Source organism: Streptomyces sp. NPDC026672 (assembly GCF_040638185.1).
In the GTDB taxonomy this organism is placed as follows: Bacteria; Actinomycetota; Actinomycetes; order Streptomycetales; family Streptomycetaceae; genus Streptomyces.
The window spans coordinates 169,378-225,608 of the sequence record NZ_JBEZXS010000007.1; the positions used below are offsets into that span (position 1 = coordinate 169,378).

The 56,231-nt window shown below is 69.4% G+C and carries 55 protein-coding genes (2 of these 55 only partly in view); 36 read left to right on the forward strand and 19 right to left on the reverse strand.

Annotated features, from left to right (window positions below; all coding sequences use genetic code 11):
- From AB0F77_RS10680 to AB0F77_RS10690, 3 genes are all read left to right on the forward strand, one after another.
- Positions 1-1,968, forward strand: partial view of a RiPP maturation radical SAM C-methyltransferase gene (locus tag AB0F77_RS10680; protein WP_361945120.1) — the 3' portion only. It extends 36 nt beyond the left edge of the window; the window shows 1,968 of its 2,004 coding nt (coding positions 37-2,004); its start codon lies beyond the left edge, outside the window; its stop codon occupies positions 1,966-1,968.
- A 253-nt stretch (positions 1,969-2,221) separates the two neighbouring features.
- Positions 2,222-2,710, forward strand: coding sequence for a DUF2087 domain-containing protein (locus tag AB0F77_RS10685; RefSeq protein WP_361945123.1), 489 nt, complete (start codon positions 2,222-2,224; stop codon positions 2,708-2,710).
- A gap of 13 nt (positions 2,711-2,723) precedes the next feature.
- Entirely contained in the window at positions 2,724-4,154 is a 1,431-nt protein-coding gene (locus AB0F77_RS10690) for a leucyl aminopeptidase family protein (protein ID WP_361944731.1), read from the forward strand.
- A 50-nt stretch (positions 4,155-4,204) separates the two neighbouring features.
- Here the strand turns inward: AB0F77_RS10690 and AB0F77_RS10695 are convergent, their stop codons facing one another.
- Complete coding sequence (locus AB0F77_RS10695; RefSeq protein WP_361944734.1) at positions 4,205-5,155, reverse strand: NADP-dependent oxidoreductase; 951 nt, start codon at positions 5,153-5,155, stop codon at positions 4,205-4,207.
- Between the two features lie 130 nt (positions 5,156-5,285).
- On the opposite strand from AB0F77_RS10695, the gene AB0F77_RS10700 reads away from it, so the two are divergent.
- Together AB0F77_RS10700 and AB0F77_RS10705 are read left to right on the forward strand one after the other, a co-directional pair.
- Positions 5,286-6,179, forward strand: coding sequence for a helix-turn-helix transcriptional regulator (locus AB0F77_RS10700; protein WP_361944737.1), 894 nt, complete (start codon positions 5,286-5,288; stop codon positions 6,177-6,179).
- A 150-nt stretch (positions 6,180-6,329) separates the two neighbouring features.
- Positions 6,330-6,578 (forward strand): GNAT family protein, encoded by a 249-nt coding sequence (locus AB0F77_RS10705; protein WP_361944740.1) that lies wholly within the window; start codon positions 6,330-6,332, stop codon positions 6,576-6,578.
- A 66-nt stretch (positions 6,579-6,644) separates the two neighbouring features.
- Here AB0F77_RS10705 and AB0F77_RS10710 read toward each other — a convergent pair whose 3' ends face one another.
- The 4 genes from AB0F77_RS10710 to AB0F77_RS10725 all read right to left on the reverse strand — a co-directional run bounded on the left by AB0F77_RS10710 (position 6,645) and on the right by AB0F77_RS10725 (position 9,114).
- A complete protein-coding gene (locus tag AB0F77_RS10710; RefSeq protein ID WP_361944742.1) occupies positions 6,645-7,202 on the reverse strand; it encodes a hypothetical protein in 558 nt (185 codons plus the stop codon).
- 169 nt (positions 7,203-7,371) lie between these two features.
- Positions 7,372-7,593, reverse strand: coding sequence for a helix-turn-helix transcriptional regulator (locus AB0F77_RS10715; protein WP_361944745.1), 222 nt, complete (start codon positions 7,591-7,593; stop codon positions 7,372-7,374).
- Entirely contained in the window at positions 7,593-8,084 is a 492-nt protein-coding gene (locus AB0F77_RS10720; RefSeq protein ID WP_361944748.1) for a DUF2975 domain-containing protein, read from the reverse strand. Before AB0F77_RS10720 ends, AB0F77_RS10715 begins: the two co-directional genes overlap by 1 nt.
- A gap of 91 nt (positions 8,085-8,175) precedes the next feature.
- The gene (locus AB0F77_RS10725) at positions 8,176-9,114 is read right to left on the reverse strand and encodes an NAD-dependent epimerase/dehydratase family protein (protein ID WP_361944751.1); all 939 of its coding nucleotides are present in this window, start codon (positions 9,112-9,114) and stop codon (positions 8,176-8,178) included.
- 140 nt (positions 9,115-9,254) lie between these two features.
- On the opposite strand from AB0F77_RS10725, the gene AB0F77_RS10730 reads away from it, so the two are divergent.
- Positions 9,255-9,986 carry a TetR/AcrR family transcriptional regulator gene (locus AB0F77_RS10730; protein ID WP_361944754.1) on the forward strand — a complete coding sequence of 244 codons (732 nt, stop codon included), beginning with the start codon at positions 9,255-9,257 and terminating at the stop codon, positions 9,984-9,986.
- 45 nt (positions 9,987-10,031) lie between these two features.
- Here the strand turns inward: AB0F77_RS10730 and AB0F77_RS10735 are convergent, their stop codons facing one another.
- The 4 genes from AB0F77_RS10735 to AB0F77_RS10750 all read right to left on the reverse strand — a co-directional run bounded on the left by AB0F77_RS10735 (position 10,032) and on the right by AB0F77_RS10750 (position 13,777).
- Positions 10,032-10,709 carry an SDR family oxidoreductase gene (locus AB0F77_RS10735; protein ID WP_361945126.1) on the reverse strand — a complete coding sequence of 226 codons (678 nt, stop codon included), beginning with the start codon at positions 10,707-10,709 and terminating at the stop codon, positions 10,032-10,034.
- 59 nt (positions 10,710-10,768) lie between these two features.
- Entirely contained in the window at positions 10,769-11,605 is an 837-nt protein-coding gene (locus AB0F77_RS10740; protein ID WP_361944757.1) for an alpha/beta hydrolase, read from the reverse strand.
- Between the two features lie 86 nt (positions 11,606-11,691).
- The gene (gene sigJ, locus AB0F77_RS10745) at positions 11,692-12,642 is read right to left on the reverse strand and encodes an RNA polymerase sigma factor SigJ (RefSeq protein WP_361945129.1); all 951 of its coding nucleotides are present in this window, start codon (positions 12,640-12,642) and stop codon (positions 11,692-11,694) included.
- Positions 12,643-13,054: 412 nt separating this feature from the next.
- Entirely contained in the window at positions 13,055-13,777 is a 723-nt protein-coding gene (locus AB0F77_RS10750) for an alpha/beta hydrolase (protein ID WP_361944760.1), read from the reverse strand.
- A gap of 318 nt (positions 13,778-14,095) precedes the next feature.
- Between AB0F77_RS10750 and thrS the strand changes: the two genes are divergently transcribed.
- The 3 genes from thrS to AB0F77_RS10765 all read left to right on the forward strand — a co-directional run bounded on the left by thrS (position 14,096) and on the right by AB0F77_RS10765 (position 16,995).
- On the forward strand, positions 14,096-15,424 hold the full coding sequence (gene thrS / locus AB0F77_RS10755) for a threonine--tRNA ligase (RefSeq protein ID WP_361944763.1): 1,329 nt from the start codon (positions 14,096-14,098) through the stop codon (positions 15,422-15,424).
- Positions 15,425-15,567: 143 nt separating this feature from the next.
- A complete protein-coding gene (locus tag AB0F77_RS10760) occupies positions 15,568-16,281 on the forward strand; it encodes a VOC family protein (protein ID WP_361944766.1) in 714 nt (237 codons plus the stop codon).
- A gap of 180 nt (positions 16,282-16,461) precedes the next feature.
- Entirely contained in the window at positions 16,462-16,995 is a 534-nt protein-coding gene (locus AB0F77_RS10765; protein WP_361944769.1) for a GNAT family N-acetyltransferase, read from the forward strand.
- Positions 16,996-17,083: 88 nt separating this feature from the next.
- Here the strand turns inward: AB0F77_RS10765 and AB0F77_RS10770 are convergent, their stop codons facing one another.
- The gene (locus AB0F77_RS10770) at positions 17,084-18,028 is read right to left on the reverse strand and encodes a PHB depolymerase family esterase (RefSeq protein WP_361944772.1); all 945 of its coding nucleotides are present in this window, start codon (positions 18,026-18,028) and stop codon (positions 17,084-17,086) included.
- 473 nt (positions 18,029-18,501) lie between these two features.
- Positions 18,502-19,164 carry a GntR family transcriptional regulator gene (locus tag AB0F77_RS10775; RefSeq protein WP_361944775.1) on the reverse strand — a complete coding sequence of 221 codons (663 nt, stop codon included), beginning with the start codon at positions 19,162-19,164 and terminating at the stop codon, positions 18,502-18,504.
- Between the two features lie 521 nt (positions 19,165-19,685).
- On the opposite strand from AB0F77_RS10775, the gene AB0F77_RS10780 reads away from it, so the two are divergent.
- The 10 genes from AB0F77_RS10780 (at position 19,686) to AB0F77_RS10825 (ending at position 33,319) form a co-directional block, all read left to right on the forward strand.
- Positions 19,686-20,960 carry an extracellular solute-binding protein gene (locus AB0F77_RS10780; RefSeq protein ID WP_361944778.1) on the forward strand — a complete coding sequence of 425 codons (1,275 nt, stop codon included), beginning with the start codon at positions 19,686-19,688 and terminating at the stop codon, positions 20,958-20,960.
- A gap of 247 nt (positions 20,961-21,207) precedes the next feature.
- Positions 21,208-22,020 carry a sugar ABC transporter permease gene (locus tag AB0F77_RS10785; protein ID WP_361944781.1) on the forward strand — a complete coding sequence of 271 codons (813 nt, stop codon included), beginning with the start codon at positions 21,208-21,210 and terminating at the stop codon, positions 22,018-22,020.
- Positions 22,017-22,955 (forward strand): carbohydrate ABC transporter permease, encoded by a 939-nt coding sequence (locus tag AB0F77_RS10790; protein WP_361944784.1) that lies wholly within the window; start codon positions 22,017-22,019, stop codon positions 22,953-22,955. Before AB0F77_RS10785 ends, AB0F77_RS10790 begins: the two co-directional genes overlap by 4 nt.
- On the forward strand, positions 22,952-25,642 hold the full coding sequence (locus AB0F77_RS10795; protein WP_361944787.1) for a hypothetical protein: 2,691 nt from the start codon (positions 22,952-22,954) through the stop codon (positions 25,640-25,642). The genes AB0F77_RS10790 and AB0F77_RS10795 overlap by 4 nt, the downstream gene beginning before the upstream one ends.
- Before the next feature lie 124 nt (positions 25,643-25,766).
- Complete coding sequence (locus AB0F77_RS10800; RefSeq protein ID WP_361944790.1) at positions 25,767-28,610, forward strand: discoidin domain-containing protein; 2,844 nt, start codon at positions 25,767-25,769, stop codon at positions 28,608-28,610.
- Positions 28,611-28,976: 366 nt separating this feature from the next.
- A complete protein-coding gene (locus tag AB0F77_RS10805) occupies positions 28,977-29,915 on the forward strand; it encodes an ATP-binding cassette domain-containing protein (RefSeq protein WP_361944793.1) in 939 nt (312 codons plus the stop codon).
- Complete coding sequence (locus AB0F77_RS10810) at positions 29,912-30,751, forward strand: ABC transporter permease (RefSeq protein WP_361944796.1); 840 nt, start codon at positions 29,912-29,914, stop codon at positions 30,749-30,751. The genes AB0F77_RS10805 and AB0F77_RS10810 overlap by 4 nt, the downstream gene beginning before the upstream one ends.
- A 27-nt stretch (positions 30,752-30,778) precedes the next feature.
- Positions 30,779-32,068, forward strand: coding sequence for a sensor histidine kinase (locus AB0F77_RS10815; protein WP_361945132.1), 1,290 nt, complete (start codon positions 30,779-30,781; stop codon positions 32,066-32,068).
- Positions 32,065-32,733, forward strand: coding sequence for a response regulator transcription factor (locus AB0F77_RS10820; RefSeq protein ID WP_361944798.1), 669 nt, complete (start codon positions 32,065-32,067; stop codon positions 32,731-32,733). Before AB0F77_RS10815 ends, AB0F77_RS10820 begins: the two co-directional genes overlap by 4 nt.
- A gap of 94 nt (positions 32,734-32,827) precedes the next feature.
- The gene (locus tag AB0F77_RS10825) at positions 32,828-33,319 is read left to right on the forward strand and encodes an amino acid transporter (RefSeq protein ID WP_361944800.1); all 492 of its coding nucleotides are present in this window, start codon (positions 32,828-32,830) and stop codon (positions 33,317-33,319) included.
- Positions 33,320-33,469: 150 nt separating this feature from the next.
- On the opposite strand, the gene AB0F77_RS10830 is transcribed toward AB0F77_RS10825, so the two are convergent.
- Positions 33,470-34,228 carry an SDR family NAD(P)-dependent oxidoreductase gene (locus AB0F77_RS10830; protein ID WP_361944803.1) on the reverse strand — a complete coding sequence of 253 codons (759 nt, stop codon included), beginning with the start codon at positions 34,226-34,228 and terminating at the stop codon, positions 33,470-33,472.
- A 151-nt stretch (positions 34,229-34,379) separates the two neighbouring features.
- Here AB0F77_RS10830 and AB0F77_RS10835 point away from each other — a divergent pair, with 151 nt between their 5' ends.
- The gene (locus tag AB0F77_RS10835) at positions 34,380-35,297 is read left to right on the forward strand and encodes a helix-turn-helix transcriptional regulator (protein WP_361944806.1); all 918 of its coding nucleotides are present in this window, start codon (positions 34,380-34,382) and stop codon (positions 35,295-35,297) included.
- A 2-nt stretch (positions 35,298-35,299) separates the two neighbouring features.
- Here AB0F77_RS10835 and AB0F77_RS10840 read toward each other — a convergent pair whose 3' ends face one another.
- Together AB0F77_RS10840 and AB0F77_RS10845 are read right to left on the reverse strand one after the other, a co-directional pair.
- Entirely contained in the window at positions 35,300-35,425 is a 126-nt protein-coding gene (locus AB0F77_RS10840) for a hypothetical protein (RefSeq protein WP_361944809.1), read from the reverse strand.
- A gap of 59 nt (positions 35,426-35,484) precedes the next feature.
- Entirely contained in the window at positions 35,485-35,754 is a 270-nt protein-coding gene (locus AB0F77_RS10845; RefSeq protein ID WP_361944812.1) for an SHOCT domain-containing protein, read from the reverse strand.
- A gap of 215 nt (positions 35,755-35,969) precedes the next feature.
- Here AB0F77_RS10845 and AB0F77_RS10850 point away from each other — a divergent pair, with 215 nt between their 5' ends.
- Positions 35,970-38,753, forward strand: coding sequence for a heavy metal translocating P-type ATPase (locus AB0F77_RS10850; protein ID WP_361944815.1), 2,784 nt, complete (start codon positions 35,970-35,972; stop codon positions 38,751-38,753).
- A complete protein-coding gene (locus tag AB0F77_RS10855; RefSeq protein WP_361944818.1) occupies positions 38,753-39,733 on the forward strand; it encodes a nitroreductase family protein in 981 nt (326 codons plus the stop codon). Before AB0F77_RS10850 ends, AB0F77_RS10855 begins: the two co-directional genes overlap by 1 nt.
- 84 nt (positions 39,734-39,817) lie before the next feature.
- On the opposite strand, the gene AB0F77_RS10860 is transcribed toward AB0F77_RS10855, so the two are convergent.
- A complete protein-coding gene (locus AB0F77_RS10860) occupies positions 39,818-40,819 on the reverse strand; it encodes a LacI family DNA-binding transcriptional regulator (protein WP_361944821.1) in 1,002 nt (333 codons plus the stop codon).
- Positions 40,820-41,042: 223 nt separating this feature from the next.
- Here AB0F77_RS10860 and AB0F77_RS10865 point away from each other — a divergent pair, with 223 nt between their 5' ends.
- The 6 genes from AB0F77_RS10865 (at position 41,043) to AB0F77_RS10890 (ending at position 46,518) form a co-directional block, all read left to right on the forward strand.
- Entirely contained in the window at positions 41,043-41,807 is a 765-nt protein-coding gene (locus AB0F77_RS10865; RefSeq protein WP_361944824.1) for an ATP-binding cassette domain-containing protein, read from the forward strand.
- 2 nt (positions 41,808-41,809) lie between these two features.
- On the forward strand, positions 41,810-42,841 hold the full coding sequence (locus AB0F77_RS10870) for an ABC transporter permease (protein ID WP_361944827.1): 1,032 nt from the start codon (positions 41,810-41,812) through the stop codon (positions 42,839-42,841).
- Positions 42,842-42,916: 75 nt separating this feature from the next.
- On the forward strand, positions 42,917-43,912 hold the full coding sequence (locus AB0F77_RS10875) for an ABC transporter substrate-binding protein (protein WP_361944830.1): 996 nt from the start codon (positions 42,917-42,919) through the stop codon (positions 43,910-43,912).
- Positions 43,913-43,991: 79 nt separating this feature from the next.
- A complete protein-coding gene (locus tag AB0F77_RS10880) occupies positions 43,992-44,915 on the forward strand; it encodes a DUF4432 family protein (protein WP_361944833.1) in 924 nt (307 codons plus the stop codon).
- 32 nt (positions 44,916-44,947) lie between these two features.
- The gene (locus AB0F77_RS10885; RefSeq protein ID WP_361944836.1) at positions 44,948-45,994 is read left to right on the forward strand and encodes a class I mannose-6-phosphate isomerase; all 1,047 of its coding nucleotides are present in this window, start codon (positions 44,948-44,950) and stop codon (positions 45,992-45,994) included.
- A gap of 44 nt (positions 45,995-46,038) precedes the next feature.
- Positions 46,039-46,518, forward strand: a complete 480-nt coding sequence (locus AB0F77_RS10890) for a diadenosine tetraphosphate hydrolase (protein WP_361944839.1) — start codon at positions 46,039-46,041, stop codon at positions 46,516-46,518.
- A gap of 149 nt (positions 46,519-46,667) precedes the next feature.
- On the opposite strand, the gene AB0F77_RS10895 is transcribed toward AB0F77_RS10890, so the two are convergent.
- On the reverse strand, positions 46,668-47,519 hold the full coding sequence (locus tag AB0F77_RS10895; protein ID WP_361944842.1) for an alpha/beta hydrolase: 852 nt from the start codon (positions 47,517-47,519) through the stop codon (positions 46,668-46,670).
- Between the two features lie 238 nt (positions 47,520-47,757).
- On the opposite strand from AB0F77_RS10895, the gene AB0F77_RS10900 reads away from it, so the two are divergent.
- Positions 47,758-48,285 carry a cupin domain-containing protein gene (locus tag AB0F77_RS10900; RefSeq protein ID WP_361944845.1) on the forward strand — a complete coding sequence of 176 codons (528 nt, stop codon included), beginning with the start codon at positions 47,758-47,760 and terminating at the stop codon, positions 48,283-48,285.
- Positions 48,286-48,486: 201 nt separating this feature from the next.
- On the opposite strand, the gene AB0F77_RS10905 is transcribed toward AB0F77_RS10900, so the two are convergent.
- Positions 48,487-48,825, reverse strand: a complete 339-nt coding sequence (locus AB0F77_RS10905) for a helix-turn-helix domain-containing protein (protein WP_361944848.1) — start codon at positions 48,823-48,825, stop codon at positions 48,487-48,489.
- Positions 48,826-49,231: 406 nt separating this feature from the next.
- Here AB0F77_RS10905 and AB0F77_RS10910 point away from each other — a divergent pair, with 406 nt between their 5' ends.
- The 5 genes from AB0F77_RS10910 to AB0F77_RS10930 all read left to right on the forward strand — a co-directional run bounded on the left by AB0F77_RS10910 (position 49,232) and on the right by AB0F77_RS10930 (position 52,570).
- Positions 49,232-49,765, forward strand: coding sequence for an AAA family ATPase (locus AB0F77_RS10910; protein WP_361945135.1), 534 nt, complete (start codon positions 49,232-49,234; stop codon positions 49,763-49,765).
- A gap of 334 nt (positions 49,766-50,099) precedes the next feature.
- A complete protein-coding gene (locus AB0F77_RS10915) occupies positions 50,100-51,176 on the forward strand; it encodes a MerR family transcriptional regulator (RefSeq protein WP_361945138.1) in 1,077 nt (358 codons plus the stop codon).
- Between the two features lie 24 nt (positions 51,177-51,200).
- Positions 51,201-51,713, forward strand: coding sequence for a hypothetical protein (locus AB0F77_RS10920; RefSeq protein ID WP_361944851.1), 513 nt, complete (start codon positions 51,201-51,203; stop codon positions 51,711-51,713).
- Positions 51,714-51,758: 45 nt separating this feature from the next.
- Positions 51,759-52,112, forward strand: coding sequence for a hypothetical protein (locus AB0F77_RS10925; protein ID WP_361944854.1), 354 nt, complete (start codon positions 51,759-51,761; stop codon positions 52,110-52,112).
- A gap of 20 nt (positions 52,113-52,132) precedes the next feature.
- A complete protein-coding gene (locus AB0F77_RS10930) occupies positions 52,133-52,570 on the forward strand; it encodes a hypothetical protein (RefSeq protein WP_361945141.1) in 438 nt (145 codons plus the stop codon).
- 25 nt (positions 52,571-52,595) lie between these two features.
- Here the strand turns inward: AB0F77_RS10930 and AB0F77_RS10935 are convergent, their stop codons facing one another.
- Positions 52,596-53,495 (reverse strand): aminoglycoside phosphotransferase family protein, encoded by a 900-nt coding sequence (locus AB0F77_RS10935; RefSeq protein ID WP_361944857.1) that lies wholly within the window; start codon positions 53,493-53,495, stop codon positions 52,596-52,598.
- 338 nt (positions 53,496-53,833) lie between these two features.
- Here AB0F77_RS10935 and AB0F77_RS10940 point away from each other — a divergent pair, with 338 nt between their 5' ends.
- Complete coding sequence (locus tag AB0F77_RS10940) at positions 53,834-54,388, forward strand: DoxX family protein (RefSeq protein ID WP_361944860.1); 555 nt, start codon at positions 53,834-53,836, stop codon at positions 54,386-54,388.
- Positions 54,389-54,479: 91 nt separating this feature from the next.
- Positions 54,480-55,988: an aldehyde dehydrogenase family protein gene (locus AB0F77_RS10945; RefSeq protein WP_361944863.1), complete on the forward strand. Its 1,509-nt coding sequence runs from the start codon at positions 54,480-54,482 to the stop codon at positions 55,986-55,988.
- 71 nt (positions 55,989-56,059) lie between these two features.
- Here AB0F77_RS10945 and AB0F77_RS10950 read toward each other — a convergent pair whose 3' ends face one another.
- Positions 56,060-56,231, reverse strand: the 3' portion of a protein-coding gene (locus AB0F77_RS10950) for a tautomerase family protein (RefSeq protein WP_361944865.1). Its footprint extends 68 nt past the window's final position; only the last 172 of its 240 coding nucleotides appear in the window; its start codon lies off the right edge, out of view; the stop codon is at positions 56,060-56,062.

The window sequence follows — 56,231 nt, forward strand, 5'->3', positions numbered from 1 at the left end:
GTGGGGATTCTCCGGTCCGTCGCCGAGGCCGAGGGATGGGAAGTGGAGGCGCATTACGCGTACCTCGACTTCTACGGCCTCGCCCGATCCACGCTGGGCCTGTCCGACGAGACCTGGGCGGACGCCTACGAGACCGTCTCGGAGAAGCTCTATCATCTGGCCGCCGGCGACTGGGTTTTCGCCCGCCGACATGCCGACGCCGCGCAGCGGGACGCCTATTTCACGGTCCTGCGTGAGCACCGGGTGGACGAGAACACCATTGAACTGATCGATTCCCTGCGGGACGTGGCGGAGACGCATGTGGAGCGGACCGCGGACCTGCTGCTCGCGGACGCCCCCTCGGTGATCGGCTTCACGTCCATGTTCAGTCAGAACGGGCCGACGTTGGCGGTGGCGGAGCGGTTGCGGGAGCGGGGTTTCGGTGGGGTGATCGTGATGGGGGGCAGTAATTGTGAGGGGGTGATGGGTCGGACGTTGTTGGCTCGTCATCCGGTGGTGGACGCGGTGGTGGACGGTCCGGGTGAGGATGCGTTCGTGGGGTTGTTGCGGCATGTGGCGGCGGGTCGGCGGGTGCCGAGTGGGGGGCGGTTGTTGACGCGGTGGGGGGTGGCTCCAGAACCGGTGGGTGGGCCGGTGGTGGGTCGGTCGTTGTCGGTTCCGGTGCCGAATTATGACGGTTTTTTCGAGCAGTTGGAGGGTGCGGGTCTGTCGGATCTGGTGGGTGAGGTCACGCTTCCGGTGGAGTTTTCGCGGGGGTGTTGGTGGGGTGCGAAGACGCATTGCACGTTCTGTGGTCTGAATGGTGCGACGATGAGTTATCGGAGTAAGCATCCTGATTCGGTGGCGGATGAGTTGCGTCATCTGATGGATCGTTACGGGGTGTTGGACTTTTTCGCGGTGGACAATATTTTGGATCTGAGGTATCTGGATTCGGCGTTGCCGTTGATCGAGAAGTTGGACACGGATCATTCGTTGTTCTTCGAGGTCAAGGCGAACATGGAGTGGGCGGACATCCGGGCGATGCGTCGTGCGGGTATCCGGTCGGTGCAGCCGGGGATCGAGAGTCTGAGCACCGAGGGGTTGCGGCATCTGAAGAAGGGCGCGACCGCCTATCAGAACATCCGCTTCCTCCTCGGCTGCGCCGAATGCGGGGTGCTGCCGGTGTGGAACATCCTCACCGGATACCCGAACGAGACACCGGAATCACTCCGGGAACAGATCGCGCTATTGCCGTCGCTCACCCATCTCCAGCCCCCGGACAACGACATCCTGGTGGTGCACTTCGACCGGTTCAGCCCCTACGTGGAGCGGCCGGAGGAATTCGGGCTGCGGCTCTCCCGGCCGCTCCCGGGATACCGGCACGTCTATCCGTACCTCGCGCCCGACGACCTCTGGAACATCGCCTACCACTTCGAGGGAGAGTTCGCGGACGATCCGGACAACGCCGAGCTGCGACGGACGCTGGCGGCCCGGGTGAGCCTGTGGCGGGCCCGCGACCCGCGGACCACGTTCACCTACCGGCTCGGCTTCGACTCCATCGCCCTGACCGACCGGCGGCCCGGACTGCCCGCCGGCCGGACCGTGCTGGCCGGGGCCGAGGCCCGCCTCTACCGCGCCCTCATCGGCGGAGCCCGCCACCGCGACCTGAGCGGCGCGGGCGGGCCCGGCGAGGACTGGGCCTGGGCGGCCCACACCTTGGCCGAGTGGGAGCGCCGACGGTGGATCCACAGCGAGGGAACGAAGGTGATCGCGCTGGCGACCCGGCGGGTCCCCTCCGCCTACCGCACCCCGCCCGCCAAGGGCACCCCGCGGCGGGCCCGCAACGCCGTCCCCGTGCCCCTGGGACCACCACGCCGTGCCGACGACGCCGAACCTGCCCCGCAGGCCGGCACCGCCCGGACGGAATCTGGCCGGAACCGCTCACACGATGACGAAACGCCGTTTCCCGGAACCGCCTCCGCACGATAGTCAGGGAGGAACCCGGGAGCCGGGGAAGACCCCGGGCCGTCCCGCGACACCCACCGAACCCCCGACGGGCCGTCCACCGGAACCGACCGGGCCGACGTGCCGTCCCGAACGAGAAACCGAGAGCCACGAGTTGACCCCCACGAACACCCCCGATCCGGCCACGACACCGTCCACGCCGCAGCCGGGCGCCGGCGACCCGTCCGACACCACCGGTCCGGCGTCCGCCGAGGAACGCCCGCCGTCCTGCCGTGACCTGGTCGGCCTGCTCGCGCAGAACGACCGTCGGTCGGCGTACGCGGCCCTCGTGCTCGGCGCCACGAGCGTCGAGGAGGTCGCGGAGCGCGCCGGCCTTCGCCCGGCGTCCGCGGCGATGGCACTGCAGAAACTGGTGGAGGGCCGGATCGCCCGCCACGACCAGGCGCACGGTACGTACACACTGCTCGACGACACCTTCCGCCTCGCGGTGCGCGAAGAGGTACGGCTGACCGGCCGGGGCGGCGGGGACGGCGCCGGCGCCTACTTCCGCAAGGGCCGGCTCACCTCCATCCCCGGCAAGGCCGACGTCCGCAACCGCGTCCTGACGGTCGTGGCGGACTCCTTCGAGAAGGGCGTCATGTACGAGGAGCCCAAGGTGAACGCCATCTGCGGCGGCTGGTTCGACGACTGGGTCAGCCTGCGGCGCGCGCTCGTCGACGAGGGACTGTTGCGCCGGGACGCCGCTGCCCGCTACGAGCGGGTCTGAGCGGGGCCGCCGTGTGACCGTCGTCCGCGCCGGCGAGCCGCGGGAACCGGCCGACGTGGTCGCCCGCCCCCGTCATCGCGCCGCCGACGCCGGCCCGTTCGCGCGGCGGCGGGGCTTCCTGGCGCGACCGGGCCAGGTGGTGGCCGAGCCGGCCGCGGACGGCCGGGGCGTCGTCCTGAACGTGGGACTGGGCCCGGCAGAGTCGGCCTCGGCCGCGGTCTTCCGGGAGGCGGCCGCCGCCGCGGTACGGGCCGTCGGCCCCGCGCGGACCGTGCGCCTCGATCTCGCCAGGACGGAGAGCACGGACCTGCCGGTCGCCGACCGGGTGCGCGCCGTGGCGGAAGGGGCCCGTCTCGCGCTGTACCGGTACGACGCCTTCCGATCGGCCCGTGCGCTGCCGCCGCCCGTCGAGGTGCGTGTGACGGGCGGCGCGTCCGACGCCCTCGCGGAGGCGCTCGCCACGGCCGAAGGCGTCTGCCTGGCCCGGGACCTCGTCAACTCCCCGGCCGGCGAGCTGACCCCGGCGGCCTTCGCCGACCGGATCGAGACCGTGGCGGCGGAGGCCGGTCTGTCCTGCGCGGTGTACGAGGGTCCGGCCCTGGCACGGCTCCGGCTGGCGGGCCTGGCGGCCGTGAGCCGCGGCTCCACGGAACCCGCCCGGTACGTGGAACTGACCTACGAACCCGACGGACCGGCGTCACTGACGGTGGCCCTGGTCGGCAAGGGCGTCACCTTCGACTCCGGCGGGCTGTCGCTGAAGCCCTCGCACGAACTCCACACGATGAAGGCCGACATGGCCGGAGCCGCCGCCGTCCTCGGAGCCCTGGCCGCGCTGCCCCGGTTACGGCTCCCGATCCGTGTGCACGCCCATCTGCCCCTGGCGGAGAACATGCCCGACGGCGGCGCGGTCCGCGTGGGTGACGTGGTCCGGCACCTCGACGGAACGACCACCGAGATCACCCACACGGACAACGAGGGGCGGGTCCTCCTGGCCGACGTACTGCTGCGGGCGAGCAGGCCGGGACAGGCGGACCTCGTCCTCGACGTGGCCACCCTGACCTCCGCGGCCACACACGCCCTCGGCACCCGCACCGGCGCGCTCTTCTCCCCGGACGACGCCCTCGCGGACCTCGTGGGCCGGGCGGCCGAGGAGGCGGGGGAGTCACTGTGGCGGTTGCCGCTGCTCGCACACGAGCGCCGCCATCTGCGCTCGGCCGTCGCCGACCGCGTCAACTGCTCGCACCGGCACGGCGACACGGTCCAGGCCGCCCTCTACCTCTCCGAGTTCCTGACCCCGGGCACACGCTGGGCCCACCTGGACATCGCCGCACCGGCCTGGAACGACGAACCGGCGTACGGAGTGATCCCGCACGGCGCGACCGGTTTCGGCGTCCGCACCCTCCTGCGGACGCTACGGGCGCTGGCCGCGGAGGCGCCCGTCTGAGCCGTCCGTCGATCTCCGCGACAACAACGGGGTCATACGGCCGCACAAGGTCATACGGCCACCTGGATCACGTGCTTGCCCACCACGCCCCCGCGTTCGAACGCCTCGTGCGCCGCGGCCGTCTCCGCGAGCGGATACACGCCGTCGACCACCGGGCGCAGCTCACCCGACGTGACGTGACCGGCCAGTTCGCGGAGCACGGCGGTGTCGGGGTTGGCGCTGAACGTACGGATGCGGCGCGACCCGTACACGCCCGACGCGGCGATCGCGGCCAGGGCCGACGCGGACAGTCCGACGGTGACCATGCGGCCGCCCTTGGCCAACCGGCTCCGGTAGCAGTTCAGTTCCGTGCCGACGGTGTCGAGGATGACGTCGAAGGGGCCGATCCGGTCCGAGGCGGTGGAGCCGTAGTCCAGGACCTCGTCGGCACCGAGGCCGGTGAGGAACGCGGCGTGGCGGTCGCGGGCCAGGGCCGTGACGTGAGCGCCCGTCGCGTGGGCCAGTTGCACGGCGGCCGTGCCGACACCACCGGCCGCGCCCCGGACCAGAACCCGTTCCCCGGCGGTGAGGCGCACGCTGTCGCGCAGGGCGACGAGCGCCGTGGCGCCCGTGACGACGAGGGAGGCCGCTTCGACCGGTGAGAGGTCCGCCGGCGCGGGCGCGGTGCGGTCCGCGGGCACCACGACGTACTCGGCCGCCCCGCCGGTGGTGTGCCGCTGCCGGGGGTGCACCGTGCCCCACACCCGGTCCCCGACCCGGTACCCCGTGACATCGGCGCCGGTCGCGGCGACCACGCCCGCGAAGTCCAGCCCCACACCGATCGGGAACCGACGTCCCGAGACCATCTTCAGCCCTCCGGCGCGGACGATCACGTCGTGTCCGTTCACGCTGGACGCCTCGACCGACACCAGTACCTCGCCCGTGCCGGGAGCGGGCCTGGTGACTTCGTTGAGCCGCAGGACGTCCGCCGCACCGTAGCTCGTGATCTGAACGGCCTTCATGTCGCTGTCCTTCCGTGACCGGCTGTGGTGGATCCGATGGTGGACCCCGCGCGAGGTGGCTCGGTCGTTCCCCTTTTCCTGGGTCCGGCAGACCCACCCTCATCAGCGGCACCCGGGGCATACTGACGCGGTGACCGACGACCCCCACGCCCTGAGTGACGACCCCCGACGTGAACTCGCCGAGTTCCTGCGCACCCGCCGAACTCGGCTGCTGCCACAGGACGTCGGCCTGGAACCCGGCCCGCGGCGGCGCGTCGCCGGACTGCGGCGGGAGGAACTGGCCCTGCTGGCCGGGGTCAGCGCGGACTACTACCAGCGCATGGAACAGGGGCGCGACGTCCGCCCCTCCGCACAGGTCCTGGACGCCCTCGCACGTGCCCTCAACTTCTCCGCCGAGGAATCCCGGCACCTGCACAGCCTCGCCGCCGCCGCGCGCACACCCGCCCGCGGCCCACGCCACCGTGCGCCGGAGGAGGTGCCGCCCACCACGCTGCGGCTGCTGCACACCATGACCACACCCACGATGGTCGTCGGCCGTTTCCTGGACGTCCTGGCGTGGAACCCGTTGGCGGGCGCCCTACTTGACGAGTTCACCAGGCTTCCGCAGCCCGAACGGAACCTGCTCATGCTGTTGTTGCACCCCGAAGCCGACCAGGCGTGCCCGGACCGGGCGGCCACCGTCGCCCAGTTGACCGGGATGCTGCGCACCCAGATCGCCGCCGATCCGGGGCACCCGCGCGGCGTGGAACTCGTCGGTGAACTCGCCGTCCGAAGCGACGAGTTCGCGGCGCTGTGGGCACGCCATGACGTCGAGGAGGCCACCCGCGGCCGGATGCGTCTCAACCACCCGATGGTCGGCGAGCTGAACCTGGACTGGGACGCCTACCCGGTGCCCGGTGCTCCGGGCCCGGTGCTCATCACCTACACCGCCGAAGCGGGAAGCCCGGACGACGAACGACTCCGGCTGCTGACCACCCTGCTCGACACATCAGCCACGACACCAACAGCCACCACCCGACCATGACATGAAGCCCCTACCCGCGCCCGGCCCCTGTTGATCGACTTGTTGCGCTTACTCCACGCCGCGCTCTACAACAACGTGAAAACCCACTCACGCCGGGACCCTCGGCCATGGAGGCCGATACCACCGGGATCAGCCCACTCGCCCTACGCGATGGCCGAGCCGTCGGACGAGGCGGTTTCCTTCTCGGTGGTGGAACTCGACTCGCAGGAACTGGCCGGTGCCGCCGGCCTGTGGGGGATCGACACGCACAACAGGTCGGCGCACCTGGGGCTCTCCGTGCGGGCGGGGTTCACGGTCGAGGGCAACTTGCGGTCCGCGGTCTGGGCCTATGGAGCGTATGTCGACCAGGTGGTCCTGGGGCTCCTCGCTCATGAGTGGGCAGGCGCCGGAGTTTCGTGACCGCGTCCCCGGCATCGGAACCAGCGGCTTCTTCACGCGTGTTGAACGCGGTGCTGATCGCGGAAGCTAGGGCAGCGGATGCCCGTCGAGGCCGGTCTTGCTCACGCTGCGGGGCGAGAACGTCATCGGTCCTATCCAGCCGTGGCGGACGAGAGCGATCTGCGACGGCAGAGGGGACACGGGATCGAGGGCCCTCCCGAGCGCCCAGTTCCGGAACAGCCCCTCGGTCGTCTCGACGGCGGTCACCACCATGGTCACCTTCAACTTCCCGTCGCCCCAGGTGTTCCACAGCGCCCAGCCCTCGGGCCTGGGCTCCACGCCGATCCGCGCGCACACCTCCTCGTACCCTTCCTCCACACCGACCGGCATGGACCCGGGCCTCAGCACGGAGGCTCCGACGAGCCGCACAAGAGGCCGGTCCTCCTCCACACAGCCGTCGCCCTCGAAGTGGTAGTGGCGCAACGCCCGCGCCAGGGCGTTCACACTGCGCTGCAGCGGAGTCGCATCTTCCGGGTCCTCGTCGTACGACAGCCACTCCTCGATCGAGGCTTCCGTCCTGACCCGATGGGCAAGACGCTCGATCTCCCGGAGGTAGTCCAGACTGCCGAGCTCTGGTGAAGTCATGGCCCGAAGTCTCACACCAGGAGGGTCGGCACCAACACAGAATTTCTGAGGCGGGGCGCAGTGTCGGGTCTTGCTGCCCGAAGTCGGTCCGTGGACCGCACGTCGGTGCGGTCCACGGGTTGTGCACGGGCCGGTGGGGCAGGCGTCATCACGCCCGCCCCCCGGCACGTCATTCACTCACGGCGTCCTCGGCCTCCCAGCGCAACAGGTCGCCCGGCTGGCACTCGAGCACGTCGCAGAGCGCGGCGAGCGTGGCGAAGCGTACCGCCTTGGCGCGGCCGTTCTTGAGGACCGCCAGGTTGGCGGGTGTGATGCCCACGCGGTCCGCGAGCTCGCCCACGGACATCTTCCGCTTGGCCAGCATCACGTCTATGTCGACGGCGATCGGCATCAGATGACCTCGTCCAACTCGGCCTGCATCTGCGCCGCTTCGACGTCGCGCGCGACGGCCTGGGCGAGCAGCATGCGCAGCACGAGCACGAGGAGCGCGACCCCGAGGATGGCGACACCGACCCCACCCATGATGATGGTGACGCCCGGGTCCTCCCGCTGGCCCGGAGCGTTGATGATCGTGACCGCGAACCACACGAGCGCGGCCGCCACGATCGCGCCGATCACGATGTCCACGTACCGGAAGGCGGCGTGGGAGAACACGGTTCCGCGTCGCACCATCGTCACCAGCCGCCATATGCAGACCACGGCGACCTGGGCCGACATCATGCCGAGGATCGTGATGATGCGCAGCGGGGTCAGCGGAAGCGACCCGTCCTCCGGGTCGTTTCCGCTGACCAAAGCCCACACCAACCCCGCCTGTACGAACACGGTGCCGGCGAGCACCACCACGAGCACCACACGCAGTGCGCGCACTGTCAGTTTTCCCACGACTTGCCCTTCCATCGAGTTACGATGGGAATCTATCGAATTTCGATAGATGGGGCAAGGTCTGCCCGATCACCCCGCCGCTTCTGCCGGATCACCTGGCCGCGACCGAGCCGTCCCGCAGTCCCGCGACGGTCTCGCGCAGCGCCACGTCAAGGGGGACGGGCCGTATGCCGAAGGCCGTGGTCGCGGCGGAGGAGTCCAGCACGAACGGCCGACGGACCTGGTACTGCGTCTCACGCAGCTCACGCACCAGCGGATCGCCCAGTCCGCCGAGCCAGAGTACGGCCGCCGGCATCGTGGACAGACGGGGCGCGGGCGCGCCCGCCAACTCGCATGCGCGGGTGGTGAGTTCGCGGAGTGAGACCGGCGCGGGGCTCGGTACGTGCCAGGCCCGGCCCCAGGCGTTCTCGTCGGCCGCGACGGCGATCAGCGTACGGGCGACGTCACCGACGTACGTCCAGCTGTGCGGTGCGTCCAAGGCCGCGGGCACGCTGACGCGCGCTCCCGTCAGCGCCTTGGGCAGGACGGCCATCGTGAGCAGCGACTGGGTTCCGGCACCGAGGTAGTCCGACGAGCGCACCTCCGCGGTACGCAGGTCGCCGGCCCTGTGCGCGGCCAGCGCGTCGGTCCACATCGTCGCCCGGACGCGGCCCTTCGTGCCGGTCGCCCGCAGCGGAAGCCCTTCGGTCATCGCGCCGTCGACCGGGCCGTAGCCGTACAGGTTGCTGGTGCCGACGAGGACGGCACCACTGTGCCGACTCGCGTGGAGGAAGGCCGCGGCGAGCGGCGGCCAGTCGGTGGGCCACCGGTGATACGGCGGGCTCGCGCAGTTGTACAGCGCCGCCGCCCCCGTGCAGAGACGGGTGAGCGCCGACGCGTCGGTGGCGTCCGCGGCCACCCGCTCGATACCGCGGCGGTCGGGCCCGGTGCCGCGCCGGGACACCACGCGCACCTGCTCGCCCTGGTCGGCGAGCAGGCGTGCGGTGGCCGACCCGACCGGTCCGGCACCGACGATGACGTGCAAAGACATGTGGGGCACCTCGGAAAGTGTATGGCGTTTCGTTCAGAGAACAGTGTTCTTGCGATCCATTGTGCCGCCGCCGATCGCATTGTCAAGAACGGTGTTCTCGCTCCGGTTGGGTGTTCTCGCACTTGTGCGAGAATGCCGTCATGTCGATTCCCTCACTGCGCGCGCGGCTCCGCGCCGAAACGGCGGAGGAGATCCGCGCCATCGCGAAGCGACACCTGGCCTCGGAGGGGGCGAACCTGTCCCTGCGCGCGGTCGCGCGAGACGCCGGGCTGGTTCCGTCGGCGCTGTACCGCTACTTCCCGAGCCGCGACGCCCTGTTGACCGCGCTGATCACGGACGCCTACGCGGCGCTGGCGGCGAACGCGAAGGCAGCCGAGGCCGAGGTGTCCCGGGACGACCTGCGCGCACGGCTCCTGGCGCTCAGCCACGGGGTGCGCTCATGGGCGCTGGACCATCCCGCCGAATACGCCCTCATCTACGGCAGCCCGGTCCCGGGCTACGCGGCGCCGCCCGAGATGGTGGGCCCCGCCTCGGAAGTCGTGGTGACCCTGATCGGCATCATGTTCGACGCGGCCGGACGCGGGCTGCGGCCGGCCGTCCCGCCCCGACCGCTGCCCGAGGCCACCGCCGCGGACCTGCGCCGGCTGGTGGACCAGGCGCCGGGACCGAAGCCCGAGCGGGCCGAGCCGGCGCCCGAGTCGGTCATCGCCATCGGCTTCACCCTCTGGACGCAGTTGTTCGGCCTCGTCACCTTCGAGGTCTTCGGCCGACTCGACGACTTGATCGATGCGCGACGGGAGTACTTCGAGCACCAGATCCTCGTCATGGCCGACCTCGCCGGACTCGACGGCGGCCCCGCATCCGGATCATGACTGCTCCTCGCGAGCCACCCTCGTCCTTCGAGGCGGATTCCTGCGTCAGTTGGCGATCCCGATGGTTTGCTTGATCGTCTCCGGCTGGTCGAGCACCCGCAGCATGTGGTGGGCCACGTCGGCGCGCGAGACCGTCGTACCGCCCCGGAGGTTCTGCCCGAAGGCGGTCCGGTAGACGCCGGTGAGGGGCTTGTCGGTCAGCCGCGGCGGTCGCGAGACGGTCCAGTCCAGGTTGCTGCCGCGGAGGATGTCCTCCATCAGCGCGAGGTCGGCGTAGTGCGCGCTGAACATGGCTCGTGCGACATGGCTGCCCAGGTGGCGCATGAAGAACCCGTCGCCCGGATCGTGCTTCGGCGGCGTCGGCCGGCCGGGGGAGGGCACGGTGCTGATCGGCGCGGCACTGACCACCACGAGGCGCTTCACGCCGGTCGCCCGCATCGCGGCGACGATGGCCTCCGTGCCCCGCGAGGTGACTCCCGCCTCGGCCCTGGGCCTGCGCGGTCCGAGTCCGGAGAGGACCGCGTCCCTCCCGACGACGGCTGACGCGAGTACGTCCGGGTCCGGCGCGGCCAGGTCTGCCGTGACGACATGCGTCCGCTCTCCTTGACCGGTCAGGCTCCGGGGGTTGCGTACGACCGCCGTGACATCGTGTCCCGCGGCGACGGCCTGTTCGAGGAGGTGGCGGCCGATGCCGCCGGACGCCGCGAAGATCGTGAGCTTCATCATCCGTTTCTCTTCCTTCGTGTCCGTCGGATCTCTCGTGTCCGTCGGACGGGGTTCCGTCAAGCGCGGGCGAACTCGCGGATCTCCCGCGCGAGTCGGGTCGGCTGGTCCAGCGGGATGAGGGTGTAGCTGTCGTCCATCTCGACCAGCCGTCCGTGTGGGAGGAGTTCGGCCAGCCGTCGGCCGTGCTCGCGCGGCATGACCCGGTCGCGGACGGCCCACACCACCAGGGCTGGGCGTTCGAAGCTCGGCAGACGCTCGGCCGCGGTCACCAGGAGGCCGGTGTCCGCCGCGGCGGCTCGCAGTGAGCGCACGGCGTCGCGACGGATGTCGGGCCGGTTCATGACCGGCCGCATCCACCGGGCGGTGGCCGCGTCCCCTCGTAGGGTCAGCCACCCGAAGGCGATCGGGAGCCGGCGGATCGCACGCAGCCGCATCTGCTGCATGAAAAGACCGAACAGCCGAGGTGGGAGCTTGCCGGTGAGTACCAGCGTCTTGCCGGTCAGTCCCGGTGGGAAGTTGTCGAACGCGTCGCACGAGGCGAGCACGACCCGTCCCACGCGTGTGGCACCTTCGCACATGAGCAGTTGGACGATCGCCCCGCCGGTGTCGTTGCCGACGAGGGTGACGTCGCGTAGATCGAGTCGGTCGAGGAACTCCGCGACCAGCCGGGCCATCCCCGGCAGCGACAGGTCCGCGTCGGCGCGCATCGCGTCACGATGCGCGCCCAGGGGCAGGGTCGGTGCTACGCACCTGTGATCGGCGGACAGATCACTGATCGTCGCGCCCCACAGCGAGGCGTCCATCATGAACCCGTGCAACAGCACAACCACGGGACCATCGCCGCCGGTGTCCTCGTACGCGATGGTCCCGCCCGACAGCTCGATCTTCTTCATGCCCGTTCCCCTCGAAGTGCCGCATCCGCGAAGGCCGTTGTCGACGGATGGCGACGGCGACGGATGGCGACGGCGACGGCAGTGGCTCAACCGAGACCTGCCAGTTTTTCGGGATTGGTCACGAAGTAGATGCCGCAGATCTGTTGGCCGTCCGGGGCCAGGTCGAGGACCAGGACCCCGAAGGGAGAGTCGCCGCTGAACAGCACCGCCGAGGGGTCGCCGTTGACCCGCAGGTAGCGGATGTCCAGGCCGCCGGGGGCGCGGGTGGCCCGGTCGGCCAGTAGCCGGGCGACCTTGTCCCGGCCGTGGACCGGCCGCGGCCCCGCGGCAGTCGCCTTGCCCCCGCCGTCGGCCCACAAGGTCACGTCAGGTGCCAGCAGTTGCAGCAGCGTCCACAGATCGCCGCCGGACACCGCGGCCGTGAACCGCTCGGTCACCTGTTGACGCAGGCGCGGGTCGGTCCGATACCGGGGGCGTCGGGCGTGGACGTGCTCGCGTGCACGGTGGGCGAGTTGGCGTACCGCCGTGGGGCTGCGGCCCAGGATCTCGGCGGTCTCGGTATGGGCGTAGCCGAACACCTCGTGCAGGACGAACACCGCGCGCTCCAACGGCGTGAGGGATTCCAGGACGACCAGGAGCGCCATCGACACCGACTCGGTGCGCTCGGCCGTATCGGCGGCGTCCACGGCACCGCTGTCGGCGCCACCGTCGGCGAGGGAGGTGACAAGCGGTTCGGGCAGCCACGGACCGACGTAGGTCTCGCGGCGGCGACTGATGGCGGCCCGGCGGGAGAGGGCCTTGTTCACCGCGATCCGCACCAGATAGGCGCGTGGGCTCTCGATCCGCTCCGCGCCCGGTGCCCCGCGGCCGGCCGCCCACGACAGCCACGTCTCCTGGAGCACGTCCTCGGTGTCGGCAACACTGCCGAGCATGTTGTAGACGATGGAGAACAAGAGCTCTCGGTGTTCGACGAACACCTGAGTGGCCCGGCCCACCGAACTCTCCCCGGCACCGCCGACCGACGAGTTGTCGGACATCATGAAACCCCCTGCCGCGTATGACTCCTGAGAGCGGCGGGGGCACCCGGAGTGTGACGTCAGAACCAAAGAATGTGACCCACGTCTCACAATCGGACGCCGGTTCGGCCGTGCCGAGGCGTACTGGGCCCCGCCCGGAGCAGATCGAAGGCCGAAGTCGGCGCGTTCGAAGTCGCAAGACGCCGACCAGGGCAGCGCAACAGCCGATCGCACCTACGACGCCCATCCGGTCGGACCTCGACGCCGCCCTGCCTTTTCCGGCTCGGCGGTCAACAGGTCACCGGTCTTGCGGCGGCGGGTCACGCAGATGGCCCGCTGGACACCGCTCATCGAGGGGGCCGGGGCTTGCCCTCGATGAGCGGTGGTCTGGGCGGCGCCGCCTACCGGCTGTTGCCGGCCTGGCGGCCCGGCCTTACTTCAGGTGCCGGGCGAAGAACCGGGCCGCGTTGTCCACCTCGAACCACGGGGTACCGGCGTGCCCGCCCAGATTGGCGTGCAGCGTCTTCTCCTTGGAGCCGAACGTGTCGAACAGGTCCAGGACCGGCTGCCGTTCCATCCCTTCGTCGTCCCACTGCATGAGGAACTGCAGCGGAACGGTGATCTGCCGAGCCTCCTCGCGCAGGGCGTCGGGTACGAAGGTCTGGCCGAAGAGGGCGGCGGCCGAGATGCGTGGCTCGACCACCGCCAGCCGAATGCCGATGGCGATCATCCCGTCGTATCCGACCGGCCCGGCGATCTCGGGCAGCGAAAGGAGGGCGTCCAGGGTGATCTGCCATTCCGGGGCGGCCTTTTCGACCAGCGGAACGATGAAGGCGTCGACGATCTCGTCCACCGGCTCGCCGGCCTGCATGGCCCGGCGGAGGTCGGTGCGGAACTGCTCGTCGGTGGCGGAACGGGGCCGGTCACCGCACCCGGGGGCGTCGATGGCGGCCACCGCGAAGCCGTACTGCGCCGCGTAGTGGCGGGCCCGGGCCACGAGCCGGGGGAGTCGCTTGTGCAAGCTGCCGGGGTGGCCGATCAGGATCAGCGGGGCCGGTGCGGATTCAGGTGTCCACAGGACACCGGGGATCTCGCCGAGGGTGAACTCGCGCTCGAGGACGCCGTCGTCGAGGCGCTGTTCGGAAGTGAAGTGCATGGTCGTGCCTTTCGGGAGTGCTCTTGAACGGCGCTCCCGGACGACCTAGCGTCCGACCGTGACCCCTGAGGGGAGCACCCATGTCGATACGTTCACGGGTACCACCTCCTCATTCTCTCGCACGGCCTCCGGAAAGGTAGCAGTGGCCGCCACGGCCCGCCAACGGGTTTTTACGGAGGCTCCGTTGCCTCCATCCACCGTTTGCACGGCACCACGTCAACGTGCTCGGCGGGTACTCCTTAATGACTGTGTGGCCACCGCCCCGTCCTGCTAACGTCTCCGACATGAAGCGCGCTGCGATGACGACGACGCCGGAGAGTGTCCCGGCGCGCTGACAGATGTCTTGGTCCGAAGCCCCGGGGTGAGTGCCCCGGGGCTTCGTCTTGCGGTCACTCGCCCGATGTCCGTGAGGAGACCGCCATGCATGACCACCGCAAGCTCGGCCGTGAACTGGGCCTGTTCGACACCGACCCGCTGATCGGCGCCGGTCTGCCGTACTGGCTGCCCGACGGCGCGACCGTACGGCACACCCTGGAGGAGTACATCCGCGCCGCCGAGCGTCGGGCGGGGTACCGGCATGTGTACTCACCGGTACTCGGCAAGCGGGAGCTGTACGAGATCTCGGGGCACTGGGCGCACTACAGCGACGACATGTTCCCCCCGATGGATCTCGGCGGAGAGCAGGTCGTCCTCCGGCCGAGCCTGTGCCCCCATCACGCGGTGATCTACCGCTCCCGCTCCCACAGCTACCGTGAACTGCCGCTTCGCATCGCCGAGTTGGGCGGCATGTACCGCTCCGAACTCTCGGGCGTGCTCGGCGGTCTCACCCGTGTGCGGGCCATCCAGCTCAATGACGCGCACATCTTCTGCACCCTGGACCAGGTCGCCGGGGAGGCGCAGGCGGCGCTGGAGATGATCCGACGGGCGTACGAGGCGCTCGGCATCACCCCGCCCCGTTACCGCCTCTCCCTCCCGGGCCCCGGCGGCAAGTACGTTGCCGCACCCGAGAAATGGCAACGGTCCACCGCCCTGCTGACCGACGTCCTCGACCGCTCCGGCCTGCCCTACGAGGCGGCCGAGGGAGAGGCCGCGTTCTACGGCCCCAAGATCGACGTCCAGGTCACCGACGGCGCCGGCCGGGAGTCCACCCTGTCCACCGTCCAGGTCGACTTCCACCAGCCCGAGCAGTTCGACCTGCACTACATCGGCGCGGACGGTGCCAAACACCGCCCGGTCATGGTCCACCGCAGCATCATCGGCAGTGTCGAAAGAGCCGTCGCCCATCTCATCGAACAGCACGGCGGCGCCTTCCCTGCCTGGCTCGCCCCCACCCAGCTGGTCATCCTCCCGATCTCCGACACCGAACTGCCGAACGCCGAGGCCCTTGCCCAGCGCTGCACCCACCTCGGACTGCGTACCCAGATCGCGGGACCGGAACGTGGCAGCCTGGGCGCCCGCATCCGAGAGTCCCGCCTGGTTCCCTACCAAGCCGTCATCGGCGCAAAGGAGGCCGCCGACGATCACATCGCCCTGCGCTTGCGCGACGGACGCCGACTCGACCCACAACCGGTCAGCGACGTACTCGCACGCATTACCGCTCTCATCGGGGCCAACAGCACCGACCTGTGGGCCGACGCCACCTCATAGCAGGATTCGCGATCAGCACCTGCTGTCCCTCGGGGCAAGGAAGCCGGTGAGTTCCGCGATGGGGTCGCGCGGGGACCTGAAGCAGCGGGGGTCGTTCTCCGGCTTCCCTTGTCTCACGACTCGGCCACCAACATCATGGTGCAATGACCAGCCGACTCATCGCCATCTCCTTCGACGCGCACCAGCCGGAGCGCCTGGCGCATTTCTGGGCCGGGGTCCTGGGCCTGGAGAGGGCCGACGACTCCTACGGCGGCGTCGCCCTGCTGTCCGGGAACGACGCCGGCTATCGCCTGGGCTTCCGGCCCTCCCAGGCGCAGAAGGCGGGCCAGAACCGGCTGCACTTCGATCTGACCAGTTCCTCTCCGGAGGACCAGCAGGAGACCGTGGCCAGGGCGCTCGACCTCGGCGCGCGGCACGCCGACGTCGGTCAGGGACCGGACACGTCGCACGTGGTGCTCGCCGACCCCGAGGGCAACGAGTTCTGTGTCCTTGAGCCGGGCAACAAATTCCTCGCCGGCTGTGGCCTCATCGGAGCGCTGGCCTGTGACGGTTCGCAGGCCGTGGGCTACTTCTGGAGCGAGGTGCTGGGCTGGCCGTTGGTCTGGGACCAGGACGAGGAGACCGCCATCCAGTCGCCCAACGGCGGTACGAAGATCACGTGGGGCGGTCCGCCGCTGATGCCGGACCCCGGCAAGGACCTGCACTTCGACCTCGCACCGGACGGCGATCAGCAGGCCGAGGTCGAACGACTGCTCTCCCTCGGAGCGAAGCGTGTCGACTCCGCCCACGGCGAGGACGGCGCGGTGCTGCTGGCCGATCCCGACGGCAACGAGTTCCGTGTGCTCACGCACGCATGAAGCCGGAACTCACCGGGCCCGGTCGGCGGTTGTCGCGCGCTGCCGAAGTGGTACGTCCTCTGCCCGGCCGTCAGCCCGATGGTTCACCCGTCACGGTGCGTGGTGCGGACGGCTTGACGCCTCGTGGTTCCGTATCGGCAGTGCGCGCGAGTGTGGGATGACAAATGAGAGCCTGGGCGCATGACCGAGATCCGTACACCCCGCCTTCTCCTCCGTACCTGGCACGACGACGACCTCACGCCGATGGCGGACATCAACGCGGACCCACGGGTCATGCGCTGGATCGACGACGGCTCGGTGCGCGACCTGGACGACACGGCCGAGGACATCGAGCGGTGGGAGGAGGAGTGGGACGAGGAGGGCTTCGGACTCTTCGCCGTCGAACTGCTGGGCTCGGGCGAACTGATCGGCTTCACGGGACTGTCCGTGCCCGAGTTCCTGCCGGAGGTGATGCCCGCCGTGGCGATCAGCTGGCGGATCGGCTCGCAGTTCTGGGGCCAGGGATACGCGTCCGAAGCCGCCCACGCCACGCTGGAGTTCGCTCTCCAGGACCGCGGCCTGGACCGTGTGATCAGCATCAGCCGGGTGGGTGACAACGACTCCGAGAACGTCATCCGCAAGCTCGGGATGGTGTTTGAGCGGGAGACGACGCACCCGGTGTACGGCTACCCGCTGCGCGTTCACGCCATCGACCTCACCGAGTTCCAGGCGTGAAGCGGTCGGGCCGTCGGTCACGGTGCCCTGCTGCCCCGCGCCCACCTGGGGGCGCGGGGCTGGGCCCCGTCGCGTCGTGTCGGCGGCCCTATGCGGCCGGCATCGGGTGGCTGAGGAAGAAGTCCCAGATGAGCGGTGTCGCGTCGATCGTGGTCGGGGTGGCCGTGTCGCCGTTGGGGACCGTGGCCGGCCAGAAGTGTCCGCCGTCCTCGATGCGATAGTGCTCCACCGTGCTCCCGCCCGAGCACGACGACCACACCTGGTGGACGACGTTCGGCTTGACCCGCGTGTTCTGAGGGGTGGCGGCGCAGCCGTCGCGCTGGGCCCAGCCGGCCAGCCAGGCAGGCAGCGAGGGCAGTCCCTTCGAGGTGTCCCCGTTGTACGGGATCGTGTCGTCGGCCTGCCCGTGGAAGTCCAGGACCGGTACCGGCCGCTGCGGCTGGCACGCACCGCCCTGCGGATAGAAGGCGCCGGCGACCGGGGCCACCGCGGCCACGCGGTCCGCGAGACGGCAGGCGACAAGTGCGGCGAAGCCGCCGCCGTTGGACTTGCCGGAAGCGTAGATCTTGCGGGGGTCCACACACAGGTCGGTCTGGAGTCGGCTGATCAAAGCTCCGGTGAAGGCGATGTCGTCCACGCCCGGGGCGGAGTAGGGAGCGCCCTGCCACGCGCTCTCCCCGTCCGTGCCGTTGACGCCCTGCGGGTAGACGACCAGCGCGTTGACCGTGGAGAGCTGGGTGAGGCTCTCCTGGAAGGAGGCCGTGCGGCCATGGCCGTGGAAGGAGAGGATGAGCGATCTCGGGTTGGTCCCGGTGTAGGTGGCGGGGATGTGGACCCGGTAGGTGCGCTGGAGGCCGTTGACGGTGAGGGTCCGGCCGGTGGTCTTGCCGGGCGGGATCTGGGAGTTGGGGCCGCTACAGCCGGCGGCGGCCGCCGGCTGGGGAGAGACGGCAGCGGCGGCGGGGACAACTGCGGCCGCACTCAGGAAGAGGGCGGCCGCCATGCTCGCGAGCGTGCGGAGGGAGGGGGGCATGTGCTCTCCTATCTGTACCGGAAAGGCCCGGTGGAGCGTGGGCCCGTCGGTGCGACGCGGTCGGGGACGTGGGGGCGCGCAAGGCGGAGCATCGTTCGTGCCGGTGGCGGTTTTGTGTGTGGGGGCCACCGGCCGGGACCTTAGCGCCACTTCACGACCTCGCAATACGCCCTGGTCGCACTTTTCCGTCGCCATGTCTTCGCCTCTTGACGGCGGGCCGCTCACGGAGACAGACCGTGGAAGGCCGCCCACCCCTACAAACCAGCAGGTCAACGTCGCACAACTTGATTCTCGTGGCGGACGTGGGTCAACTTCCGTCGAGACTGTCGACTCCATGAACTCAATGAACGCAACACCGCCGATGAGCCCTCGCACATCCGAAACGCTCCGCCGGCTGAATATCCCAAGTACCCGCCGAGGAACTGCGGGCGTCCCACGGCGCCCCCGAACAGACACGGAGCACCCCGCTGGCTCTACTCGCTCGCCGCCTCCGTCAACCGCGTCTGTGCCCTGCGCAGATGTGTCCGCATCCGGGCCGCCGCCGTCTCGTCGTCGTTCTCGCTCAGCGCCTCCAGGATCCGTTCGTGCTCGCGACAGGTCTCCTCCGCCCAGCCCTCGCGGAACGAGAGCCGGTACTGGTGTGCGTGCGCGTGGAGCCGTTCCAGGGTCAGGCGGAGGAACGTGTTGCCGCTCAGTGAGGCGACCCGGTCGTGGAAGACGGAGTCGTGGTGCAGATAGAGCAGCAGCGTCGAACGGCTCCTGAAGTCCCGTGCCGTCTCCCGCATCTCCGCGAGTTGGTCGGCGAGTTGCTTCAGATCGGAATCGGTCACCCGGAGGGCGGCCGCCGAGGCCGCCGCCGGTTCGAGCAGCAGCCGGACTTCGAACAACTCGCGCAGACTGCGGCTGCTGAGGAGCGACGCGGCCGTGTAACCGGCGAGCGAACGTTTCACCACCAAGCCCTCCGCCTCAAGACGCGCGAGCGCCTCGCGCAGCGGGGTCGGCGAGATCGTCAACTCATGAGCGAGCGTGTTGATGTTCAGTTTCGACCCCGGCTGGATGTCATGGTCGACGAGCCGCTGACGAATGGTGTCGTAGGCCGTGTCCGCGAGTGCCTGTCGGCGAGGCGTCCCTGCCATCGTGCCGCTCCGTTTCTTGTTCCCGTCCCTGATCCCGAACCGATTCTCCATCTCTCGGTTCCGTGTGCGCCGCCATGCTCGTGTCCACCGTCGTCCCTCGAAGCAGCCACCCTGCCGATCCTATTTTTTTTGCCCCTCCTCCAGGATCTGAAGCATCTTGCGGTCCCGCTCTCGGACCGAGCTTCCCGTAGGGCCGGACGCACGACTGTCGAGGCGTCAAATCACGCTCAGAGCTGGACAGTTGAGCCCTGACCAGCCTCGGGACGGAGCGCGTGCTGTTTCGATCCGGTAACGGACGGTGCGAGTATTGACTGCACTGTGATGCTGGCTACTCTTCTGAAAAGTATAGGAAACAAGGGTGTGCGCAGCGCCCGGCTGCCGTGCTTCCGCCCGAACTCCCGGCCCCACGCAACGATCCACTCCACCCCTCCCGAGCGGTTTCCCGGGATCAGGCAATTGGCTCGACACCTCGCGGCGCGGCCGTCCTGGGCCGTACCGCGTGAAGCATCAAGGAGGATGACATGAAGCGCGGACCTGCCCTCATGACGGCGGTCACCGGCCTGGCGGGTGCCCTGGCGCTGACCGGCTGCTCCACCAGTGCCACGTCGGCGGGCGGCGGCGACGGCCTGACGTTCATGACCTTCGAGACCCCGGCGCTCACCGCCACCTTCTGGGACACCTCCATCACGGAGGCCCGGAAGGAGGTCCCGGACACGGAGATCAAGAAGATCGTCTCTCCGGACGCGGACCGTACGGCCTATGCCAAACAGCTCCAGGCATCAGGTCAGTTCCCCGACATCCTCTCCTCCATCAACCCGAAGGACTTCACCGAGGCCGGGCTGCTGAAGCCGTTCGACCAGAAGTGGCTGGACGACAACTTCACCGACCCCGACGGCAACGCCATCGACGGCAAGTCCTACATACCGCCCACCAACTCCCAGGTCATTCCGATGGTCTTCTACAACAAGAAGGTCTTCGCGGAGAACGACCTCCGGCCCCCGACGACGTGGGACGAGTTCGTCGACGTCGTCACCACGCTCAAGAAGGCCGGTGTCACCCCGGTCGAGATGGCGGGCGGCGAGCCCTGGTCGGCGGCGATTCCGCTGTCGGGCATCATCACCGCCGACGTACTGGGCGCGGACCCCGAGTGGATCCAGAAGCGGTACAAGAACGAGGTCAAGTTCACCGACCCCGGTATGACCGCAGCGGTCGGCAAGTACCGTCAGCTCGTCGACGCCGGAGCCTTCGACAAGGGCGCCCTGAGCGTGAGCTACGCGGACGCCAACAAGCAGTTCCTGAACGGCGAGAGCGCCATGTATCCGATGGGCAGCTGGTTCATCGGACAGATCCCCGCCGCGGCGGCGAAGGACTTCGGTACGTTCCTGCTGCCGAGCGCGACGGGCAAGGAGATCGTCCCGTTCAACACCGGCGGTACGACCGCGGTCAGCGCCAAGTCGTCGAACGTCGCCGACGCCACCAGGTTCGCCCAGGCGTGGTCGCTCTCCAAGGCCAACCTCAAGACGCTCATCGAGACCGACGGCGCCTTCCCCATGCTGAAGAACGTCCCCTTCGAGGAGTTCGGGGCGAAGGTGACCCCGGTCTACACCGACGGCTTCAAGCTCGTGACCGACGACAACACGAAGGTCAGCGCGTTCGGGCAGGTCAACAACGACGATGCGCTCCCGCCCGGCCTGGTCGAGCAGTTCAACTCCCTGGCGCAGAAGCTGTTCACCAGCTCCGACGTCAAGGGTGAGCTGGCCGCGTTCGACGCCGGCTGGGACAAGGCCGCCAAGTAGTCGGCGCCCGTCGGACGTGGCGGGCGGGGCGTGGTTCCGGTTGCTTTGACATCGTTGTCACCGCCTGGCCTCCGGTGCCGTACGGCCATGACGCCGAGCGGCCCCGACGCCGTACGGCAGCAGCGCTCCGCGGGCCCGCCCCCACCACCGGGGCAGAAAGGATCAAGCTGTGCCCTCACGATCTCCACGAGCAGGCCGAAGCCTCGGACTGGCACCCGTCGCCTGGCTCGCGGTCGTCCTGTACGGGATGTTTCTTCTGTACCCGCTGGTGCAGAGCCTCTTCCTCAGTTTCACGGACAGGAACCCCCTTCAGGAGGACAGTTCGTTCGTCGGGCTCGCCAACTACCGCGAGCTGCTGTCGGACGACCGGCTCCTGTCGAGTCTCCTGTTCACGTTGGTCGTGGTCGTGGCCGTCACGGTCATCGCCAACGCGGTGGGCCTGCTCCTCGCGATCGTCCTCAACCGCTCCTCGGCCAACTACCGGGTGATGCGGACCCTGATCTTCATCCCGCAGGTGCTGTCCGGTGTCATCGTCGGATTCATCTGGCGCAGCATCCTCACCCAGAACGGCCTGCTCAACAGCGCGTTGGCCCGGATCGGGCTGATCGACGAGCCCGTCGCCTGGCTCGGTGACGCACAACTGGCCGCCTTGTCGGTCTGTGCGGTCGTCAGCTGGATCACCATCGCCTTCGCCACCGTCGTCTACACCGCCTCGCTCCAGTCCGTCCCCCAGGAGCTGTACGAGGCGGCCCGGATGGACGGCGCCGGTGTCCTCGGCCGTCTCCGGCACGTGACCCTGCCCATGATCGCGCCCGGTACGACGATCAGTGTCGTGCTGTGCCTGATCACCACGCTGAAGCTCTACGACGTGATCGCCGTCCTCACCGGCGGTGGCCCGGCGGAGTCGACCCAGTCGACCGCCTTCTACCTGATCTCCGTGGCCTTCACCGACAACCGCTTCGGTTACGCCTCGTCCATCGCCATGTTCCTGCTGGTCCTGACCGCCGTGGTCTCGTACGGCGTCACCGCGCTGCTCCGCCGTAGGGAGGCGAACCTGTGAGCGCACCCACCACACGCACCGTCAGGACCGGCACGCCCGCCCGGAAGGCGGAGTCATCCCCCGGGAACGTGCCGTCGAGTGGTCCCACCCGCTCGGCCCGGACCACGGGGACCCGCCTGCGCGGCGGATCGCGTCTCGCCGGCGCCTGGCTGCTCACCCTGGTCTTCATCCTCCCGGTGTACGTCGCGTTCGTCAGCGCGTTCAAGACGCAGGACCGGATCGTCTCGAACCCGGCCGCCCCGCCGATCCCGTTCACCTTCGACAACATCGTCAACGCGCTGAGCCGACCGGACAACCTGGTCCAGGCGGGGCTGCTCAACTCGATCGTGGTGACGACGGCGACACTGGTCATCCTCGTCCCGCTCAGCTCCATGCTCGCCTTCTACATCTCCGAGCGCTCACCCCGCGTCAAAGGCGTTCTCCTCGCGGTGTTCGCGCTGGGGCTGATGGTTCCCCCGCAGGTGGTGCTGCTGCCGATCGTGACGCTGCTGCGGTCGATCGGTCTCGCCCACTCCTACGCGGGCCTCATCCTGTCCAACGTGGGCGGCGGATACCTGTCGTTCGCCGTCTTCGTCTACGTCGGTTTCCTGCGCACGATCCCGCGCGAGGTGATCGAGGCCGCGCGGATGGACGGCGCGGGAGATCTGCGACTGTGGTGGCGCATCGTCTTCCCCGTCGTGCGCCCCGCCACCGCGACCGTGGCGATCTTCCTGGGCCTGTGGGTGTGGAACGACTTCCTCAACCCGCAGTTCATCCTCGGCCCCCTCCAGGGCCAGACGATCACCACGGGCATCTATGTCTCGCTCGGCGCCTATTCGACCGACTACAGCCAGCTCTTCGGAATCATGTTCCTCGCCGCTGTCGTCCCCGTCGTGGGATATCTCGTCAGCCAGCGCGAATTCATCCACGGCCTCATGTCAGGAGCGTCCAAGTGAACCGGCCGATCGACGGTGTCCCGGCCCTGGACGAACTCGCCGGTGAGTGGACCGACCGCACGGAGCTGAACCATCTGCCGTCCCTGCGCAACCAGTGGGGCCAGGGCCATGTGAACGGCGACCTCACCTCGCTCTCCTGGCTCGCCTTCCCGCCGTACAGCGGTGGCTACCACACCGGAGTGTTACGCATCGACGGCTCCGTCCCGGCCGCCGAGCGACTGCGCTGGGCGCCCTGGGGTGTGCGGCGCAGTGCGGTGGCCGGCGCGCTGGAGGTCACCACCGAGGTGCGCATGGCGTACGAGCGCAGCCGTCTGCTGTGGCGGCTCGTGCTGCGCAACACCACGTCCGCACCCGTGACGGCGGAGGTGGAGCAGGAGTTGCTGGCCCCGTTCGCCCACTCGGAGGTGGACTGGGGCTGGCTCTACGGCAGTCCGTGGAACGACGGGCACCATCATGACTACTTCACCACCGAGCGCATCCGTGACGAGGCCGTCGCCGACCGGCCCCGCCAGGTGCAGTTCCTGCCCGTGGGGGAGCGCTGGATACGTCTCGGCAGCCCCCGCATCCCCGGTATCCAGCGGGACGAGGACTCCGAGCCGATGCTGCTGGAATCGGAGCTGCCCGACCACTCGACGCCGGACTCCGGGCGGGTCCGGGCACCGGGGGCGGCCTGCCGGATCAGGGAGATCGCCGTGCGCCGGGCCGCCACCGGCGAGATCCGACCGGTCGGTGACACCGGCCGGAAGGAGAGCGGCCTCGGGGTGGAGTACGACGGCCGGGCCGTGGAGCACACCGTGCGGCCCGACACCGATCAGCGGATCGGCACGGTGGGGCTCGGCGACGGAGACGTCCTCCAGTTCTCCGTACGCGTGGACACGCCCGAACAGACCGGGGTGATCATCACCCACGGCAACCACCCCGACTCGCTCCAAGTCGCCCTGGAGGAAGGGCGTCTCGCCCTGCGGATCGCCGGCGAGCGGCTGCTCGCCGCGGAACCGCTGGCCCCCGGAGCCTGGCACGCCGTGGCGGTGCTGGTCGCCGACACGGGGGCCGAACTGCTGCTGGACGACGCACCGTTGCTCGCGACCGCCGCCTGGTGGGAGGGTCAGCGCTGGACCGCCACCGCCCACGACCACACCGTCTCGATCGAGGATTCCCGGTCGCCCGCACACAGCGCGTACGCCTTCGCGGTACCGCCCGACTCCCTCGCCGCCGCGGGGGCACGCGGCACCGCCCGCTGGGACATCACACTCCAGCCGGGCGAGGAGACCGTCCTGGGCGTGGTGCTGGAGATCGGGGATGCGGCCGATGCCGTGACACACGAAGCGGAGGCGACCGCCGCGGCCTTCGCGGCCGAGTTCGACGCCGTGGCGGAACGCTGGCGCCGCACCTGGAACAGTGCCTTCGACCCGGGCGACACCGAGTTCTCCGGACATCTGCCGACCCTGCGCACCGAGGACACGGACCTCGCCCGCACGTACTACCTGGGCGCGCTACTGGCCGTCTACCTCCGCAACACCAAGGTCAGTCCGGTCGGCCCGGTGTTCCTGACCGGCGGGCCGCGCCTGGGCGCCACCACCACCTTCTTCTGGGACATCTCCGAGTGGGCCAGGACCGCGGCCCTGCTCGAACCCGACGGGCTGCGCCGCTGGATCCTCGCGGCACTGGCACAGCCGTACGAGCGCTGCCACTCCTTCGACACCCGCAACCTGCTGCCCGTGGGCAATCACTACTCGGCCAACGACCACGCGCTCTTCAGGACCGTGAAGGCGTACGTGGGGGTGACCGGTGATCTCACACTGCTCCACGAGAGCGCCGGCGCACGCACCGTGCTCCAGCACCTGCGCGAGATGGCGTTCCGCCCGAGGACACTGCGCGCCGCCTTCGGCGGGGGAGTGCTGGCCGACTTCGGCCGGGACGCCTGGGAACTGCTGGAGTGCGTGCCGAACTACCGTGACGCGGTGGTCTCGCTCAACGCCGGCTACGTCGGCATGCTGCGCTCCCTGGCCGCACTCCTGCACGCCCTCGGTGACGGGCACGAGGAGGAGGCGGCGGTCGCCGAGGCCGAGGCGGCCGAGCTGTCCGCCGCGGTCCTCGGACAGTACGCCGGGAACGGGCGTTGGATGATCTCCCATCCGGAGGGCGACGAAGTCATCGGCCACTGCCTGGACTTCGGGCTCGTCGCCGCCGACATGGCCGAGGACCTGTCGGCGGACCAGCGCGAGGAGATGGTCCGCTTCGTCACCCGACACCTCCTGGACGGCGACTGGATGCGCGCCCTCGACCCCGAGGACCCGGTCGCGCCGCTCTCGGACCGGCCCGACCACGGCGCCGCCGGTGCCTTCGCCGCCTGGCCCGGCGCCACCTCGTTCGGGCTGTGCCGACTCGGCCGCCCCGACATCGCGGCCGGGGTGCTGCGCCGGGCGCACCGCGCCACCTCGGGCGGGCTGTGGGGCCAGGCCATGGAGGTCGCGGCGGACGGCGGCTACCGCGTCGCGGGCCGGGGCGTCGCGAACCGGGACAGCAACGCCGCCGTCGCCGTGACGGAGGCCGTCCTCGCGGGGCTCTTCGGCATCGAGGCCGGGATCGAATCCCTGAGCAAGGACATCGGAACGACCCGTACCCCGTACGGGCGACTGGAGAACGTCCGGGCCATCGGCTTCGACCTGCCCAGGTCGCCGCAGTAGCGCCGGTTCCCGGAGGCCGGTGCGGTCGTGCGCGGCAACGCGACGGCCGCACCGCGCGGAAACACCCGTACCGCCCTCTCGCACGACCCCGACTCCAAGGACCCCGACTCGAAGGAGAGCCGCCATGGGGCAGGAGAGCACGAAGCGGAGAGCGATCCGCGCGTTCGGACGACCACGCGGGTACGCGGTGGCGGTGGCCCTGGCCGTCGCCGTACCCCTCGCGATTCCCGGCAGCGCGATCGCCGGGACGGACGGCAACGGGTCCGTACGGGCCCTGGCGGCGGGACCGCCGACGCCGGCCCAGCAGTGGGACGCCCTGCGGGCCAAGCTGGCCGGCATCAAGGGAGTCTGGACCGACCAGGCGTACTCGGGCTCGATATCGAACTCGATGCCCAACACCGCCCTGCTCGGCAACGGAGACGTCGGAGTGACCTCCGGCGGCAGCACGGGGGTCAAGACGTTCTACGTCTCCAAGGGGGACTTCTGGAACGCCAACCCGAGCCCGAAGCCGGCCCCCATCGGCGGGGTGACCATCACCGGCACCACCGCCCAGAACGGCACCAACCTCGCCATCGGCGCGCGCGCCACCGCCAGCAGCACCGAAGGGTCCTTCACCGCCGACCGGGCGGTCAACGGCCAGTGGGGGAGCGGCTACGAGGGCTGGGTGTCCCAGGTCGGCAAGCCGCAGTGGATCACCCTCGACCTGGGCTCCGTCAAGACCCTCGCCCGCTACGTCGTACGCAACGACAACGCGGCGCGCCCCGGCAACACCGCGTTCAACACCAAGAACATGGCCTTCCAGACCAGTGCGGACGGCACGAACTGGAACAACGTCGACACGGTGCAGAACAACACCGCCGATGTCGTCGACCGGTCCATCACGGCCGTACAGACCCGCTACATCAGGCTGAACATCACCGAGCCGACACAGGGCACGACACCCGACTCGACGCAGAACCCCCGTGCGCGGATCGGTCAGATCGAGTTGTACGCGCAGAGCGGCGGAGGCACGCCCTCGCCCGCACCGCCCTTCCGTGAGGAACAGAACATCGTCGACGGCACCGTCACGACGACGATGTCACTGGGCGACGCGCCCGTGTCCATGAAGACCTGGCTCGCCGCCGACAAGAACGTACTGGTCACCTCCGTCACCTCCACGGGCAGCCGGGCGGTGCAGCTCCAGGCGTCGACCTACGCGGGTGCCACCACGCCCAACTCCGCCTACAGCAACACCGCGGGGGTGGACGGCCAGGTGATGTGGGCCGAGCGCGCCACCGCCCCGGGCAGCAGATGGGTGTCGCGCGGAGCCCTTGCCACCACCGTCCTGGACGCCTCCGCCGTTCAGACACCGACCGTCTCGGGCGCCACCGCCAGGACCGTCTTCACCCTCCCCGCGGGCGCGACCGTCAGGATCGTCACCCAGATCGGCGGCGGCGGACAGAACCCCTCGGCGCCGCACAACGACGCGGTGACCCAGGTGCGCACCCAGACCACCGGTTCGCTGGCCACCCTGGACACCCAGCGCGCCGACTGGTGGAAGAACTACTGGATGCGCTCGGGCGTCGAACTCGGCGACGCCGTGCTGGAGAAGTTCTACTACGCGGCGCAGTACTTCATCGGGGCGTCGAGCCGGAGCGGGAAGATAGCCCCCGCGCTCTACGGGATCTGGACCACCACGGACAATCCGCAGTTCAGCGGCGACTACCACCTCAACTACAACGCGCAGGCCCCGTTCTACGGTGTCTACTCCAGCAACCGCCCGGAACTCTCCCTGCCGTTCCACGAGGCGATCCTCGCGTACGTCCCCGAGGCACAGCGCCGGGCCAAGCAGGACCTGAACCGGGTGAAGCCCGACTACATCAGCAGGCGCTTCCCGAGCGGCGGGGTGCCGGCCGGTGTGCTCTTCCCCGTGGGGATCGGCCCGTACGGCACGACGACCGACGACCAGTACCACCAGCAGGTCTCCAACTCCCTCTTCTCCGCCTCCCAGTTCGTCTCCTACTACGAGTACACGCAGGACACCGAGTTCCTCAGGACCAAGGCGTATCCCTTCCTCTCCCAGGTCGCGCAGTTCTTCGAGAGCTACCTCGAACGCGACTCCGCCGGCCGGTACTCGCTGTGGAGCGGTCCGCACGAGGGCACCTGGGGCCAGAACTCCTCGGCCGACCTCGGTCTGCTGAAGCAGGTGCTGTCCACCCTGATCGCGGGCAGCCAGAAGCTCGGTGTCGACGCCGACCGCCGTGCCACCTGGCAGAACATCCTCAACAACCTGCCGGCGCAGCCGACCACGGTGTTCAACGGCAGGACGGTGTACTCACTGGCGACCCCCGGCACCATGCAGGGGTCCGACACCCGGGACATCCACCCCGGCGACAACACCGTCAACCTCGAATTCATCCAGCCCGCCGACCAACTCGGCGTCAACTCCGACCCGGCGAAGCTGCGCATCGGTGTCGACACCCTCGACGCCATGAACTCCTGGGGCCAGGACAACAGCTTCCCCAAGGTGTTCAACCAGGCGGCCAGGGTCGGATATCCGGCGCAATCACTGATCGACAGGTTCAAGCAGGTCATCAACGCGCACCTCGCGCCGAACCTGCGGATCGCCGACCCGTTCCACGGGATCGAGAAGTCCGGAGCGACCGACGCGGTCAACAGCATGCTGGCCCAGAGCGACCAGGGGATCATCACCCTGTTCCCGGTGTGGCCGGCCGGCAAGAACGCGAGCTTCTGGCAGCTCCGCCAGAAGGGAGCGTTCGTGGTGTCCAGCGCGAAGGAGAACGATCGTGTCAGCTACGTCGAGGTCACCAGCAAGGCCGGCGGCACACTGCGGCTGAAGAACCCGTGGACCACGGGCGCCTTCACCGTGACCGACACCGGCGGCGCGGCGGTGCCGTACACCACGGCGAACGGGGTGATCTCCGTCCAGACGGCGGTGGACCGCACCTACCGCATCGTGCCTGTCTGATCCGGGCCTGGCTCGGCGTTCCGCACCCCCGGACACACTGATCCGGGACCGGACACTTCCCTCCGGGCCGGCCACCGCAGCCGTGGACCGCGTGCTCCGGTCTCCCCCGCCGATCGCGGGCGGGGGAGACCGGAGGCGGAGAACCGGCCGTGACCGCTACGGGCCGCCGGGCGGCCGACCGCCTGCTGCGGCCACCACGGAGCCGGCGATCACGGAAGACCCGCAGGCAGTCGCGTAGTACCCCGGTACCACGCGCCGGTCGCGGGTCAGCCTCTCGGTACCACGGATCGGGACGGAACGGGCCCTAGCGTGGCCGGTGAGGCGTCGCGAGGGACGGACGCCGTAGGCCGACCGAGGGAAACGCGCATGATCGACGCACGGCAGCTGACCAAGAGGTACGGCGAGAAGACGGCCGTCGACGGGCTGGACTTCGTCGTGAAGCCGGGCACGGTGACCGGCTTTCTGGGGCCCAACGGTGCGGGGAAGTCCACGACGATGCGCATGATCGTCGGCCTCGACGCCCCGACGAGCGGCTCCGTCACCGTCAACGGCCGGCACTACGCCCGCCACCAGGCCCCGCTCCAGGAGGTCGGCGCCCTGCTGGAGGCGAAGTCGATCCACCCGGGTCGTTCGGCGTACAACCACCTCACGGCCCTCGCGCTGACCCACGGCATCCCGCGCCGCCGGGTCGGTGAGGTCATCGACCTCGCCGGGCTCGGCGGTGTGGCGAAGAAGCGGGCCGGGGCCTTCTCCCTCGGCATGGGCCAGCGGCTGGGCATCGCGGCGGCACTGCTGGGCGATCCGCGGACGATCATGCTGGACGAGCCGGTCAACGGGCTGGACCCGGAGGGTGTGCTCTGGATCCGCAACCTGCTCAAGGCACTCGCCGACGAAGGCCGCACGGTGTTCGTCTCCTCGCACCTGATGAGCGAGATGGCCCTGGTGGCGGACCACCTGATCATCGTCGGGCGGGGGCGGCTGCTCGCCGACACCACCGTGGCGGACCTGATCCGCGAGGCGGGCGGCGACACGGTGAAGGTCGCGACGCAGGACCCGGCGCGGCTTCGGGACGTACTGGCCGGGCCGGGTGTCGACATCACCGGGCACATCGGCTCCGAGGAACTACAGGTGACCGGGGTGACCGCCCGCGAGATCGGGCTGAAGGCGGCCGAACACGGGATCGCGCTGTTCGAGCTGAGCGCCCGGACGGTGTCGCTGGAGGAGGCGTTCATGAACCTGACCAGGGACGCCGTGGAGTACCACGGCTCCACGACCGGGATCGAGACCCTCGGGAGGACGGCATGAGCACCCTCACCGCGACGGCCGAGGAACCCCGGACCGCCCCCGCCCGCCCCGCCTACCGGGTGACCGGGCGGCGCGTACTCGCCTCCGAATGGGCCAAGCTGTGGTCCCTCCGTTCGACCTGGATCACCCTGGGGCTCGGCCTGCTGTTCCTGGTGGCGTTCGGGCTGATCGCCGCGAGCCGCTACAAGTCGGGGATCAACTCCGGCCACCTGGACGGGGACTTCGCCTCGTCCACGGCCGTCAGGCTGTCCCTCTTCGGCACGAACTTCGCCCAGCTGGCCCTCGGTGTACTCGGCGTGCTGGTCACGGCGGGCGAGTACTCGACCGGCATGATCCGCTCGACGCTCGCGGCCGTGCCCCGCCGACTGCCCGTGCTGTGGTCCAAGGCGGCGGTGTTCGGGCTGGTCGCACTCGTGGTGGGCCTGCTGGGCGCGTTCGTCGCCTTCCTGTTCGGCAGCGGCATCGTCTCGGGCACGCCCGCTGCCATGGGCCTGACACACGCGGGTGTGCTGCGGAGTCTGCTGGGCGCCGGGCTGTACCTCGGCCTGGTCGGGGTGATCGGTACCGCCCTGGGCGCGCTGCTGCGGTCGGTGGCCGGTGGCATCTCGGTGCTGGTGGCCACCCTCATGCTGATCCCGGGACTGATCTCGCTGCTCCCGAGCTCCTGGCAGAACGACATCAGCCCCTATCTGCCCTCCAACGCGGGGGAGTCGATGTTCGCCCTGACCCATGACTCGACGACCCTGTCGCCGGGCGCCGGGCTGCTGGTCTTCCTGTGCTGGACGGCACTGGTGCTGGGCGGCGCGGCGTACCGGCTCGCGCGCAGCGACGTCTGACACCTGCACCATGGACGGGTGACATTCGTGACCACCGACGACCTCAGCGGCATGGGACCGCTGGTCGCCCGGCTCTCCCGGGGCGGCCAGCGGCTGCGGCAGGCCGACCGGGCACATCCGTGGGTGCTGGACACCGCGGTCGTGGTCCTGGTCTTCCTGATGTTCTGCCTGCCCGACCTGCTCCACGGCACCCACGGAGACGCTGCGGGTGACGGTGACGGGCCCGGCCGGTTCCGGCTCGCCTTCACGCGGCTGCCCGTCGCGGGAGTGCTGGCACTGCAGGCCGGACTGGTACTGCCCCTGCTGTGGCGTCGTCGTCGTCCCGAGGCGGCCTTCGGAGTCATCGCCGCGGTGTTCGTCCTGCAGTGGTCCCTCGGTGCGGCGCTGCGCGCGGACGTCGCTCTCTTCGTCGCCCTGTACAGCCTGGCCCTGCACGGACGGCTGAGGCGGCTGCCGTGGGCCTGCGCCGCCATGGCGGGCGCCATGGCACTGGTCGCCGTACGCGCGTCCTCGGCCGTGTCCGTCTGGGACGCGCTGTTCTTCCTGCTGAGCACCGCGACCGCGGCCCTCGCGCTCGGTCTGATGGTCCGCATCCGCCGCGCCCAACTGGCCGGACTGCGGGACCGGGCCGCCCGGCTGGAGATAGAGCGCGATCAGCGCAGCAGGCTGGCCGCCGCCACCGAACGCACCCGGGTGGCACGCGAGATGCACGACATCGTCGGCCACAACCTGTCCGTCATCATCACGCTCGCCGACGCCGGCGCCTACGCCACCGACACCGCTCCCGAACGAGGCAAGGAGGCCCTGCGGCTCATCGGCGACACCGGCCGACAGGCCCTCGGCGAACTGCGACGGGTGCTCGGTGTGCTGCGCGAGCCGGCGGACGGTCCCGCAGCAGGGCCCGAACTCAGCCCGCAGCCCGGCATCGCGGACATCGAGGCACTGTGCGCGAAGGTGCGCGCCGCCGGACTGGAGGTCGTCTACCGGACCTCGGGCGATGTGGACGCCTTGGACGGCGGGGTACAGCTGACGGCGTACCGCATCGTCCAGGAGGCCCTGACCAACACCCTGAAGCACGCCGACAGCGACACCCGGGTGCGCTTGTCGCTCGTCGAGACGGACACCCGGCTGACCATCCGGGTCCAGGACACCGGACCGGCGACACCGCCCGGACCGCTTGAGGAAGGACACGGCCTGGTGGGCATGCGGGAGAGGGCGGCGCTCTACGGCGGGACCGTCAGCGCGGGGCCGGCACGCGGCGGAGGATGGAGCGTCGAGGCGGTCCTCGACCTCACGCCCCGAGGCGGTGCCCGGTGACCACCGTGCTCATCGTGGACGACCAGCCGCTGCAACGCTATGCCTTCCGCATCCTCCTGGACTCCGTCCCCGAGACCGAGGTCGTCGGTGAGGCCGCCCACGGTGCGGAGGCCGTCCGCAAGGCCGCCGAACTGCGCCCGGACGTCGTCCTGATGGACATCCGCATGCCCGGCATGGACGGCATCGAGGCCACCCGCCGCATCGTCGCCGCCGGAGAGCGCTCACGCGTGCTCATGCTCACCACGTTCGACCTCGACGAGTACGTCCACGCCGCCCTTCGCGCCGGCGCCAGCGGCTTCCTCCTGAAGGACGCGCGCCCCGAGGAACTCCTCGCCGGCATCCGGGCCGTCGCCGTCGGCGACGCGGTCATCGCGCCCGCGCTCACCCGGCGCCTCCTGGACGAGTTCGCCCAGTACGTCCCTGCCCACCGGGGCGACCTCGCCGAAGACCCGAGGCTCACCTCCCTCACCGAACGCGAGCGCGAGATCCTCGTCGCCGTCGGCAAGGGCTGGACCAACGGCGAGATCGCCACCCGCTTCGTCCTGTCCGAGTCCACCGTCAAGACCCACGTGGGCCGAGTCCTGTCCAAGATCGGCGCTCGCGACCGCATCCAGGCGGTGATTTTCGCCTACGACCACGGGCTCACTCGCCCGAACGTGGACTGAGCGACGAGCGGCGGCCGGTTGCCTCTCCCGCCTCTCCCCCTTCGCGAGGGACCGTTGGCTGCCGGCCTTTGACGCTCCTACCCTGCGTGGGGTGATGACAGCTGATGACGTGTTGTTCGTCCTGGACCTGTTGCGGCGGGCGGAGACGGACGTCTGGGTCGGTGGCGGATGGGGGATCGACGCTCTGATCGGGGAGCGGACCCGAGACCATCGCGACCTCGACTTGATGCACCGGCAAGACCAGGAGGCCGCCGTGTTGGCGGCCCTCTCCGCGGCAGGTTTCGTGGAGAGCCTGGACTGGAGGCCCATCCGATTCGTCGTGACGGCTCCGGACGGGCGGGAGATCGACCTTCATCCGCTGGTCTTCGCCGATGACGGCTCGGCAGCGCAGGCGTCTCCCGAGCCGCGATACCCCTTCACCTATCCCTCCTCCTGCTTCGTGTCGGGCACCATCCGGGGGACGCCTGTCCCGTGCTTGTCCGCCGAGCAGCAGGTCTACTTCCACCAGGGATACGAACCGTCGGAACGCGACCGGCACGACATGGCACAACTTCGCCGCGTCTTCGGGATCGCCACGCACTTTTGATCCAGGCGAGGGGCTATGGCTGTTCGGTTGCGGCTGTGCTCTTCTCCGGTACGGGCCGGGGTGTGAGTCGGAGGGCGCAGGCGGCTGCTCCTGTCGCCGAGCCGACGTTGTACCCGGAGCCGAGCCAGGCGTTCGCTCGCTGATGGCCGGTCACGTCTGCTGGGTCGGGCGGATGACGATTTCGTTGACCGCGACGTAGCGGGGGTTCTGGACGATGAAGTTCACAGCCCGGGCGATGTCCTCGGGCTGGAGGTAGTCGATCTCCCCGAACATGGCCGTGAAGCCCTCGGCCGAGCCCTCGCGGTGGTCGAACAGCTCGGTGTCCACGCGCCCGGGCTCGATGACCGACACACGCAGGTGCCGCTGTGCGAACTCCTGCCGCAGCGCCTCGGTGAACGCGGTGACACCGAACTTGGTGGCGTTGTAGCCCGCGGTGGTCGCGACGGCGAAGCGGCCGGCGACCGACGAGATGTTCACCAGGTCGGCGACCTGGCGAGGGCCGTCCTGCGCGGCGGCGAGCAGGTGCGGGATCGCGGGCTTCGTCACGTTGAGCAGGCCGCGGAGGTTGATGTCGATCATGCGGTCCCAGTCCTGCAGCGTCAGCTCCTCGGTGGGCCCGTTGAGCATGAGGCCGGCCGCGTTCACCACCGTGTCGAGACGACCCAGCTCGGTGACGGTGCGCTCCACGGCGGCAGCGGCCGCGGCGGCGTCCGTCAGGTCGGCCGCGATGGTCAGCACGGTGCCGTCGGCCGCACGGATCTCGTCCGCGAGCTCGTCGAGGCGATCGGCGCGACGCGCGACGACCGCCACCGAAGCGCCGGCGGCTGCCAGGCGAAGGGCGGTGGTCCGGCCGATGCCGCTGGACGCTCCGGTGACGAGCGCGACGGTGCCGTTCAGGTTCTCTGCCATGGGATTGCTCCTCGGTTGTCATATCGGCTTGCACTTCATGACAACAGCGGGGCCGACCGTCCGGAACGAGTTGGCAGGCACCCGTGCAACGGGTACTCGCAGTGCCAGTTAGCAGCCCCCGATCGAGAGTGCGGGGGAGAGAATGGTCGCCATGACCTCCTTCGGGTCCCTCGGCGAGTTCCTCCGCTCACGCCGCGCCCGCATCGACCCCGACGCCGTCGGCCTGCCGCCCTCACCGGTTCCGCGGCGCGGTCGCGGGCTGCGTCGCGAGGAGGTCGCCGTGCTCGCGGGCGTGAGCGTCGACTACTACGCCAGGCTCGAGCAGGGCCGCATCGGCAATGTGTCCGATCAGGTACTCACCGCCATCGAAGACGCCCTCCGCCTCGACCCGCTCGAACGCGACCACCTGCGCAGCCTCGTCGGAACCGGCCCTGCGAAGCCTCCTCGCGTCGCGCCCCCGGCGCGGTCCCGTGTGCGGGTGAGCATGCGGACCTTCATCAACGCGATCGACCCCGTTCCCGCGCTGCTGCAAGGGCCACGGATGGAGGTGCTCGCCTGGAACCGGGCCGCGTCGATCCTGCTGACCGACTTCGGTGCGCTGCCGGTCGCCGAGCGGAACGTCGCCCGCTGGCTCTTCCTCGACCAGTCCACGCGTACCCGGTACCCGGACTGGGAGCAGATCGCCGCGCCCACGGTCGCCGCCCTGCGCGCCTACCATGATCCGCGCGTCCCCGACGAGGCGCTGGAGCGGCTCGTCGGGGAGCTGTCCGTCGCGTCCAGCGAGTTCGCCCGGTACTGGGCCGACTACCGACTCTTCAAGCACACCCACGGGAAGAAGCGGATCTTCCATCCCATGGTCGGGGAGATGACGCTCAACTACGAGACCCTCGACATCCCTGACTCCGGCGGTCAGTTCCTCTCGACCTATACCGCCGACGTCGGCTCGCCCTCGGAAGAGAAGCTGAACATCCTCATGAGCTGGGGCGGCGAACCGGCGGACACGGAGCACGCCGACGAGCCTGCCGACCGGCCCGCCGAGAGCGAGCAGCCCCGACACGACCGACGCTGATTTCACCCGACCACGGCCCACCCGACCACGGCCCACCCGGCCGACGCGCCGGCGTCGGGTACGTGGCGGACGGCGGCGATGACGACTGCGGCGCCGAGTGCGTACGGACCGTAGCCGCGCTCGCTCATGATCCGCCCGGCCTCCTTCACGGGAGGGCAGCTGCCGCAGCCGGTGTGGCCTGCGGGTTTCAGGGTTTGGTGAGGGGCCCGGAGTGCAGTGCGTTCAGACGGCGCCGGTAGTCGTCCTCGTCGATCTCCCCGCGGGCCAGCCGCTCACGGAGGATGTCCTCGGCCGAGGGTGCGGCCGGGGTGTGGGTGTGGTCGTGCTCCTGGGGCCGCGTGAGGGCGCGGAAGAGGAGCACGGCGACTGTGATGATCAGCGCCCAGAAGAGGATCATGCCGGCCGACATCGCGAACCAGCCCCAGCCGCTGACGTCATGGTCGTACCAGAACATCATCGCCACTCACCTGCTTCGGCCTTTGCTTCGGCCCTGTTCGTGGCCGGATGCCGAGGGGCACCCGGTGGCCCGTGCCTTCACTCGCATCGTCCCGCTGCCCGTCGTGGTGGTCTGGGGCCGGTTGGTCCAGGACCGGTGGGCCAATGCGCTCATAGCAGGTAGGGACAGGCGGGCGCAGGCTGGAGAAGGGAACCTACGAGGGAGGTGAGCGGCCCGTGGGCGCCCTCGAAGTTGTTGTCGTCCTGGCCTCGGCCGTGCTGATCGCCGCGCTGGGCTGGTACTTCTTCGGACCGCGCCGTGCCGGTGCCGCCCGGCTGGAAGGCGGGGTGCAGCGGGTGGAAGTGACGGTGCGCGGCGGCTACAGCCCCGACCTGATCAAGGTCCGCGAGGGTACGCCGGTGGAGCTGGTCTTCGACCGGCAGGAGGCCGGAGAGTGCACCTCCCGTGTGCTTTTCCCCGACCTGCGGGTGGGTGCGGGCCTGCCCGCCCACACCCGCACCACCGTACGGCTCAACCCCGGCCGTCCGGGTTCCTTCGGGTTCACCTGCGGCATGAACATGGTCCACGGAACGCTGCTGGTCGAACCTGCGGAACCTGTTGGAACAGCGGATGACTCCGCGCCGCCCGCCCCGGACGGCCACGGGACGACAATCGCGCCTCCTCTCCCCCCTCCTACGGCTGGCGGGCCGCCTGCGGGTGAGGGCGACCGGACACCGGCCGAGGAACGAACCCCGGCCGAGATGGAGGCCGCGGACCTCTCCGAGCGGCAGGCCGAGATCAAGGACCTCACCCACAGGGTCCTGCTGGGCGCGGTGCTCACCGCCCCGGTCCTGTTCGCGGTGATGGCGCACGAACTGTTCGGCGCCGAGTTGGTGCCCGGCTGGATGCTGAATCACTGGCTGCAACTGGCACTGATCACGCCGGTGATGTTCTACACCGGGCGGCCGATCCACGAGACGGGCCGGCTGACCCTGCGCCACCGCGCCGCCGACATGAACTCCCTGATCACCCTGGGTACGAGTGCCGCCTACGGCTACAGCCTGCTGGTCACCCTCGCCCCCGGCCTGCTGCCCGAGGACCTGCGGGAGGTCTACTTCGAGGCTGTCGGCGTGATCCTGACCCTGATCCTGCTCGGACGGCTGCTGGAGGCGCGGGCGAAGGCCGGCACCGGCGAGGCCATCCGCGCTCTCCTGGGCCTACAGGCCCGCACGGCTCGTGTCGTCCGGGACGGAACCGAGAGTGAGATGCCCGTAGAGGACGTCATCGTCGGAGACACACTCGTCATCCGGCCCGGAGAGAAGATTCCCGTCGACGCCGAGGTGCTCTCCGGCTCCTCCGCGGTGGACGAGTCGATGGTGACCGGCGAGCCGATGCCGGTCACCAAGCACACCGGGGACACCGTCATCGGCGCCACCGTCAACGGCACCGGATCCCTGCGGATGCGGGCGGCCAAGGTCGGCGCGGACACGATGCTCGCCCGGATCATCCGCCTGGTGCAGCAGGCCCAGGCGTCCAAGGCCCCCATCCAGCGACTCGCGGACGCCGTGTCGGCGTACTTCGTACCCGCGGTCATCGCGATCGCGATCGGCACCTTCGCCGTCTGGTTCACCCTGGGGCCGTCCCCGGCCCTGACCCTGGCGCTGGTCTCCGCGGTCGCGGTGCTGATCATCGCCTGCCCGTGCGCGCTGGGCCTGGCCACGCCGCTGTCGGTGATGGTCGGCACCGGCAAGGGCGCCCAGGCCGGCATCCTGATCCGTTCCGCCGAAGCCCTGGAGACCGCGCACAAGCTGGACACCGTCGTACTGGACAAGACCGGCACCGTCACCGCGGGCAAGCCCGTCCTGACCGACGTCCACCCCGTCGGCGGATTCGACGAGACCACGCTGCTGCGGCTGGTCGCGGGGGCCGAGGCCGACAGTGAACACCCGCTCGCGCAGGCCATGGTCACCGGTGTCCGCGACCGTGGCCTTCACCCACCGGCGGCGACGGGCTTCGACTCGGTCACCGGCAAGGGTGTCCAGGCCACCGTCGACGGACACGCCGTCCTGGTCGGCACCGCCCGGCTGCTGGGCGACGTCGGCATCAACACCACCGCACTGGACCCCGTCGCGGCCGCCCTCTCCGCCGAGGGCAGGACCCCCGTCCTCGCCGCGGTGGACGGACGGCCCGCAGGTGTGCTCGCCGTCGCCGACACCGTCAAGGACGACTCCGCCACCGCCATCGCCGCCCTCCAGCGCCTCGGCGTCGACGTCGTCATGCTCACCGGCGACAACGCCCGCACCGCCGCCGCGATCGCCGCCCAGGTCGGCATCGGCCGGGTGCTGGCAGACGTGCTGCCCGAGCACAAGGCCGACGAGATCCGCCGCCTGCAGAGCGAGGGCCGCATCGTCGGCATGGTCGGCGACGGCATCAACGACGCCCCCGCCCTGGCCGCCGCCGACGTCGGACTGGCCATCGGTACCGGCACCGACGTGGCCATCGAGGCCGCGGACATCACCCTCATCTCCGGCTCGCTCGGAGGTGTCGTCACCGCGATCCGGCTGTCGCGGGCCACCATGCGCAACATCCGGCAGAACCTGTTCTTCGCCCTCGTCTACAACGCCGTCGGCATCCCCCTCGCCGCAGGCGCCCTCTACCCGCTGTGGGGCATCCGCCTCAGCCCGATCGTCGCCGCCGCGGCCATGGCACTCAGCTCCCTGTCGGTCGTCACCAACGCCTCCCGGCTACGCCACTGGCACACCCAGCCACTGCCCGACACCCAGCCGTCGCCCGACACCCGGCCCACCCGCGTCGGCCCCTCCACCCAGGACAACAGCAACACCCTGGTCGCGGACCCGGTGTGCGGCATGCGGGTCGAGAAGTCGACCGCTCCCGAACACCGCCGGACCGAGCACGGCACCTACTACTTCTGCTCCGCCCACTGCGCCACCACCTTCGACACCGCCCCGGACCGCTACACCGCACCCACCACCGGCGGCACGGGCGAGGGAGACGAATGATGGAACACCTGGAGACCGAGGCCGTGACGGCCCTCGTGAAGGACGCCACGGCCGCTCCGTCCATGTACAACGCGCAGCCGTGGACGTTCCGCTTCCTCCGTGACAGCGGCGCGTTGCAGCTGTACGCGGATGTCGGGCGCGCCATGCCTCGCTCCGATCCGGACAACCGTGCCCTGTGCCTCGGCTGCGGTGCCGCCCTGTTCAACCTGCGGGTCGCCGCCGTACACGCGGGCCGGGAGCCGACCGTCGAGCTCCTGCCTGATCCCGGGGACCCGCACCTGCTCGCAACGGTGCGGCTGACCGATCCGATGCGCACCGCAGGCGGCCTGGCCGAGCTGTACCCCGCCATTCACCGGCGGCACACCAGCCGCGAGCCGTTCAGGGAGACGGAGGTACCTCCCGAGGTGCTGGCCGCTCTCCGCCACGGCGCCGAGCTCGAAGGGGCACAGCTGGCCGTACCCGGGCTCTGGCACGTGCAGATGCTGCTGGACCTGGTCCACGACGCGGAGGGGCACGACTCCGTTGATGCCGGACGCATCGAGGAACTGGCCCGCTGGACCCGCATCGGAGCCGAGGAAGCCGGTGCCGACGACGGCATCCCGGAGTACGCCTTCGGGCCCCGCACACGGGACGGCCGGGCTCCGGTACGCGATTTCGCCGGCCGGCGTCCCATGGCCGGCCGCAGGGCAGCCGTGTTCGAGCGGGCACCTCATCTGGCCCTGCTGGGCACGGCGGGTGACGGGCCGGAGGACTGGTTGCGCGCGGGGCAGGCCATGGAGCGGGTCCTGCTCCTGGCCACCGTGCACGGACTGTCCACCTCCCTCACCTCCCACGCCCTGGAGTGGAACGATCTCCGCTGGCTCGCTCGCGACCCGGCCACGGCGATGGGATATGTGCAGATGGTGCTGCGCCTCGGGTACGGCCCCGAGGTCCGTGCGACTCCCCGCCGCCCGGTGGATGACGTACTCGCCATCGTGTGAACACGGGCAGCTGTCGGCCGCGGGGCGTGGTCGGGTCCGCGCCGCTCACGCCGCGACACGGGAACCCCCGCACCCCGGACCGGGTCAGCCCGAGAGGCGAGCGACCGACTCCCGTTCGACGAGGTCGGCGGAGAAGCGGACCGGGCTGCTCGGGCCCGTGACCGTTCCGTTGAGCGCGCCGAGCAGGGTGTCCACGGCCGCCGCTGTCATGGCCTGGACCGGCTGGCGCACCGCGGTGATCGGTGAGGGGACCCACCTCATCCAGGGCACGTCGTCGAAGCTGATCAGAGAGACGTCGTCCGGGACCTTGACGGAGGTCTCGGTGAACACGCTGAGGCATGCTTCGAGCACGATGTTGTTTCCGGCGAGGATCGCGGTCGGGTTCCAGGCCAGTGCTTCGCGGACGGCGTCGACGGACTCCTCGTGGAGGTACGAGGGCGCCTCGACGACGGTCATGTCGCTGACGAGGCCGAGGTGTTCGGCCGCGCGCAGGGCGCCCTGGGCACGCTCGATGCCGGTTGTGGTCTCGTGTGGGCCCGTGACGACGGCGATGCGCCGGTGGCCGCGCTCGGCGAGGTACTCGACGGCGGTCTGCGCCGCGCCGGCGTTGTCCAGCAGCACGGCAGGGCAGTCAAGTCCCTCCGCGATCCGGTCGAGTTGGACGATGGGGATCCTGTCGTTGCTGAGCCCCTTGAGGGCTTCGTGGTTGCGTGGTGTCGGCGTGATGAGCACACCGGCCGCACGCATCTCGCGAGCTCCGCGCAGCGCTTCGAGTTCGAGTTCGGCGTCCTCGTCGCTGCTGGCGACGAACAGCCGGTAACCCGCGTGCCGCAGGGCCTCCTCGGCGGACCGCGCGATGGTGGCGTAGAAGCTGTTCTCGATGTCGGAGATGATCAGCGCGACGGACGAGGTGCGACTCTTTCGCAGACTGCGGGCCACATCGTTGGGGACGTACTCCAGCTCGCGCGCGGCGGCGAGCACGGCTTCGCGTGTCTTCGCCGACGCGTAGCCCTTCCCGGACAGCACGCGGGAGGTGGTCATCACCGAGTAGCCGGCACGGGCTGCGACATCAGCGAGTGTGACCACGGGAGTTCGTCCTCGCCTTCTTGTGCCGGCCGTTCGGTCCACGGCCGCGATTCCGGGATCGTACACCGGTGTCGACGGCCCTCCTCGGAAACGTGTGGTGCGCGAAGGGGTGGCAACGGTTCAGGGATGTGTTAACGTCACCACCCATCCGATGTGGTAACGATAACACTCGGCCATGTGGTAACGATAACAGTCATGCCTTGCGACGGCGGAAGGACGACGAATGGCGACGCGTACAACGACGCCCCTGCTGCAAGCCACCCAAGTCACCAAGAGCTACGGGCACGTCCAGGCGATGCGCGGCGCGGACTTCACGGTTCATCCCGGGGAGATCGTCGCCCTCATCGGGGACAACGGGGCGGGCAAGAGCACGTTGGTCGGCATCCTGTCGGGTGCGACGAGCCCCGACAGCGGCACCATCGTGTACAAGGGCACACCGGTCCGGTTCTCGGGCCCCACGGACGCACGCGACCAGGGCATCGAGACCGTCTACCAGGATCTGGCCCTCGCTCAGGACCTGGATGCCGCGGCCAACCTCTACCTCGGCCGGGAGCTGCCCCGACGTGGGGTGCTGGGGAAGATCGGTTTCCTCGACAAGGCCGGGATGCGCACGTCCGCCCGCCGTGAACTCGCCGGCCTCGGTGTGCAACTCAAGGACGTCGCCGCACCGGTGGCGACCCTGTCCGGTGGTCAGCGCCAGTCGGTCGCCGTGGCCCGGGCCGCGATGTGGGCCAAGGACATCATCTTCATGGACGAACCGACGGCGGCGCTCGGAGTGGTCCAGACACGACAGGTCCTCGACCTGATCCGCCGCGTCAAGGACGCGGGCATCTCGGTCGTCCTCATCAGCCACAACATGCCCGACGTGCTGGCCGTCAGCGATCGCATCGAGGTGCTGCGGCTCGGCCGGCGAGTCGCGCAGTTCAACACCCAGGACGTCGGCGTCGACGACCTCGTCACCGCAATGACCAGTGGAACAGCGGAGTGACCATGAACGCCCCCCTCATGACCACCGATCTGCCCTCGACCGAGGCCGACGACACCAAGCCGCACGGCTCCCCGCTGAGGGGGCTCCTCGGCAACGACACCTTCCGGATCTTCCTGGCACTCCTCGCGCTGATCGTCGTCTTCTCCGTCCTGCGACCGGACGCCTTCCCGACGGTGAACAACGCGCTGAACGTCCTGTCCGACGCCGCCGTCCTGCTCGTCCTCGCGGTCGGCGCCACGTACGTCATCGTCACGGCGGGCATCGACCTGTCGGTGGGAGGCGTCCTCGTCTTCTCCAGCGTGACCTCGGCCCTGACGATGACGGCGATCGGCGGCCAGTCCGCCGGCACACTCCTGGCAGGACTGCTCGTCGCCCTCGTCTCGGGCGCGACGTGGGGACTGGTCAACGGCGTCCTGGTCGCCCGAGCACGCATCCCCGCACTCATCGCGACGCTGGCCACCATGGGCGCCTCACTGGGCGTGTCACTGCTCATCACCGGCGGCGTCGACGTGCGCGACGTGCCCTTCTCCCTGGTCGAGTCCGTCGGCTCCGGCACCTTCATCGGGATACCCGTGCTCGTCTGGATCTCCGCCCTCGTCGCCGTGGTGTTCGCCGTGATGCTGGCTCAGACCCGGTTCGGCCGCTACACCTACGCGATCGGTTCGAACCCCGAGGCGCTGCGCCGCACCGGGGTCAACAACACCGCACACCTGATCAAGGTCTACGCACTGGCGGGAACCCTCGCGGGCCTGGGCGGCTATCTGTCCGTCGCCCGCTTCGCGACCACCACCCTCGGCGGACACTCCACCGACAACCTCCAGGTGATCACCGCCGTGGTCCTCGGCGGCGCCAGCCTCTTCGGCGGGCGGGGAGTCGTCGCCGGCACGGTCATCGGCGTCTTCATCCCCGCCGTGCTCCAGAACGGCTTCGTGGTCCTCAACATCAGTCCCTACTGGCAGCAGGTCGCGATCGGCGCCGTTCTCGTCGGCGCGGTCTGGCTCGACCAGATGCGGCGACGCGCCACCTCCCGCTGATCCCTCACCCACGGCTGATCCTCCCGCCGATCCCTGACCCACGGCTGATCCCTCACCCACGCAAGGAACACGATCATGCTCCGTCCCCGGAACCTCACCGCCCTCGCGGGAACCGCCGCCATCGCCCTCCTCATGACCGCGTGCGGCACCACCGGCCAGTCCTCCCCGAGCGGTCAGCTCGACAAGGGCGATCTCAAGGGGGCCACCATCGCCTTCGTCCCCGGCGTCAACGACCCCTTCTACATCTCCATGCAGTGCGGCATCCAGGCAGCCGCCGCCGAGCAGGGCATACGGGTCAAGACCCAGATCCCGCAGCAGTTCGAAGCGGCCGTCCAGACACCGGTCGTGAACTCCGTCGTCGCCGCACACCCCGACGCCCTCCTGGTCGCACCGACGGACGGCCAGGCCCTCATCCCGCCGCTGCGACGGGCCACGAGCGCGGGTATCCCCGTCGGACTCGTCGACACGACGCTCCAAGACCCGTCGCTGGCCTTCACCAGCATCGCGACGGACAACGTCGACGCCGGCGGCCAGGCCGCCGAGACACTGGCCAAGCTCATCGGGGAGCGGGGCAGCGTCCTCGTGATCGCGTTCCAGTCGGGCGCCACCACCTCCGACCAGCGCCAGAAGGGCTTCGAGAAGCGCATCGCCGACTACCCCGGCATCCACTACATCGGCGCACAGGTCAACAACAACGACCCGGCCAAGGCCGCGTCGATCGTCTCGGCGGCACTCGCCGCCCACCCCAACCTCGCGGGCGTCTTCGCGACCAACGTGTCCGCCGCCCAGGGCGCGGCGACGGGAGCGCGGAACGCGGGCGCCCAGGGCAAGCTCAAAATCGTCGGATTCGACGCAGGCGCCACCCAGGTCGAGCAGCTCAAGCGCGGTGACGTGCAGGCACTCATCGCCCAACAGCCGGAGCAGATCGGGCGGTTGGCGGTCAAGCAGACGATCGCCCAACTCACCGGCGAGGACGTCGACAAGAAGATCGGCACCGACACCGTCGTGGTGACGCGGGACAACCTCGACAAGCCCGAGGTCAAGCGGGCCCTCTACCGCGAGTCGTGCTGACGTGACATCCGGTACCACCCCGTTCCGGGAAGACCTCCTGGGAACGGTTGGCCAACTCGCACGTGTCGACCGGTTCGTCGTGACCGACGGCCCGGCACACGGCACGCGCGTACTGCGTCTGGTCAACGGCGGTGGGCTCGAGGTCGAGTTGCACGCCGACCGCGCGCTCGACCTCGGGCGAATCACCTACCGCGGCCGCCCGTTCGCCTGGCTCTCACCCATGGGCTTCACGGCCCCCGGGCTCGCCGACCCCCATGACGAGGGCTGGCTGCGCACGTTCGGCGGCGGACTCCTCACCACCTGCGGACTCGACACGTTCGGCGACCCCAGCACCACGACGGACGGTGTCCGGTACCCGCAGCACGGCCGGATCGGCGCCCTCCCCGCAAGCGTCCTGTGCGCCGAGGTCACCGACGGCCAGGTGATCGTCCAGGCCGAGGTGCGCCAAGCCGCGCTCCACGGCGAGCACCTGCGCCTGCACCGAACGGTCCGCTCCGAACTCGGCTCCAGCAGCCTGACCTTGACCGACGTCGTCACCAATGAGAGCGCCGTACCGCAGCCGCACATGGTGCTCTACCACGTCAACCTCGGCTGGCCGCTGCTCGGCCCCCGGACGGTGCTGACCTCCCCTGCCACGGACGTGGAAGCGGAGAACGACGCCGCCCGGGCGAGCGGCCGGCCGTGGAACGCGCTGCACGAGCCCGCTCCCTATGCCGACAGCCTGGTGCACCTGCACCGGCCGCCGGACACCCAGGAGAACTGGACGGTGAGCGCCACCAACCCCGACAACGCCATGCGGCTCGCCCTGACGGCGTCCCACCGATCGCTGCCCTTCCTGCACACCTGGAAGAGCCTGCGCCCGGGCCAGTACGTCGTCGGGATCGAGCCGGCGAACGCCTCCGTCATGAGCGGCCGGGCCGAGGCCGAGGCCCGTGGTTTCCTGCCGGTGCTCGCACCCCGTACGTCCGTGCGATACGACCTGTGTTTCGACCTCGATGCCTGAGTTCCGCCCCCACATCCGAAGGACACCTTGGTATGCCCCTGTCGCCGATCCTCCTGTCGCCGAACCAGCCGCCCCGTCCTTACCGCGGCGGAGCCGGCATCTCACGTCTCCGCGGCAGCACCGCGCCCGACGAATACCGGCCGGAGGACTTCGTCGGGTCGGTCACGACGATCTTCGGTGAGGAGCACGCCGGTCTGACCGACCTCCCCGACGGACGCACGCTACGACACGCGATCGCCTCCGACCCGGAAGGATTCCTCGGCCCCCACCATGTCGCCCGGTTCGGTTCCCAGCCGGAACTCCTGGTCAAGCTCCTCGACACCGCCGAGCGCCTGTTCGTCCACCTCCATCCCGACGACGCCTTCGCGCGCCGGCACCTGGGACTGGCCCATGGCAAGACGGAGGCCTGGGTGGTCATCGGCACTCGCGACACCGACGATCCCTACGGAGCAGGGGGCGCCCATCTAGGCTTCCGCAGGGCCGTCTCGACGGCGGAGGTGCGCGCGTGGGTGCACGGCCAGCACGCCGCCGACATGCTCGACGCCATGCACCACGTGCACGTCGAGCAGGGCGACACCATCCTCGTACCCGGGGGCACACCACACTCGATCGGTGCCGGCATCACCGTCGTAGAGGTCCAGCAGCCCACCGACCTGTCGATACTCCTCGAGTACGACGGTTTTCCCGGCCTCGGCCGCGAGCAGGCGTTCCTCGGCCTCGACGAGTCGCTGGCCCTCTCGGCGCTCGACCGCGGGCCCCTCAGCAGGGGAGACCTGACCGCCCTGATCCGTTCCGGAGCCACGCGGCTCGACACCGAGGGAGTCACCTCCGTCCTTCCCGCGCAGGCCGACCCGTTCTTCCGCGTCGAGGCCATCAGGTGCTTCAGCCGTGTCGACCTCGACCCCGGCTACTCGATCCTCGTGGTCCTCGACGGCGAGGCCCGGCTGACCACGGAGACCGGAAAGCTCGACCTGGCGCGCGGCTCGACCGCACTCATCCCGCACGCCGCCGGCCACCTCGCACTCGACGGCACGGCCACCGCACTCCGTTGCCGACCGGCGGCAGCGGCGGCGGGGTGACGGCGACGCGGAAGGCATCGTCGAACCGTGGGTAGGTTCGGGTCATGACCGGTGAGTGGAGGATGGACCGGATCGGGGCCGCTCTGAGGGGCGAGAATCCGACCGTGCTACGGCGGCTCGAGTCCGGCTTCGCGGTGATCGGCGACGTTCAGTTCCTGCCCGGGTACTCGGTTCTCCTCGTGGACGAGCCGGGTGTGCAACGGCTGTCCGACCTGCCGAGGACCAAGCGGCTTTCGTCCCTGTCCGACATGGACCAACTCGGCGAGGCCGTCGAGCGGGTCTGCCGACGACTGGACCCCGACTTCCGCCGGGTCAACCTGGAGATCCTCGGCAATACGGACCCGTTCCTGCACGTCCATGTCTGGCCACGGTTCGAGTGGGAGCCGGCCGAATTGGTGGGTGGGCCGGTGTGGCTGTATTCGCGTGAGCGGTGGAGCGAGGAGCGGTTCAGGCTCGGTCCGCAACACGTTGTGCTGCGGGATGCGGTAGGCAGTGAACTGGACGAGTTGCGTTTGAGGCGCTGATCGAGCGGGCCCGGCGAGGCAGCCGTGGCACCGGACGCCACGGCTGCCGGCACCCGGGAGGCCGGCGTCGTCGTGCTGACCGGTGATGCCGGAATGTTCAGCCGATGCCGGTGAGCCACACGTCTGCCTCCCGCGTCGTCGTGTGGCGCTCAGGCGGTCAGGAAGGGCAGGATCTCCGCGAGGAGCGCCTGTGGGTTCTCCTCGGCGATGTAATGTCCGGAGTCGGGAATGGTGACGTACTGGGTGTCCCGCGCGCGGCCTTTGAAGCTTCGTTTCATCAAATCCGTGTTCTGGCCGCCCGCGATGGCGAGAACCGGCGCTTCCAACGGTGCGTAGGAATCATTGTCCGCGGTGTCCTGAAAAAAGTTCTGAAAGATTCCCATGGTCGCTCGGATCGCTTCCGGGGTGTTGTACGCGTCGGCGTAGATCTGCCGCGCTTCCTCGCCGATGTTCTCAGGGCGCAGAGCGAGGTTGCTGATCGCAAGGTCGATCAAGCGGCGTCCATTTCCTGCCAGCAGGGCCACTGCCATGTCGTTCTCCGCGAAGAACATGGGGTAGTAGAAGAAGTTGGGTGTGCCGGGTGGCGTGAAAAGAGGCACCGACAGGTTGAATTCCGGGCTGAACGGGGTGCCTTCCCACATGACGAGTTTTCGGGTGGCCTCCGGGAACTGGGCGGCGAAGCTGTACGCCACACCGCCGCCGATGTCGGCTCCCGCAAGATCGACCTGGTCGTACCCGAGTTGGCGGATCAACTCGTACACGTCTCGCGCCATGTTCTTCTTGTCATATCCGTCGACCGGCTTGTCGGACTGGCCTTGACCTCGGTATTCCACGGCTATCACCGTGAAGTGACGAGCCAGCTCCGGCATGATGTGCCGTAGCGCGTACCACGTGCGCGGCCATCCTTCCATCAATACGAGGGGCCGCCCGGTTCCTCCCCGGACGTAGTGAAGCCGCGTTCCATTCACGGCGGCATGGCCTTCGGTGAATCCGTCGAGCATTGTCCGACTCCTTGCGAGAGATGATTCGTGATGCTAGAGGCAAGGGTCCGGTCACTTCAAACGATCCTCAGGTCACTTCGATGTGACCAATTGAATCCGAACGGGAAGGTGGCGTGACCGATGACCGATGACCGATGACCGACGGCGAGGGCGCGACGCTGGAGTGACGTGGAGAGTCACCTCGGGGTGACCCTGGGGTCGTTTGAAGTGACCGTTCCTCGCCGCGTATAAGACGGCTATGAGTATTGTGGAATTTGACGCGGATTCCGTTGACCCGCGTTACACGAAGCGTGGTGCCCTTCACGTCCCGGCCGGTGAGGGCCTGAGCGTGTGGTCCACGGGCGACATCTACACCGTCAAGCTGCTGGGGTCGGTCACCTCGGGACGCTTGTCGTTCATCGAGGCGTCGGTGCCTTCGGGTTCGGGCAGCGCGGTGCTGCCGCATGTGCACGAGCACCGCGACGAGTCCTTCTACCTGACCTCAGGGGAACTGGAGTTCCTTGACGGCGACCACAAGTTCATCGCGCGTCAGGGCGACTTCGTGCACGTCCCCATGGGCATTCGGCACAGTTTCAAGAACGTCGGTGTCCAGACCGCCAAGATGGTCTTCATGTTCAGCCCGGCGATACCGGACGAGGCATTCACGAAGTACTCCTCACCGGCGATCCCCGGGGAGCCGCCCATGCCACTCGACCCCGGGCAGGTCGAGCAGTTGGCACAGAAGGCGAGGGAGTGGGGCGACATTCCTCTGCCTGACCTGCCGTGAGGCCCGGGCGGGAGAAGGCTGTTCGTTGAGTGGACCGTCAGTGCGACGAACTGATCCAGAATGCTGAGCCGCCGCCCGCGGTCGAACGTCTCGCCTCATCGCGGGAGGCGGCCCGGAATACACCACCCCGGCGCCGCCTCCTGCGTCTGTCTCTCGTGTGCAGGGGTCTTGCCCAGGGCTCAGCGCCAGCTGGTCGTTCGATCAGTCACCGGTGACTTCAGGATTGTCGAAGACCTCCCGATGTGACCGGATGGCGTCCTGGTTGTCGGCCGCCCAGGTGGCGAGAGCGAGAACCGGACCACTTAAGGAACGCCCCAGGTCCGTGACGGCGTACTCGACGCGCGGCGGGATCTCGGCGTAGATCGTGCGTGAGATCAGGCCGTCTCGCTCAAGTGCCCTCAGGGTGATGGTCAGCATCCGGCGGGAGATGCCCGGCACGATGTTCAGCAGGTCGGTGAACCGGCGGGGTCCTTCACCGAGGACACCGATCAGCAGCAGGCTCCACTTGTCACCGATCCGGTCGAGTACGGAACGGAACATTTCGGGATCGTGCTCGATGCACATGGCGCCCACAGAGCGCATGGCTGTGTCGATATCGGCGGCTCGACCCATTGGTCCTCCTGGTAATCGGCAAGTAACCAAGGCCCGGTTCAAGCGACTTGTCACCGGACCGTACGTCAGTAATCGTGAGTAACCGATGGGTCGAGCGAGAAATTCCGGATGCCGGCAGGACCCGGAAGCAACTCACCTGGCACTGACGGGAGTTGTTGGCCTGGGCGCGCTGCGGCTGTCGTACCTCTGTTTGTACGCGTGGGAGCAGCTGGTGCGTGTCATCGCACAGCGGCGCGGCCAGGAAAAAAATAGGTCACCCGTCCGGGCGTCTCCGCCGCCGGTGTCCGGGAACGTCCCTGCGCTGTCACCGGCCGTCGATAACGTGACGACCGTGATGGTGGGAACCGAAGAGACCCGGCTGGTCGTGCTGCGCGGCAACAGTGCCTCGGGGAAGTCGTCCGTCGCGGCGGGCCTGCGCGAGCGGTTCGGCCGCGGCCTGGCCGTGGTCGCCCAGGACAACCTCCGCCGCATCGTGCTCCGCGAGCGCGACCGGCCCGGCGCCGCGAACATCGGCCTGATCGGCCTGACCGCCCGCTACGCCCTGGACGCCGGATTCCACGTCGTGATCGAAGGCATCCTCTACGCCGACCGCTACGGCGACATGCTCACCGAGCTCCGCGCCGACCACCGCGGCCCGACCCACGGCTACTACCTGGACGTCCCGTTCGGTGAAACCCTCGCCCGGCACGCCACCAAGCCGATCGCCGACGACGTGAGCGAGACGCAGCTGCGCGACTGGTACCGGGAGCGCGATCTCCTGCCCTGCGGCACCGAAACCGTCATCGGCGCGGACAGCACCCTGCACGAGACAGTCGACCACATCATGCTCGACACCGGCCTGGCCCACTTGCCGGCCACGGACCGCTGACCGAGGCCCCGCTACTTCGTGGGGATACTGCCGTCATGACCCTCACCCTCACCCTCACCCAGCAACTCGCCCGTGTCCCGGCGGCGTATCTTGCCGCCTGCCGCAAGCCAGCCGGAACATCGCCCGATGGAGACCCCCGCTGGGACGAGTTCTACTTCGAGGCGGCCCAGCGGCACTTTCTCGTCCTGCTCTGGTGGAACTTGGCCCCAGGGCCTCGCCCAAGTCGGCTCACGACGGGCACTTGGGGAATTATGTGGCCTTCAGGCCGGGTGAAACGCCGCCTCGGCCGGTCCGGTGTTGACCTTAAAGTTGGTTGAAGCTCGACGATGGCGGGGTGCCGAACTCTGAGTTGATGCCGATCGGGGTCTTCGCCCGACGCACCGGACTGACCGCAAGCGCCTTGCGCTTCTACGCCGACTCCGGGCTGCTCCCTCCTGTTGAGGTCGACCCGGTCTCCGGCTACCGCTACTACGGTGCTGACCAGGTGGCACGGGCAGCCGCGCTGCGTCAGCTCCGTGAGATTGCCATGCCCCTCACCGCTGTCGAAGTGGTCCTCGACGCCGAGCCCGATGAGGCGTCCCGGCTGATCGACGTGCATGTCGCGAAGGTTCTCGGGGACGCGGCAGTGCTGCTGCAGAAGGTCGCATCGATCAAGTCATCGCTCACGGATGTGCCGAGTCTGTCGATTGCTGCGCTGAAGGGCCCTGTTCTGGCTGACGCGATCGAGCAGGTCCTGACCGCGACCGTGCGTGAACCGGGTATGCCCGTACTCGGCGCCCTGCGCATCGAGGTGACACAGGAAGCGGTCACGCTGATCGCAACGGACCGTTACCGCCTCGCCATTCGGACCCTGGTTCCGGCCGAAGCAGCAGCCGCAACCTGGGCTGCCACGGTCGACGGTGACGAACTGCGGGCTGCCGTCGCGGATATCCGCCGTAGCGCACTGGTGCGGATCGAGGCGACACCGCACGGGCTCTGGCTCCGCATGGCAGACCGAGGAGACAGGCACTGCCGACTGCTGTCGGAGGAGTTTCCCGACCACCGGCTGATGCTCGCGTCGCTGCCCGAGGCCACGACCCGGGTGACGGTGTCGAAAGATCTCCTCCTGCGAACCCTGGAAGAACACCCAGGAGCGCGGATCACGCTGAGGGTGACCCATCAAGGTCTGAATGTCCTGGCGACGGAGGCAGAGCCAGAACCCCTCGGCGTCCCGCTCACGGCCACCGTGACGGGGCAGGGCCTTCAGATCTCCTTCGAGCTGACCACGCTGTATCCGGCCGTCAGCACCGCCATCGGCCCCGACGTGATGCTCGACCTGCGGGGACCGGACCAGCCCGTCACGATCCGCTCCGCCGACCGCGGCGACCTCACCACCCTGGCCATGCCCATCAAGCTCGACCACTCAGCCTGAGCAAGAACGACGAGGAGCAACACCATGAGCGCCACTCCCACCAGCCCCGACACGACCATGGAAGCCATCAGCCAAGCCGTCATGGAAGGACGAGCCGGCGACATCGTTTCCGCCCGCCAGAAGCTCCTGGCCTTGTGGTCCACGATCGGCGTCACCGGCGACCCGTTGCACCGCTGTACTCTCGCGCACTACCTGGCAGACCTCTGCGAAGACCCTGCCCAGGCTCTGGCGTGGGACATTCGTGCACTGGACGCTGCCGACGCCGTGACCGAGCAGCGCGTGCAGCAGCACCACACCAGCCTTCACATCGCCGGCTTCTATCCGTCCCTACACCTCAACCTCGCCGACAACTACCGCCGCCTCGGCTCCTTCGAGGCAGCTACTGAGCACATGACCGCGGCCAAAAAGCATGCTCCCCACCTTCCCCAGGATGCGTACGGGGCCTTCCTCCGTACCGCCCTCGATGAGGTGGCAGAGGCCATCTCCCGGCGAGACATCACCAAGCGAGCCTCCGTCGTTGACCTCGCTGAGTACTGAAAGTTGTTCGACAGTCCATCGCCGCAGATGGCAGGCTCCCGCCCCATGGAGCTACTCGACGTCCTGACGGAACTTGCCCGTTCGGGGCGTCTGGGGCCGGTCTCGAACGGCGCCGCCTGGGGTGCGGTCACCGAAGCGCTCGGCGCGCCCTTTGAAATGGCGGACAGCGTTGAACTCCCTGTGGGGCTGGTCGAGAAGCGGGCGTTCATCGGCCACCCACGGCAGCTGTACACGCCCCTGACCTTCGACAGCCAGTGTGCAATCCAGGCCACCCCCTCCGGAGTCGTCTTCGTTTTTGAAATCCCGGAAGGAGAAGACCCCATCCTCAGCGTCGCTGGTCCCCGGCCCCACCACCATGAGTGTCCGGCCGCCACGCGCAGCAGTGTGATGCCTTCTTGACGGAGTTCGGCGGCCTGGCCGTGCAGATCAGCGGGCCGGGCATCACTTGCGCCAAGACCCCCTTCGACTTCGACCCCGACAACCTGATCGGTGAGGAGGATCGCTTCGCCGATTGGAGCGCAACATCCAGGCGCGCAATCTTCCCCATCACAGCTCCCGAGACCCCTGCCAGGCGTCCGAACCGCGCCTCAGCCCAACGGTCCCTCCCGGCGGGTCACACGATTGCTGAAGATCAGCCGATCGGCCCGCTGCTGACGCAGCATGGAATCCGGAGTTTCAACAGGACTTACTGCTGTCGGAGCGACTCGACCTACAGCGGCGCGGCGACGGTGGTTGGTGCTGGTACAGCTCGCCGACAGCCGATCTCGCCACGACTCGAGGTCTGTTCGCCGCAGGCGCCTACACCCGGCTGGGCCGACCAGGGTTCCCGGCCCGCCGTATGGTGGCCTCTTCCATGAAGCGGTGTGTCTTCGTCTCGGTTGCCTAGCCGATGAGGGCCTCGGTGATCTGGCGGGTGGTCTGTGCGGCGACCCGGGGGTTGACGGCGGCGTAGTAGGTGTAGGCGTTCAGGGCCGTGGCCAGCGCCCAGCCGCGGCCTCGGATCCAGGTGGCGTCGTCCACGCCGAGCGCGGCGCGGAAAGCGGCTCGGCTGTCGGCCGACATCAGGGTGAAGGCGATCATCATGTCGCACGCCGGGTCGCCGATGCCGAGCCCGCCGAAGTCGATGACCGCGCTGAGGCGGCCGTCGACGGTCAGCAGGTTGCCGGTGTGGAAGTCGCCGTGGAACCAGACCGGTGGGCCGTCCCAGTCGGGGGCGCTCAGCGCCGCCTCCCACAGCTCGGTCATGGCCGCGGCGTCGAACGCGCTGCCGACCTCCGCGATGGCGGCCCGCGTCGCCCGGTCCCGTGCGACCAGCGGCCGGACGGTGAGGTCCTCGCGGGCGCGCTGTGCCGGGATCTCCTCGGGCTCGAACCGCTGGAGAGCGGTCAGGAACTCGGCCAGTTCGACGGCGGCCTCGGACGAATCGGCCAGTGCCTCGACAGTCGCCACCTCGCCGTCCAGCCAGCGGGAAACCGCCCACGGCCACGGATAGCCGAAGCCGGGCTCTCCCACCCCCACGGGCACGGGGACGGCCAGCGGCAGGTGAGGGGCGAGCCGCGGCAGCCACTCGGACTCCTTCCGGGCCTGCCCGACGGCGTCGGCATGGCGGGGCAGCCGGACGGACAGCTCCTCGCCCAACCGGTAGATCACATGGTCCGAGCCGGCCGGGTCGAGCAACTCCAGGTGCAGCTCGGCCCACTGCGGGAACTGCGTGTCGACCAGGCGCCTGACCAGCGCGGCATCAATCGTCGGACGGGCGTCCGCGACCCTCTCGGTTGTCAACAGCAGCTCCCGGACTCGGCCCGCCCCGTGCGGCGCGCAGTTGGGGCCATCACAGTGCGTCGCGGGTCACCTGTCGACCGGTTTTCTCCGCCGACCTGACCGCTCCGGCAGAGTCTGCCGGTGGGGGACGGCCCCGACCCTGAGTTCCGCACGCACGGCAATCTCTTCGCCGTCCGTCGGCCCTGGAGGTATGCCGGACCGGGTCGACCGCCTTCGTCGGCCGTCCAAGGTGTCCTTCAGGATGCGGTACCCCAGTGAATCCTTGACAGGTATATCGATACCTGTATGGTTCTTACCATCGCATGTTTGAACTCTAAAGTGTGTTTGTGGAGGTAATCATGACGTTCACTCAGGCGCGAGTGTCCGAGTCCGGTGCGCGCACGTACTCCGGCTCGGATTCGTCTCGTCCCGCGCCGCACGACGTGGGGCTTCTCCTGCTGCGTCTTGTCCTCGGGACGGCACTCGTCGCCCATGGAGCACAGAAACTCTTCGGCTGGTTCGGCGGCGGAGGAATCGACGGCACGGCGCAGTTCTTCGAGGCCAGTGGCTATCCGGCAGCCCGCTTCCTCGCCGTTGTGGCAGGACTCATCGAGACCGCGGGTGGCATCGGCCTGGCCCTGGGGCTGCTGACGCCGCTCGCCGCTGCCGCCGTTCTCGGCGACATGATCAACGCGATCGGAGTCAAGTGGGGCGGTGGCTTCTTCGCCCCTGAAGGCGTCGAGTACGAACTGCTGCTCGCCTGTGCCGTCGGCGCCCTGACCCTCTCCGGTCCCGGCCGGATCGCGGCCGACCGCTCGCTCCCGCTGCTCCGCGAGCACCGGCTCGGCTACGGGGGCGTCGCCCTGCTCGTCGGGGTGGTCACCGCGGCGATCTTCCTCGTCATCCGCAACTAGGAACCACGGAAGGTCACGTCCCGGCCCGTCCGTCCCGCCGCACGCCTACGGCAACACCCGCACATCGTCCACACGAAAGGGCAGTCACACCATGTCTTCCTCGACCAACACCGCCGTGACGGTGCCGGATCCCAGCACGCTGGGTCTGGACGACGTCTACGGCCCCCTCATCAACGGCGAGTTCGAGCCCGTACAGGGCGCCACGTTCGACGCCGTGGCTCCGGCGACCGGCGTCCTGCTGGCGAAGATCGCCCGTTGCGGCGCGGACGACATCAACGCCGCGGTGGCGGCGGCCCGTGCCGCGTTCCCCGCCTGGCGGGCCCTGTCCTACGAGGAGCGGTCGGCGCTGCTGATCAAGTTCGCCGACGCCCTCACGGAGCACGCGGAGCGCCTCGCGGCCATCGACGCCCTGGACATCGGGCGGCGCCGGTTCGAGACCCGGCTGGACTACCAACTGGCCGCCTCCCAGTACCGCTACTTCGCCGGAGCGGTCCTCACCCACGAGGGCATGGGCCGACCGATGCCGGGCGGATACCTGGTGGCCAAGCGGGAACCGCACGGAGTCTGCGGTCAGATCATCCCCTGGAACGTGCCCGCCATCATGACGTCGTTCAAGCTCGCGCCGGCCCTCGCCGCGGGCAACACCGTGGTGCTCAAGCCGGACGAGAACGCCTCACTGTCCACCCTGGAAGTCGCGAAGATCGCCGCGGAGATCTTCCCGGCCGGCGTCGTCAACATCGTTCCCGGTACCGGGGAGGAGGCCGGCGCCGCGCTCACCGCGCACCCGGGCGTCGACAAGCTGGCCTTCACCGGCAGCACCGAAGTGGGACGCCTCGTCGGCATCGCGGCGGCCAAGCGGCTGGTGCCCGCCACACTCGAACTCGGCGGCAAGAGCCCCAACATCGTCTTCCCCGACATCGAGGACGTCGACGCCGTGGTGGACAACGTGCTCTTCGGCGGGCTGTGGCACAACGGGCAGGCGTGCTTCGGCGGCACCCGGCTCTTCGTCCACGACGACATCTACGACACGTTCGTGCCGCGTCTGGCCGAGCGCGCCCAGTCCCTCACGATCGGCGGCCCGTTCGACGACACCGCACGCTTGACCTGCCTGGTGTCCGAGAAGCAGGGCAAGCGCGTGCTCGAGTACATCGAGGTGGGCAAGAAGGAGGGCGCACGGCTGCTCACCGGCGGCGAACGCGTGGCCGTCGACGGCAACGAGCACGGATACTTCATCCAGCCCACGCTGTTCGAGGCGACCAACGACATGCGGATCGCCCAGGAGGAGATCTTCGGCCCGGTCATCTGTGTGATCCGCTGGAACGACGTGGACACGTTGGTGAGGGAGGCCAACGACACCGAGTACGGTCTCGCGGCGGGCCTGTACACCCGTGATCTGAAGAACGCGATGGACACCGCGGACCGGCTGGACGCGGGCTCGGTGTGGATCAACTCCTACGCCAACCTCGTCCCCGGCATGCCGTTCGGCGGATACAAGAACAGCGGGCTGGGCCGGGAGTACTCCCACGAGGCCCTCACCATGTACAGCCAGCTCAAGGCCATCACCATCCAGTACGAGGTCGGACAGCCCTGGTTCGCGTGAACCGGAACACAACAAGGGTGTGGCCGCGCGGAACACCGCGCGGCCACACCCTTGTGTTCCAGCAGCCGGGTTCAGGAAGCCGTGTCCTCGGGCTCCCGGACGGAGGCGACGGCGTCGGCGCGCCGTCCGCGTTCCTCCAGGGTCGTTCCGCCGCTGCTCCACAGAGCGGGCGGCACTTCCGTCAGCAGCACCCGCACGGACGCGGCCGGCACACCGAGGCTCGCGCACACCGCTTCGTGCACG

Coding starts and splice junctions, on each gene's coding strand:
- AB0F77_RS10695 (WP_361944734.1), bottom strand. CDS start 5,155: ATGAAGGCCGTTCAGATCACGAGCTACGGTGCGGCGGACGTCCTGCGG.
- AB0F77_RS10705 (WP_361944740.1), top strand. CDS start 6,330: ATGGCCGAGCCGTCGGACGAGGCGGTTTCCTTCTCGGTGGTGGAACTC.
- AB0F77_RS10710 (WP_361944742.1), bottom strand. CDS start 7,202: ATGACTTCACCAGAGCTCGGCAGTCTGGACTACCTCCGGGAGATCGAG.
- AB0F77_RS10715 (WP_361944745.1), bottom strand. CDS start 7,593: ATGCCGATCGCCGTCGACATAGACGTGATGCTGGCCAAGCGGAAGATG.
- AB0F77_RS10725 (WP_361944751.1), bottom strand. CDS start 9,114: ATGTCTTTGCACGTCATCGTCGGTGCCGGACCGGTCGGGTCGGCCACC.
- AB0F77_RS10730 (WP_361944754.1), top strand. CDS start 9,255: ATGTCGATTCCCTCACTGCGCGCGCGGCTCCGCGCCGAAACGGCGGAG.
- AB0F77_RS10735 (WP_361945126.1), bottom strand. CDS start 10,709: ATGAAGCTCACGATCTTCGCGGCGTCCGGCGGCATCGGCCGCCACCTC.
- AB0F77_RS10740 (WP_361944757.1), bottom strand. CDS start 11,605: ATGAAGAAGATCGAGCTGTCGGGCGGGACCATCGCGTACGAGGACACC.
- sigJ (WP_361945129.1), bottom strand. CDS start 12,642: ATGTCCGACAACTCGTCGGTCGGCGGTGCCGGGGAGAGTTCGGTGGGC.
- AB0F77_RS10750 (WP_361944760.1), bottom strand. CDS start 13,777: ATGCACTTCACTTCCGAACAGCGCCTCGACGACGGCGTCCTCGAGCGC.
- AB0F77_RS10760 (WP_361944766.1), top strand. CDS start 15,568: ATGACCAGCCGACTCATCGCCATCTCCTTCGACGCGCACCAGCCGGAG.
- AB0F77_RS10765 (WP_361944769.1), top strand. CDS start 16,462: ATGACCGAGATCCGTACACCCCGCCTTCTCCTCCGTACCTGGCACGAC.
- AB0F77_RS10770 (WP_361944772.1), bottom strand. CDS start 18,028: ATGCCCCCCTCCCTCCGCACGCTCGCGAGCATGGCGGCCGCCCTCTTC.
- AB0F77_RS10775 (WP_361944775.1), bottom strand. CDS start 19,164: ATGGCAGGGACGCCTCGCCGACAGGCACTCGCGGACACGGCCTACGAC.
- AB0F77_RS10780 (WP_361944778.1), top strand. CDS start 19,686: ATGAAGCGCGGACCTGCCCTCATGACGGCGGTCACCGGCCTGGCGGGT.
- AB0F77_RS10785 (WP_361944781.1), top strand. CDS start 21,208: ATGTTTCTTCTGTACCCGCTGGTGCAGAGCCTCTTCCTCAGTTTCACG.
- AB0F77_RS10800 (WP_361944790.1), top strand. CDS start 25,767: ATGGGGCAGGAGAGCACGAAGCGGAGAGCGATCCGCGCGTTCGGACGA.
- AB0F77_RS10805 (WP_361944793.1), top strand. CDS start 28,977: ATGATCGACGCACGGCAGCTGACCAAGAGGTACGGCGAGAAGACGGCC.
- AB0F77_RS10810 (WP_361944796.1), top strand. CDS start 29,912: ATGAGCACCCTCACCGCGACGGCCGAGGAACCCCGGACCGCCCCCGCC.
- AB0F77_RS10825 (WP_361944800.1), top strand. CDS start 32,828: ATGACAGCTGATGACGTGTTGTTCGTCCTGGACCTGTTGCGGCGGGCG.
- AB0F77_RS10830 (WP_361944803.1), bottom strand. CDS start 34,228: ATGGCAGAGAACCTGAACGGCACCGTCGCGCTCGTCACCGGAGCGTCC.
- AB0F77_RS10835 (WP_361944806.1), top strand. CDS start 34,380: ATGACCTCCTTCGGGTCCCTCGGCGAGTTCCTCCGCTCACGCCGCGCC.
- AB0F77_RS10840 (WP_361944809.1), bottom strand. CDS start 35,425: ATGAGCGAGCGCGGCTACGGTCCGTACGCACTCGGCGCCGCAGTCGTC.
- AB0F77_RS10845 (WP_361944812.1), bottom strand. CDS start 35,754: ATGATGTTCTGGTACGACCATGACGTCAGCGGCTGGGGCTGGTTCGCG.
- AB0F77_RS10855 (WP_361944818.1), top strand. CDS start 38,753: ATGGAACACCTGGAGACCGAGGCCGTGACGGCCCTCGTGAAGGACGCC.
- AB0F77_RS10865 (WP_361944824.1), top strand. CDS start 41,043: ATGGCGACGCGTACAACGACGCCCCTGCTGCAAGCCACCCAAGTCACC.
- AB0F77_RS10870 (WP_361944827.1), top strand. CDS start 41,810: ATGAACGCCCCCCTCATGACCACCGATCTGCCCTCGACCGAGGCCGAC.
- AB0F77_RS10875 (WP_361944830.1), top strand. CDS start 42,917: ATGCTCCGTCCCCGGAACCTCACCGCCCTCGCGGGAACCGCCGCCATC.
- AB0F77_RS10885 (WP_361944836.1), top strand. CDS start 44,948: ATGCCCCTGTCGCCGATCCTCCTGTCGCCGAACCAGCCGCCCCGTCCT.
- AB0F77_RS10890 (WP_361944839.1), top strand. CDS start 46,039: ATGACCGGTGAGTGGAGGATGGACCGGATCGGGGCCGCTCTGAGGGGC.
- AB0F77_RS10895 (WP_361944842.1), bottom strand. CDS start 47,519: ATGCTCGACGGATTCACCGAAGGCCATGCCGCCGTGAATGGAACGCGG.
- AB0F77_RS10900 (WP_361944845.1), top strand. CDS start 47,758: ATGAGTATTGTGGAATTTGACGCGGATTCCGTTGACCCGCGTTACACG.
- AB0F77_RS10905 (WP_361944848.1), bottom strand. CDS start 48,825: ATGTTCCGTTCCGTACTCGACCGGATCGGTGACAAGTGGAGCCTGCTG.
- AB0F77_RS10910 (WP_361945135.1), top strand. CDS start 49,232: ATGGTGGGAACCGAAGAGACCCGGCTGGTCGTGCTGCGCGGCAACAGT.
- AB0F77_RS10920 (WP_361944851.1), top strand. CDS start 51,201: ATGAGCGCCACTCCCACCAGCCCCGACACGACCATGGAAGCCATCAGC.
- AB0F77_RS10925 (WP_361944854.1), top strand. CDS start 51,759: ATGGAGCTACTCGACGTCCTGACGGAACTTGCCCGTTCGGGGCGTCTG.
- AB0F77_RS10940 (WP_361944860.1), top strand. CDS start 53,834: ATGACGTTCACTCAGGCGCGAGTGTCCGAGTCCGGTGCGCGCACGTAC.
- AB0F77_RS10945 (WP_361944863.1), top strand. CDS start 54,480: ATGTCTTCCTCGACCAACACCGCCGTGACGGTGCCGGATCCCAGCACG.